The organism is Vibrio sp. RE88, assembly GCF_013113835.1.
Taxonomy (GTDB): domain Bacteria; phylum Pseudomonadota; class Gammaproteobacteria; order Enterobacterales; family Vibrionaceae; genus Vibrio.
This window is the reverse complement of the sequence record NZ_VTYQ01000005.1, coordinates 344,668-402,338: the sequence shown is the minus strand read 5'-3', so window position 1 is coordinate 402,338 and position 57,671 is coordinate 344,668. Positions and strand designations below refer to the sequence as shown.

Below are 57,671 nucleotides of genomic sequence, written 5' to 3'. Positions count from 1 at the left end.
CATCGGCTGTAGCGATCCAGCGAAGATGACGATGCTGCGTCGTGACATGCTGAGTAGCTTTAAACATCTGCCAGAAATGGGCGAATACATGCATCGCGACATTTTCAATCTGGCGGAAACTTACGGTAAAGATGTCTTCCTGTCGATTCATCACCTAGGCACTGACAAGCTGCCTAAGTTCTTTGCGCTAAAAGCAAAAGTTGAGTCGATCCTGAAACGCATTCCGTTTGTGTCAAAAGATTTGCCGGATATTACGCTCTACTGGCTTACCAAACTGTTCCCACAGCACCTTCCTAATCGCATGCTGGAATTCAGAGATAAATACGAGCACCACCTAATCCTAAAAATGAGTGATGGTGGTATCGATGAAGCGAAAGAGTACCTAGAGAACGTTTGGTCTAAGCAGGACGGTTGTGAGTACTTTGTATGCAGTGCCGATGAAGGCAAAAAAGCTCTGCTTCACCGCTTTGCAGCTGCAGGCGCAGCGATTCGCTATGAAACCATACACTCCAATGAAGTGGAAGACATTCTGGCGCTGGATATTGCCCTGCGCCGAAACGATATTGATTGGGTAGAACAACTTCCTGAAGAGATCACCAAAGACTTGGTTATGGGTCTCTACTACGGCCACTTCATGTGTCATGTTTTCCATCAGGATTACATCTTCAGAAAAGGGGCGGATACGAAGAAAATCAAACAGAAAATGCTTGAGCTTTTGACTCAGAAAGGCGCCAAATACCCAGCAGAGCATAACGTAGGCCACCTTTATGAAGCAGAAAAACAGCTTCAGGAGTTCTACCACTCATTGGATCCAACCAATACCTTTAACCCGGGTATCGGTAAAATGAGTAAGTACAAACGTAACTGCAGTTGCTGTGGTGGTTAACAGAAAAGAAAACGGAGCTCATTGAGCTCCGTTTTACGATTAATTCTTCACAAACATGCCTGAACCACTCAAGGCTTGATGCTTCTCCAAATCGTCTTCCTGATAAAAGCCTGTGTGATAAACCGCCATCTGAGATTGCCCACTGGCACTTTTCACAAAACCAATCAGAATGCCGTGTTCACCTTCAAATGGCTTGGTACCTGACTGTCTCAGGTAAGCTTTGCACGCCTCAACGCCAGACGCTTCCAGCTTAGTTTCTGAACGTATAATTTGGTTGTCATTGTACGTGGCGAAACCCTTCGGCTCAGTCTTACAGTACTCGACGCCATTGTCTTCAATAAAAGCGGTGACCATCAATGGGCCGTTGTTGACTTGGGTAAATTTGTATCGGTTATAGGCGTTAGGCTGGTTGTAAGCATCAATGCTTTTCCATTCGGTATCTGGTAGAGAAGCCAAAACGTCAATCAGTTTTTCAGTTTCAACTTGTTGATACCAAACATTAAAATCTTCTCCTTGGATACCAGAATCTTCTGAAGTCATCCGAAAGCCATAATCCAGTGTATTAAACTCATAATCATCCAAGTGAATTGACTGAATTTGCGCCTTTTGCACAGCAGAAAGATCTTTTCGCCACTCGCCAAATATCCAGCCTAAGTTTGACAATTTGGCGTTGCGTAATGAACGACTAAGCACCTCACCACTTGGTTTCACTCGCGTAGAAGCGTATTCCATTGCGTCACTCACTGTAGATTGAGCGACTTCATACCCAGCCGACACCTCTACTTTGTGGTAATCGTCTGAAGCATCCACACTCACCGACTGGCTCCAAAATTGTTGCTCACCAGTATAGTGATAACCAATGCCTATCCCCATGTAGCGCGGTGATGCATCACTGGCACGTAGAATATCGTCACTTCCATTTCCTAGTGTCGCAACATAGATCCCCATCGGATAAACAACACGGCTTTGACCACCATTAATATTATTTTTGCCAGTGCTTCCAGCATCGCCAGAACCACCACCGCCACAACCAACAAGTAACGTAGTTAGTACCGAAACCGAAATCGCCGCTCTTTTAAACATAAGTTTTCCCACTCATCACATACTCAACTGAGACGTATGCACACCAGAACATCATGGAATCTGACGTGTACAAATCGATGGAGGGAAGTATCCGCACGGATGTCGTTAAATCAAAAAACGTTTCAACACTAAACTTAACAGCACATTTATTTACATCTAACACACTGAATAATATAAGAAATAAAGGATAATTTTACAGAGCGTATTTAGCAATTTTTACACCACAGAGAGGGAGAAGAACACCCACTCCACTGGTTAGAATGGTGAGTTCAACCCAAGGTCACGTCTGTTTGGCTCCAGCCAAATTTGTCGCACAGCACTTTGAGTTGGTTCAGCTCATTTTGAGTCTGTTCGACCAACCAGTTAAGGATTTCACTGATCATGGGAGAATGATTGCGTTGATAACAGTAGTACTGCCAGTCGCTATGTTGAAGTGAAAGCTGTTCAGGGCATTTGAGAAACTCACGCTTGAGTTCAGGTAATACCAACAGCAGATCCGTCACAGTCACTCCCTGACCGGACAAGCAGGCACTTAGCGCTAAATCCAAGCTGAAAAACACGGTATCCCTACCCTTTTTCGCCCCTTTCAGATCAGCGTTGCTTAACCAGTTTTTCCAATCCTGATGGTCGAGTGTGGCGTGCAGATGTGGCAACGTCAGAACGTCACTTAACTGAATATGCTGTTTAGAGAGGGATTCAGCGTAGACTGGAGCCATAAACTCATCACGGAGAAAGGTCACATCTGAGCGATTCTGATATCGTTCACGTTTCTGCGTGTTAACGATCAACAGATCGCAGTCTTCAGAATCAAGCGGTGGGTCTTCTTCAATCGATGGGATTATGACAATTTCGTGTTCAGGGTATCGCTCGTTGAGCATCGCAACCTTAGGCATCAGAATACGCGTGGCGTAACTGAGCGCGCTTTTTATCACAATACGCTTCTTATTCGGCACCGCCCACTGAGCAATCAAGCTGTCTAGCGCAACGTAGTTTTTGCGCAACACTTCATAGAGATCTTTCCCTTGCGTCGTTAACTCAATCGCTCGGTGTTTTCGGATCACTAGAGATGCTTTTAGCTCATCTTCAAGTTGCTTTATCTGACGGCTGACTGCACTTTGGGTAACGTTGAGCTCATCAGCCGCTTTGGTAAAGCTCATAAGGCGCGCCACAGATTCAAAGACTTTTAATCCGTTGTGTGAATAAGGGAGACGGTTGTAAGGGGACATAATTCACTCGCATGATCTGAACTCATGTAAGAGTGGCATAAATGTCATTTGAAGGCCAGCCAGCAAACTCGTACCTTATTGTGATAACGATCACGAGGCACACAATGAAAAAAATTCTCTCTCTGGCATTTCCACTGATAATTTCGCAGCTCATCGCAATGGCACTGGTTCTGACTGATGTCTGGATGATGTCGCGACTCAGTGTGTCTGCGCTAGCAGCCGGAGGATTGGGGGCGTCCATCTACAGTTTCGTCTTTATTGTGGCGAGCAGCACCGTGGGTTGTGTGGCGAACTTAATTGCGATTGCTTATGGTCAGCGTATTGCGAGACCGGAATACGGCAATCAGCAAATCCGCTTAGCGGTAAAAGGGGCTGTGCTACTGACGGTGATCCTGTCTGCGATCTTAACTTTATGCTTTGCTTATGCGCCGCAACTACTGGCACTAGCGAAACAGCCTCAGGAGCTGGCTGGCCCGGCCATGGAATACCTAGACGCATTAAAATGGGCCATGTTGCCGTCTCTGATGTTACTAGTACTACGCGGCTTAACCAGTGCGCTTGGTAATGTTCGCTCGATCATGGTGATGTCATTACTGACCGTTGCGCTCAACGTCCCTATCAGCTATTTGCTTGCTTTCCAGCTAGGGCTCGGCTTAGCTGGACTTGGGGCGGGCACCGCTTTAGCAGCGTTCATTGTGATGCTGGGCTACGGCTACTGGGTGTTTAAACGCCCTGAATACATGCCGTTCGCACCGTGGAAAAATACAGATGAATACTCGCTGTCATTGCTTAAACCTTTACTGGCGATGGGCTTGCCTATTGCACTGGCTGCGCTGCTTGAGCATGGCTTGATTTACGGTGGCACTTTGATGGCAGGTACCATCAGTATCGCCGCTCTCGCATTGCACCAAATTCTGCTGCAATGCCTGAGCTTCACCTGGAACATCAACTTTGGTTTCTCGCAAGCCGCAGCAATTTTGGTCGGTCAGGACTACGGTGCGGAAGACTATGATGGTATTAAGCGCACAGCACTGCGAAGCTTTGGCCTGACGACAGTACTCAGCGTAGTGCTGGCAGGCGTGTTTATGTTGTGGCCTGAGCTGATTGGTTCCATTTTCAATCTGGATGCTGAGCTTTCAACTCTACTCGTCGCCGTTCTCTGGGTAGTCGCGCTCTCTTTCATTGTTGATGCATGGCAGCTACTGGCGATTAACCTACTTCGCGGTATGAAGATCGTTGTTGGCCCGACTGTTGTGACTGCTGTTGGCTACTGGCTGTTTGGCCTGCCTGCTGCATGGCTGCTATTGCCAGACTTTGGTTTAGGCGGCATCTGGGGCGGTATCGGTATTGGTCTAGGCGTCACAGGTGTGTTGCTACTTGTTCAGCTTCTGCTGGCGATTAAAAAGCAACGCAATACAGATTCTCTTGCCGTAGCCATGGGTTAGTCGGTAGTATCGCTTCGACCATGAGTGAGAGAAGCGATGACAGACCTCGATATTGAATTTGAACATATTTTTCTGGAAGTAAAAGCCGAACGCTGGCACAGCATCGAGCGATTCTATTTCAGCTACTTTTGCTTCCGGGAAAATTACCTCACCAAGAAAGGTAAGCCCGATTGGGAGCTCGCCCGCCAGCGCTGCCCTCGTTCCCGCTCCCTAACCATCGTTAAGCACGCTGAACTTGAGCCACTGGTTCCGCACGAAGTGATCACCGGAGAAATCAAACGTTACTGGCGAGATGGTTTACTCACGCCAAGAGCATTGCGCCGCATTCTCGACAGCCTTCTGGATTACGTGACCATTACCAAAGCAGAAAAGAACACCTTAAAACAAGCAGGCCTTCTTAACGCAATGCCCGCTTGTTGGTATGACAGTAGAGAAAGAGACCCATACGCTCGCTTGCTCGCAGCCCAGATTGACATAGCAAATCAACCTAGCTGAAATTCCCTAACGACGCGGAAACTCAATAATGCAGGGAACACTTCAATACCCTCACAACTCGCTCACCCAAGCATTGGAATTGGTGATGCAGGTCATAACGGTTTCTTCATTGAGGTCCGTATCCTTCAGTAAAGATTCCAGAAGCTTCCAGTTAGAACTTTCTATCGCTTCCGCTATTGAGAGCAAGGAACCTAATACCCCTTTCCTATGTATAAGGGCATCAGTAATCACATCAGATAATGACAAGGACGAGACAATGTCTTCCAATGCCATATCTAACAGGCCTTCAACAAGTGAGAGCATTCCACAGAGATAGGCAGATTCGGCTAAATGAGGCTGTTTAATGTTAACCGCTAACTCATCGAGCAGCTTTGCTCTTGCAAGTAGATTCCTAAGTATGATGTTGGGTTTACTGGGCGAAAGCGCTGACAACGTTGTGTAAGTGACATACTTTCTTATTCTGTCATTGCCTAAATAGGCCAAAGCTTGTTGCGTGCTTTCTATCGATCTGTTGAGTCTGGAATCATTGTTAACAAAATTGAGTAGCTGTACCGATAAGATTGGATTTCTTTCTATGACTTGATTGACCTTGTGCACTTCAATGTCTCTTTTTGCAACAAGGGCCGAGAGCTTAAAAATATCAACGGCAGACGCAGACAGCTTCTTCGTTTTGATCAACTCAGGTTTTTGATAAAAATACCCTTGAAACAAATCGAAGCCGCACTGACAAGCCTGCTGAAATTCCGTGTTATTTTCTATTTTTTCCGCAACAAACTGAATGTTGGAATGCTGAAAATCACGAATGATCCCGGCGCATTCTTTCATCGAGAGCGCCCTGAGATCTAATTTAATAAAATCAACGAGTTTGTAAAATCGGTCCCATTCAGGAGTGGGTTCAAAATCATCCAGTGCCACGAGGTAGTTTTTTTGCTTTAGTTCACTCACCGCTTTAAACAGCTCATCAGTTGGGCTGCATGACTCAAGGATTTCTACGACGATATCGTTAGAAGAGAAATCAAAGGGGACGCCTTCTATCAAATCTTTATATTCAAAATTCACAAAGCCTTGTTTGTTATCTAGGTTTTTCTTCTGAAAGGTAAGAAACTGCTCAGAAAGAAGACGCATGGTGACTCTTTTTGCATTTTCGGCCTGAAACGCATTTGTATCACTTTCTCTGTATAGCAATTCATAGGCGAACAATTCCCGATTCTGATCGACAATAGGCTGCCTCGCGACAATGGATAGCTTGCTGCTCATAGTATTACCTGACGTTTTTTAATTAGAATTCTTAATAGGTTTGCTTAAAAACTATAGTACAGCGCAATTGCCTCTGTGCGATTTGAAGGGCAGTAAGTCAGAAAATGAGACATAGCTTATTCTCTTCACTGGCTATTTTAGACCAATAAAAAACGGCGCCCAAAGGCGCCGTTAGAAAGACAAGGTAATGCACTTTACTCAAATACAGGTCGGAAGAAGCTCCTTTCGTAGCTAACGATACAATCGGTCTCTTCGGCAAACTTAAACGCCTTCATACACGCTTCATCTTGGAAGGATTTATTACGATACTCATCATAAGCCGTCAGACTTTCAAAAGTGAACAGGGCCAGAGCGACGTTGCTGGCGCCTTCTGACGGCAGAAAATACCCATTGTGCTGGCCGCCAAACTTCTCTACCAGAGGAATCCACATTCTGGCGTATTCCTCAAACTCTTTGACCTTCTTTGGGTTGATAACGTATCGAATGTAACAGGTAACCATTTCTCTACTCCTTGATGTGAATCCATGTCCTAATGTCTGGCTAATTAACTTACGCCTTAAAGCGGTCAATCGCTAGTGTCAGATCCGTAGCTTGACTCGCCACTACAGTGGCGGACTGCGCGTTTTCGGACACAGCCCCTACGTTGGCGTAAGTCAGGTCGCGAATAGTATTAACGTTGCGGGCGATCTCTTCTGATACCGTGCTTTGCTGTTCCACCGCCAGCGCAATTTGTGTGCTGCTGTCGAGGATGTGTTTCATCTCTTCCATAATCGCTTTGATATGGCTAAGGGCCTGCTCAGACATGTCTACGCTGTCGGCACCTTTGTTGCTGCATGACTGGATAGTAGAAACAACCGTTTGAGTCTGCTGTTGTACCGCGCTGATAATATCGGAGATTTCCGCGGTTGAACGCTGAGTTTTTCCTGCCAGTGTTCTAACCTCATCTGCGACTACTGCAAAACCACGCCCCTGCTCCCCTGCTCGCGCCGCTTCAATCGCAGCATTGAGAGCTAGGAGGTTAGTCTGCTCTGCAATCTCACCAATTACGTTCAATACACTGCTGATTTGATCAGACAGTGCGAGCAGATGATTCACCTCACCGCGGGCCGTGGCTAAGTCTTCCGAAAGCGAAGAAATGGTATCGCGTGTTTCGACGATGTCATCAAAGCCAAGCTGAGCCGTATCGTAACTTCTCTGAGTGTTGCCCGCTGCACTTTCCGTTGTACTGGCGACGTCTTTGATTGTCTCGCCCATTTCAGTCACCGCTGCTGCAACGCTGTCGGTTTCAAGCTGCTGCTGGCTTAATGCCTGTTCGGTATCTACGCTGCTTTGCTGGAGCTGAGTAGAGGCGGCACCCAACTCATTGACGCTGCCTTGTACACGGGAGATCAATCCCTGAATGCTCGCCAAAAGTATATTGAGTTGACCGGCCATTTCTGCAATTTCATCTTTTCTATCAGTGTTGGCTTTGAGCGTGAGGTCATGCGTATTGGCAATGGTCGACATCATATCGCTCAACTGCTGGATGTTGCCCTGAACACTGCGAATAAGGAAGTACGAGCCAAACAGGAGTAGCCCTGCAACAAGAATGACAGAGCCGATAATAAAGCGCTCGATACTTATCTGTGCACGTTCAATTTCCGCATCCAGTGTCGATTCAATACCATGGAAAATAGCGAAAATGTCAGTGAACAGACCTTTCATTTCATGCTTGAGGTGTTCGACCTGAGCGGCGTCAGAACCATAACTCGCCGCCAGCATTTCCAGATCTTTGCGGTACAGAGTAATTTTCTTACGTAAGATCGGCAGTTGACGAGCGACAATCCCGAGTTCATCAAGATCATTGGTAAGCATGCCTGATAGAGTTTGGAAGTCCGCATACTCGGCTTTAAATTCTTCGAGTTTGCTCGCTTCTGGTTTGTCTAAAAACTCGTACTCGATACGATTCATCTCTAATAGCGAGACTTCCATATCTTTTACTTCGATTAGGGTTTTCTCAAGATTGAGCAGTTTGAGGTTGCTCAACTCTGTAATGGTTACAATGGTAATAAGCGCAAGAATAGATAGGCCAGTAAGGCCAAATAGTTTTGTTTTTATGGTCATGGTCTTTCTCAATGAAGCAGGCTCAATAACTACTTATTTTTATAATGGTTTTTGCGCTTTGTAACATGTTGTTACAACCATGTCACCCTTACATTGGCGCAAATTTTCTTTTTCTTAATGGTTGTCTATTGTTTGATTCTTAATCTACGGCTTAAAGAGGGAATTTTCGTCATTTAAGCTGCAATTCGTAGCACAACAAAGCTGGTGTTCAATCTCCCACGCTGCAAGCACCTGGGTGACTTTTAAACTCAGAAAGTGTCTTTTTCGAACGATTTGTAACTCTATTGTTCAAAAAACAGGTATGACCACACAATGAAAGCGCTATAGGGATTGATCGAGTTAGATACGCACACAAAGATTAAAGTATGAGCAATTCGACAACATTGGCGGATGTATTAGTGCTCACCTGAGCTGTGGCTCTCACGAGAAGGTCTAGAACTATGAGTATGACATTGTATGAAGCGAATCGTTTTCAATCAGATATCTGCAAGTCTCTGACAACAGAGTGGCTTGGTGAAATGATGAAGGGCTCGCACTATGGAAAGCTCTGGTGTACTCACGCCAACGGAGCGGCAGAGAATGGCGAATTTTATCAGCGGCATCATCTTGATCAGGCGCAGTTAGAATGCACTCAACAGATCCAGTCGATGAAAAACATTCAGACCTTGTTATCCAAGACGCCATTTATTCAGAAACATCCTGCGGAAGCTATGAACTTATTGTCAGCGCGTGGCGCTGCAATAGAGTCTCTCTCAACTCAGAAAACGCAGAAAGTGATGCTGTCGCGAGTGAGAAACATGAAAGTGGTCCGCTCAACAAACCAAATCGATATCAATGGGTTGAAAGCAGAGTTTTCCAATCTGGATAGCAATAAGCGCTTTTATCTGATTTCAGTGCGCGCGAGCAGTGGTTCACACGCCATTGCGGTGGCTTCAAGTAAAGCCAAAGGCTTTTTCAGCCCGTCAGGTTACCTCTATTACTACGATCCAAATCTGAAGAAAGTCGTGAGATGGCGCAGACGCACCGATTTAAAACGCTTTCTGGATAAGTCGCTACTGTCGGACTACCGCTCCATCAACGGCATCTGGCAAGTTGCGCCTGTGTAGACCACAGCCCAAAAATACTTCTAGCATTTATTTCGTCTTCTCCAGTGTACATGCGTCTTACCTCTCGTAGTCAGAATCAAACGATCTGTGAGGAGTAAACAATGATTAAACTGATTAGCTTTAAAAACTGCCCTTTCGTTCAACGTGTCATGGGCGCTCTAGAAATGAAAAAGGTCCCTTACGAGATCGAATACATTGAACTCAGCAATAAGCCACAGTGGTTCTTGGATATTTCACCTAATGGTCAGGTACCTGTCCTTGTGACTGAAGACGAGACTGTCTTGTTTGAGTCAGATGCGATTGTTGAGTATTTGGATGATAAATACGCACCAATTGAAGACGTCAGTGCAGAACAAAAGGCATTGGACCGTGCTTGGTCATACCAAGCAAGTAAACATTACATGGCTCAATGCAGCACCATGTCTAGCAAAGATAAAGAGACTTACGAGACCCGCCTAGCGAATCTATCGAAGTCTTTTGCGAAAGCAGAAGCAAAGCTTGGCAGCAGTTCGTTTTTTAAAGGCGACTTTATTTCTAATGTTGATATTGCTTGGCTACCTCTTCTGCACCGTGCTGCAGTGATCAAAGAGCATTCAGGCATAGATATGCTGGATGGTTTTCCTAAGGTCCAAAAATGGCAAAAAGCGATGATTGACTCTGGGCTGCCATCGAAAACCATTCCTAGCGACTTCATTGAACGCTTTGGTGGCTATTACATGACAAACAATTACATTGCGTCTGTCATAGAAGGAAATGAAAAAAGTACAGCAGCTTGTAACCCAGCAGAAGCTAAATCCAGCTCTTGTTGCGGTTAAAAGGCCACTAACTTGTCACTAATGAAACAGGCCAATCAGCCAACGCTGGTTGGCTTGTTTATCTAACTGGAATTCGAGAAGCCTGCTGCTTTATAAGATCGCTCAAGACCTCTATTTCTTTATCATTCCTCTTCGTTGAACATTGAATACTCAGCTCACACTTACTCTGTGGCGTAAACTCTTGCCTTTGCACGATATCTTGCCAATTTTCCGGAAATGCTAAACCAGGCACAATCGAAACCCCAAACCCCGCTCCAACAATTGCAAACAATGCGTTCATATCTGAGACTGAGGTTTTCACATTAGGCTTCACTTCATACTCCTCGAACATACGACTGATTGCATTTTCACAGCCAGACGATGACATCACAAAATCTTTGCCACTTAATAATGAGAGTGGAACACGCTTAGGCAAAGACTGGTAACGTCCTGTTATGGCGTAGTATTGATCTGCAACAATGGCTTCACCCTCCGGTAAATCATAAGCCACTCCAATATCTGCAATACCACTGTCTACCCATTCTTGCACCTCAGTATCTGTACCTATCAACAGTTCTATATCTAAGTCTGGGTAGTTCCTGTCTACATGCTTTAGTACCTCTGGCAAAACACAGCGCGATGCACTCACCACCGTGGCTATTTGGATATGTCCTGACAAAGCCTGTTTACCAAGCCGCTGAATGTCACCAATGGATTTAAGCGCAATAACAGCACTATCACAGGCACTGTTGCCCGCTTCTGTTAACTCGACACCTCTGGGTTCACGAATGAGCATAGGCACTCCGACAGCAGACTCCAGCGCTCGTACCGCATGGCTGATCGCCGATTGGGTCACGTTCAACTGCTTTGCTGTCACGCTGATGCTCTTGGTCTCACGCAGAGAAACAAGAGTTCTAAGCATCATGATATTGATATTATTTTTGTTCATAATTTAAATATTTTTGTTCATTTTATTCATATCAAACTAATGGCTACATTACCGACTCAGGGTGAATACTACAACTAAGAGGTAAATGACATGAATGGACACAAGGTAGACAGGCTCAGGATGCTTAAAGGGACGCTTTTTGCACTTGGAGCCATCAGTATCTGGGCTGGATGGATGGCGGTGACACGACTTGGCGTAACAACCTCGCTATCTGCTTACGAGATTACTTTGCTGCGATTTAGCGTCGCTGGCACACTACTACTTCCAATCATTTTGAGAAAAGGAACTGGCTTAAAACAACTCGGACTAACAAAGCTGATGATATTAGTTTGCGGAGCTGGTGCTCCCTACTCTCTTATCGCTTCAAGCAGTTTAATCTACGCCCCCGCAGCCCAAGCCGGTGTTCTGATCCCTGGGGTAATGCCTCTTTTTGTCGCACTTCTGGCTTTGATCTTTTTCCGCGAGCGCTTTAACCACAAAAGAAAAGTAGGCTATTTTCTAATGATGGTTGGCTTACTCATCATTGTTGGACTGAATGCTATTATTGGCGCTCACTCATACATTACTGGGCAAATCTTAATGCTATTGGCATCCTTTATGTGGGCAAGCTACACCTTGGTCTTAAAACAATCCAAACTTGACCCACTCCACGCTGCTGCCATTGTTTCATTTTGGTCTTTGATCGCCTTTGTTCCATTTTATTTGTATTCATCAGAGCCTTCTGCATTATTGACAGCACCGCTTGATGACATTCTGCTACAAGCGTTATTTCAAGGGGTAGTCGCTACTATTCTATCTCTCTATTTATTTGGAAAAGCAATTCGTTTGTTAGGTGCTCCAGTAGGGTCGTCATTCGGAGCACTGGTTCCAGTACTCGCCGCCCTCTTTGCTATTCCTCTCCTTGGCGAGGTTCCCACTTCAGCCGACTGGGTTGGTATTGGTTTAGTCTCAACTGGCGTCTACTTAGCAAGCGGCGCCAATTTGTTCAGTCGACTAGGTGAGCGTGCGTTAAATGAGCAACAACAAACTTAGCCAGACAACAATAAGAAACACCGCCAATGAGGCGGTGTTTAAGCAGGAGACGAAGGCCCAATACTATTTAGTCTGATACTGTTGGAAAAGCGCTTTTTCTTCCTCTAACCACTTGCTTCGAGAATACTCTTTGGCTGGCATTTCAACATCAGCTAAGTTTTTTTCGGTTAACTCTAACTGCTGGTCAATGATGTCATTTTTATAAAGCAGATAGGCAGTCAGCGCATACACTTCATCTGGCTTTAATGATTTGACATTCATTGGCGGCATCGCTCGTCGAATGTAGTCAAACAATGAAGTTGCATAAGGCCATGAAGATCCTGTTGACCAAAATGGCGCTTGGTTTTCCCTGCCCACCAGCTTTGGCCCTAAGCCACCTTCACCGTTGGCCCCGTGACAAGCAAGACACTGAACTTTATATAAAGCTTCGCCTTGAATCGCGTTGCCAGCCCCCTTAGGTAGCCCTTGCCCGTCAGGGAAAACCGTAATACTTATTGATTCGACTTCTTGTTGTGTCAGCACCTGCTCAGAAGCAGCAAAGCTCATCATAGACACCAGAAGAAGCCCAGTAATAACGAGCTGAAGTTGATTAAAACGCATTGCGAACCTCCCCTTGTTTAGACACCGCCCAACTTTGTATGGCATTGTAGTGGTTGTAAGAACCGCCAAGATATTTGCTCTTCCAAACTTCATGGGTTGGCTGCACATTGCCAAATTCGTCGGTCGCTCGGCTTTGCAGCTTCGCTGCACTTCCATTCCACTTCCACGGTAAAGTGAATCTTGTTAGTGATTTGCTTAATACAGGCTGCTGAATATCAGCTTCAACCCAAGTTTTCCCACCATCGTCCGAAACTTCAACTTTGGTGACTTTGCCGGCTCCCGACCAAGCAAGACCGGATACTTCGTAAAAACCCGGTGCTGGCAGTTTTTGCTGACCAGAAGGGTGAGTGATCAAAGACTTAACGCCCATATAAAAACTAAACCTTTCGATTGTGCCGTCAGGTAAAGTCTCAGTGTAAGCCCGTGATTCATCTTTCGTATATGCTGGCCTGTCGGTTAACTCCAGCCTGCGTAACCATTTGACGTTCATATTGCCTTCCCATCCCGGAAGAAATAAACGCATCGGATAGCCCTGTGCAGGTCTTAAACGATCACCGTTTTGGTACAGGGCAATGATGGCATCATCCATGATTTTCTCTATTGGGATACTGCGAGCATGCGTGCCTGCATCCGCCCCTTCTGCAATCACCCATTTTGCACTAGGCTTTACTCCCACGGTTTCAAGCAACAACTTGACAGGAACACCAATCCACTCCGATCCCGAAACCAAACCATAGAGCTCCTGCGCAGATTTATCCGGAGCGGACTCTGCTAATGCTTGACTCCAAGTGTTTCCACTGCATTCAAGAAACATGATGCCGCCCGAGTGTGGGTATTTATCCAACTGTTCTAGGTTGAATCGCATTGGTTTATCTGTCAGTCCATGTATGTACAGCTCATGCTCATTTGGGTTGATTTCAGGTATCCCAGAGTGGTGTGCACCAAAATGTAGATCAGAAGGAGTAATGATGCCTCTTTGATGAGCAATAGGCGTAAACGAAGCATTTCCATCAGGATTCACAGTGCGTTTAACATCCTTCTCATGTTTGGAACGAGCACCGTAAGCGGTATCAAATCCGCCAGGTACCAGCATATTTTTTGGTAACTCAATGGTTTTTGCTAATGCAGATGGCACCGCCAGCGCCGTTAGGAATGTCGCCCCCGATTTCAAAAAATCTCGACGGGCAAGAAACCCTGTTTTATTCGATTCATTCATAAAGCATCCTTCGCTTAGTTAAAACGATAAAACAGCCTTCGGAATGTTCGGAAACAGACCTTGATAAAATACAAATTTTGGCTGCTTAATAGTAAGACGAAGTTCAAGTACAAAAGACGAAAATCAGAGGCGAAAAAGATGAATATTTATCTACCGTTAGATACTAAGAAATAGCTTTGTCTCGAAAAACCTCTTATCCTTCAAGTAAATATAATTATATTGTATACTTTCCATCTATTTTAAATCACTTATATCTTGATGGTTAAAATTATCGTCTCTATCATTATAAGCACAGTACTCTATGATGGTTTTTTATTATGAATGAGAATAATCAGGTTATCACCGACAAAGATAAGCTAATAGCACTAGTCAATGAGCTACCTGCAGGAAGTGCAGTTGGAGATAAGTCTGGGAATATCATTCATTTTAATGAAGAGTGGGCTTCTCTACCTGAAAGTCTCCAGAATTTCACTAAGAAAAAAATTAAAGAACAGAAAGTTGGTGATTTCAATCTTGTAGTACGATGTTGTTCAGTAACAATTATTCAGTTTTTTAGTTATTTTGTAGCAATCACTAATAATGAAGATCAACGACTAGCGATTAAAGATAAGCTACTTATGGCTTTACTTCCTTTAATATCAAAAAAAGAAAGTATTTCCGAGTCTATTGTCGAACAAATCGGGTTGTTATTAAATTGGAAAAGAGTAGGTGTAACTCAACTTAAAAACAATGATCAAGTTAATGTTATTTCCATGTGGGAAAATAATGTTCTATTACCTAGTTCAAGCTACTCATTGAAAAACGAACCTTGCCACAAAGTGTTTAGTAGCAAAAAATTCACTCGCGCAAATCGAAAAAATAACCAAGACTTCTCTAGTTCTATAATCATGGAGGGACAATTAGTTTATGCTGGATACCCTTATTATGATTCTGCTGGAAATATAACAGGTCATATATTTTTAGTTAATGATAATCCATGTGTTGATTGGCAGTTAACAGAAGACATACTACACATCGTTTCATCTTTCCTTAGTGCGAACATACAGCTCATTGAAACGGATATGGAAGCCGATAAACAGAAAGAACTAGCTCGAACTGACAGTCTAACGTCTCTCAATAACCGAATGGCTTTCGATACCGATATTGCCTACCACATAAAGAAAGCCTCATTGGTAGCAGAAGAATTTGTACTAGCCATCATCGACCTTGATGGCATGAAGACAATTAATGATAGTCTGGGACACGATAAAGGCGACCGATTTCTGCAAGAATTTTCATCTCAATTGGTTCATGTCGGTAGAGCTAAAGATAGATTTTATCGGATCGGAGGGGATGAGTTTGCTTGTTTATTCCTAGATACCGATTTATCTATAGAAGTTTCTGTTAGAAAAAGAATTAAACATATTATTGACTCTATTAGGGAACTAGAATTTAAAGATGCAGGGGCAAGCTGCGGATTTGCCAGTTCTGGAGAGTTTTCATCTTTAGATAAATTAATAAAATCTGCAGATGAACGAATGTATGAAGACAAGTCAAAAAACAAGAACAGTTATTAGTTTAGCAATAATTAGTAACAACCAAAATTGCAACACTGCTTTTCTTTTCGCTCATGCCCAATAATATAGCCATCTTCATTTCTTAATAAGTAACAACACTCCAATATCATTCTATATAGCATCTCTCTGCCCTTACGAACCTGAGACTTTAAGGTTGAGTAGTTTACTCCTAACAAGTCAGAGTGCTCTTTTTGTGAATAACACAATATATCAACATTCAAAATAAGCTCTGATAACTCGTAAGGAAGTCGACCAATAAGAAATGGTAAACAGGACGACATCTCTTTGTAAAAATCATAGTCATCAATGTTCATCTCAATTTCATTACCCGAAGCGAGCGATTGATACTGTCGTTTTTTGTAGAAATCTATCGCACAATTTTTAGTTACTTTTAATACCCATGATTCAAGTTTTCTTTTATCTCTAACCCCATTAACCCCTATATGAATTTTGAGCATAACTTCTTGAATAATATCCTCTAAGTCATCGGTGCAGCCCGCATATCGGTATAAGCGTCTACGAATTTTTGCTTGGTATTTTAACCAAATGTATTCCGTGTCAATCTTCATAGTACTTGCTCACCAGTAACGAAGTATAGAATCGTAATAGACGCCAATATGAAGAGTGTAAAAAGCATCAACTTTTTTACGAGATCATCCAATTGTTCGATGTAAGACGTTTGGTTTCCGGACCTTGTTATCTCTATATTTCCGGCAGTAGGCTCCTCCGCTATATGAGCTGGTACCTCTGCATTACCTAACTCCCTATCATCATTGATAAAATCATCGCTACATGGCATACCATTAGAATTTTTTTCGACAAGTGCAATGAACTCATAACCTTTTTTCGGGACTGTCTTGATGAACATTGGCAGTTTAGAAGAGTCACTCAAGGCTTTACGAAGAGTAGAGACTGATTGAGTTAAGCTGCTATCATCAACGAAGATTTCCCGCTCTTCCCACAGTACTTTAACTAATTCATTCCTAGATATGGTTCTGTCACTATTGGACAAAAAATACGTAAGCAGCCTGCTCTCATTTGAACCAAGAACAATATCTTCTGTATTTTCATTAACATGGGTTAGTTGGTTTTTTCTAGGGTAAAAGATGAAATCACTCCCTAGTTTGTAGCTTGTCTCAATCATAAATTAACCATCGTATTAGTGTACTAGAACCACTTTTTAGATCGGAGACTCAATCTGATGACCTTCTTCTTTCCAGCGTGCAATCCCTCCTTTCAAGTTATAGGTATGAGATATACCCATGTCATGAGCTGTTTTCGCGGCAAATGCAGAACGCCATCCAGTTGCGCAATAGAAGATAAAGTGCTCGTATTCAGAAAATACTCTAGAAGACACAGGGGTACTGGGGTCGATTTTAAACTCTAACATTCCCCGAGGGATGTGAACTGAATGAGGTATCACTCCATTTCGCTCACGCTCGTCTTGGTCCCTAACATCAATCAAAATGGCTTTTTGAGCCCTTAGTAATTCCTCAGCTTCTTCCGCCTGAATGGTTTCTATCACGTTGTCTGCTTCTTGACGAAGTTGACTGATTCCCTTGCTGATTGTTTGAGTCATTTATTGTCTACCTGTTATTTTGGTCATTCGGTACTTTGAAACATGATCCTCTAGGATCACTTGAAAGGTAAGACGATAAAGGACAAGAAAAGACGAGTTATCTGGCGAAGTTATATCTATAAACTTTTATCTCTCCTCGCCAAAACATGCTTCTGACTCCACATACGTGAAGTGCTTTACTTTTTAGTAACTCCCATTCGAATATGAAGCTTAACCAACATCGGTAACGCCAAATAGGACACTATAGGGACAATGATTCCAACTGAAACAAAGGTCATCACAAACGGATGCTCAGTGACATAGTTTTGTACCCAGGCAGGAATAAAAAATACCAATGGTAAAAGAATAATAAAAGTATATAGCGCCACCCAATGACGATTAGGTGGCGAACCATTACGCTCGCCACTCATGATTATCCCCTTGCGAAATAGCTGTTCATCACATAACCGTATTTGGTGGTATGCTCCGCCAGAACCTGACCTAACGCTTCGCCGTGCTTACTGCGCCAGTCGTTCATCAGCTCAGCCAGAACAGAAGCCCATGTTGTTACTTTCACGCCAGCCTGAGTCAGTCGTTGTATCGTCACTTCCTGAACCGTTTTGTTCCACGTTCCAGATGCATCAATTACTGCGTAGACATCGTAACCTTCTTCAACTGCTGACAGTGCAGGGAAAAGTAGGCATACATCCGTTACGATACCCGCCATGATGATCTTTTTGCGACCTGTTTTCTCAATCGCCTGTTTGAACGCTAAACTATCCCAGGCGTTGATTTGCCCTTCACGCTCGATCACTTCCTCACCAAGTACTTGGGTAATTTCCGGCATCACTGGACCATTTGGACCTTCCGGTAAGCTTGCCGTTACAACTGAAGGCAGTCCGATCGCTTTCGCTGTTCTGGTCAGGCCGACAATGTTGTTTTTCAGCACAGTCGGGTGTTCATCACCAAGCCCCACCATTAAGCCAGTCTGGTGGTCAATCATCGCTAATACAGAGTTGTCTGCTGTTAAGAATTCAGAGTATTTTGTTGTCATGGTCACTTCCTCACTATTGTGTCTAATTAAAAAGATTCGGTAAAAATTAGGATAAGCTGACTGTCTTTATGAGCGACGAAATCCAGCTCTGTTGTTCTAACCAAAGTTCCGGCCTGAATCGTTTCACCGTTGATGCGTGCTTCACCGCTGCTTAGGTAGGCCAAGACCTCACCGTTATGTGTTGTTTGGTAACCTTCTGTCGCCTGAACCATTTCGATCACCGTGTGGCTATCAAAAGTCTCCGTCTGGTTTTTACTTCCACCATAGATACGTGTTCGAACGTTGATTTCTGGGGTATAAGCTTTGTAACCTGCTGGTTCGCCTTTAGTTTCCGGTAGAACCCAGAGTTGAATCAGTTGGTTTGGTTCGTCATCTGGGTTGACTTCGTTATGCGCAAACCCTTCGCCACCAGCTCGCTGCACTTGTGCTTCACCTGCGACCAAACCTTTGCCATGTTCTAGTGAGCCTCCATGGCTTACTCGACCTTTTGCCATCACACTGATGACATCAATTTCGTGATGAGGGTGCATACCGGTCTCGCCATGTGGCAAGAAGTTAGCGTCAGCAAGATAGACGAAGTTGCCAATCCCATTCGCTGTTTCGGGACGTTTGCGCGCACCAAACACACGGTAATCTGTCACTACCTGTTTCTCTTTAAGCCCAGCGAATCCGCCTTGTGGTAATTGGTCTAATGTCAAAATTTCCATCGCTCAATCCTTGGTTATCTCGTTAAGTGATGAAGCTAGATTAGTTTGTTACCTAAAATTGATATATATTCATTCAGATACAACACTGTTCAATATTTGATAACAAATGACTGACCTTAATGATCTGATGGTGTTCGCGACAGTAGTAGAGAGAGGTAGCTTTACTCAGGCAGCGGAAGCACTGAATACACCGAAATCCAACATCAGCCGTAAAGTTACTCGGTTGGAGTCACAATTAGGTGTGCGGCTACTGGAACGCTCGACGAGAACACTGCACCTGACTGAAATCGGTCAGCGCTACTATCAATATTGCAAACGAATCAAAGAAGAATATGAAGCCGCAGGCAGTGCGGTGGAATCTATGCTGGAGAAGCCTCAAGGCCGCCTTAGGGTGTGTACATCTCTTGGTGTTGGCCAGTCATTACTAGGGGACCACCTTGCCGAGTACTGTCGACATTATCCGGATGTTGAACTCGATCTAAGCCTAACGAATCGACGTGTTGATCTCATTGAGGAAGGCTACGACCTAGCATTCCGAGTTGGAGATCTGCCAGACTCGGGGCTGATCGCTAAGAAGTTGTGTTCCATTAATCTTCGCCTTTATGCCGCGCCAAGTTTTGCAAAACATAGAATCAACACGCCCAGTGACCTGCTAAAACATCCACTAATGCTGATGAGCGCAAAAGAGCGCAGCCCCGACTGGCATCTACGTTGCGGAGTAGGAAAAACTGCATTGAGATTTGAACCAAATGTACGTTGCGATGACTTCTCTATGCTGATGAGAATGGCGATAAAGGGGTTAGGTATCACCGAACTGCCCGAGTACATGGCGAAGCGTGAGCTTGCAGAGGGTACGCTCATTAATATTCTTCCCGACTGGCAATTCGAACCTGTTGATTTGTATGCGCTCTACCCTAGTCATCGAGGGTCAACGCCTAAAGTTCGGGCATTACTGACTCATCTTTCGCAAGCTCTGTAATTTTCCAGCCGCAAAGCAATGAAAAAAGCCCGCCTAAGGCGGGCTATGATTCCAAATAAGAAAAATATAATTGGCAAGAATATAAATATTCCCCGATTAAAAAGGTGGCGACTCTAAACAGGTCAATTAACTGATAATTAACTCTGGATTAATAGTCTAAAAACATTTAGATTCTCGGGAAACAATTAAAAATTACACATTACATAAAAATAAATCAAAGAAATTTATTTTAATGAAACACAAGCATGAATTAAATCACGTTTGGTTGGCTAGTAGATGATAGATAAGATAATAAGGCTTATAACTGAAAGTAAGCACGATACAGGTGGTGTTAAGTTTCTCGCTCAGGAAATGGGCATAAAGTATAGTACGCTGTACAGCCTATATTCAGGCAAGAATAATAACCCTACAATTGACACGGTCGGAAAGATCTGTGATTACTACAACATCACTTTCTCTGATCTCTCCGATGAAGCGGCGCCGCCTCATCATTTTGACTCGTTGCACCCCGAGATTATTGAACTATCTCAGCAAGAAGGTATTGATGTATTCATTAAGAATAATCACCTTATTGATAGTTTACCCAAAAGTAGCCAGTTGATTTTTGAACCATTCATTCCTCCTTTGAAAAACAAAAATCATTATATTTGCCTCACAGAAACTGGTGAAATTGTCTTGAGAAAAGCCATTGAAGAAGATAATAAGTTTGTATTTATCTCATCCAATAGAATAATTCACAAGAATGATAATCCAATAATGCAACTTAAGAATGTCAAAATATAATTTCTTCAAAATAAGGAAAAAATGCTCTCGACTCTATTCCATCGATGGACTGGTGGGATTTATAGACAAGGAGATGTTTCGACACGCTTATATTGATAAACACGACGTCGATCTTCACAACGGAAAATACTCTATTTCCGACAAGCGGATCCGTGCGATCAATGTAAAAGAAAAAACCATCGAAATGGAAATATCCGATATTCCGGTGACCGTGACGATGAAAAGCCTGCTTACACCTTCAATCAGACAAGAACTCAATATTAGTAATGAAAATTTTGTCGCTATCTATCGCCAGATGGAGCAATAACCAATGAACGTACTAGAAAAGTCGACCATGCTCGCGACTCTAGGGCTGTTCTGTTTCCTAACTGCTTCAAACATGGCCGCAGCAAAAGCTGTTGAATTCTTCGGTATCCATCTTACGGCGGGGTTCTTCACCTACCCGTTTGTTTACCTCTTCTCTTCCATCATCATGGCGACGCGTTCTCCAGACGTGTACTTCAAATGTATTACCTTTGCCTATTTCGGTTACCTGTCGTTTATCAGCCTGATGTACATCGCTGCGATTCTGCCCGGCGTCAACGCCGAGTCGACTTACAACAAGAGTTTTGACCTAATCTACAATCTCAGTAATTACCGAATTTACTTATCCTCATTGTGTGCCTACTTCGTCTCAATGTTCCTGTTTGGCGTGCTATTTAACTCATTGAAGATTGAAAGCATCGCAATCAGAATTGCGTTGGCAACGCTGATCGTGGCACTCGCTGATGTAAACCTGTTCCTCATCCTGGCTTTCTGGGGTGTTAAAGCAAGCAGCCTACTGATGGACATTATGTTCTGGGCGAGCATTAAAAAGCTGGTTGCACAGCTGGTTCTGCTGGGGCCAACCCTCTTAATAATTAACCTGATCAGGAATAAACATGAGTACTGTGTTTCAAATTAGCGATTGCCATTTGAGCGATGAGTCGAGCTTTCAAAACCTAGAGAAGGCGCTGAATGTTGCAAATGCTGATGGTGATTGCGACACAATTCTGCTGACCGGTGATATCTGCTGTGGTCCTAAAACAGGCGACTATGCAAAGCTGCTGAGTTTTGTTTCCCAGCACGTTGATAGCAAAAAACAGGTTTATGCCATTGCAGGTAACCATGACGATATCGTCTTGATGAAAGATGAGCTGAAGGGTTCTTTGATTCAGGTGGTGGATCAATGTGAGATTGCAGGGCGTGATTTCATTTTCCTCGACTCAAGTCAGAAGCCTATTGATGCTCGACACCCTCTCGGCTCAGGCAGAATAGACAATCGCGGTATCGCTCACCTGAGAAAGCAAATCCGTAAGAAGAAAGATCCTATTGTGGTCGTACATCACCCTGTCATTCGTGTTGGCTCAGAGTGGATGAAAGCCATCTGCCTTGAGAACGACCAACAGATATTCAACATCCTTAAGCAATCTGGCGTCAGAGAAGTTATTTGTGGTCATGGTCATGATCATATCACCTGCACCAAAGAAGGTGTTACGCAGTACATGGCGCCAGCAACCGCTTATGGATTTGATCACTCCATTCCTGAATACAATCGAAGTGAACGTATCGGAATGAACAAATTTACTATTTCAAAACAAACAATAACTGTAAATGAGGTTGTGCTATGAGATTAAGCTTGGTTCTCGATATTTCGAAAGCCGTTGTCGCGATGTATGTGGGCGTATTCTGCGTACTGGTCAGCTATAACAATGTGATTGACTACAATACAAACTTCCAATTTGTGCAACACGTATTGGCTATGGACCAAATGAAGGCATTTTTTACAGGCGATAACCTGTATGGACGTGCGATCACTTCTCCGACACTTCACACTGTGTTTTACAATCTGATCATCGCACTTGAGTTCCTTGCGGGCGCTTTGTGCGTTATCGGCGCGGTAATTATGTTCTTCAAACGTGAAGCAGCTGGATTCTCCAAAGGTCAAGCTTTCTATGTAGCTGGTGTTACCGTTGCTTTAGGTGTGTGGTATTTCGGTTTTGGCGTGGTTGGCGCTGAGTGGTTCTCGATGTGGGCAAACTCATGGAATGGCCAGATGAAGGCATACACCTTCGCTATGTTTATCATTTTGACGTTGATTTATGTCCTGATGCCAAGACCAAACAACGACTAGTTCATTACTAACAGTAATTAAAAACCCTGCTGATTGAGCAGGGTTTCTTCTATCTAATCAGAAGTGATTAGTCACGCAGTGACGCACCAAACTTCTCAGAGACGTGAGCTACGATAGCGTCAACCACACCAGCAATATCAGCATCTTCAAGCGTACACTCAACTGACTGTAGCGTCAGTGCGATTGCTAGGCTCTTCTTACCCTATTATCTAACCTCTTCATACTTTAGGCTAACTCTACGACTAATGTCTAACTCACTGAGACTATTTGTTTTTTTCAGTTTGGTTTAAGGTACTAACAACTTCGATAATTGCGTTTATTTATAGGGTACTTGTTCTTTATCTTTAACAGTGAACCTCAAGCTTTTTACACCAATACCAACGATATTCTTGCTTGTTTCCGACCCTATTCTTAGTCAGTCATCTTCACTTTTTGATAATAACTCAAGTTACACCTAATAGAGATTTGTCGCATTCTTTGTAGCAAACACTAACTACTCCGCTACCTCTTAATGCCGGGAGTAAGTTACGTTTGTTGGAACAACACACCTCAGAGTGTGAACGAAAGGAATCAAAATGAGCAGTACTTTAGAGTCCACACATATAAGAACAGATAAGCCTCAACCCAATGAGGATCAACTAACTTATGAACAACAACACAAACCAAGCTCTGAATTTGAGTCTCGAGAGCAGTACCTAGAGCACGAATTGCAAATTATGTCGCCTAAACGCTGGCGCCCAAACTTGCCGTTTAAAGATTATCGATTTGAGATTGAAGACACCATCCCAGCAATGGCAGCGACCATTGGTAAAGTGGTAATGGTGGGTGCTATTGCAGCAACCTTTGCCGGATCTCTGGGGCTAAACGAAGGGTTTATTCTAGAAAATGTTCGTTATGAATTACTTATCGCTTCAGTTTTCATTATTCTTTTCTCTGGTTTTTTATTGCCAACCGCTAACCTCGCAGGTACACACGGCCCTCTCATCCCTTTGATTCCAATTGTTGTTGCCGCTGGCGGGCACCCGATGGCCTTTGGCTTGCTGATTGGCGCGTTTGGCTTATTGCTGGCCATCAGTAAAGGTGGCAGCATGTTGGCTAATCTCACCAGTAAAGGCGTGTGTGGCGGCTTATTGCTCTACCTAGGCTTTGTTGGGACCGTTTCTCAAGTCAAAAAGCTATTCGCTTGGGCTGAAGGAATTGGTATGAGTCACATTGCTTTCGTCGTGATCTTTTGCACCATTATTTTGTATGCGTTATTGGAACATTTCCGTAAGCGTTGGCTAGCCGTACCTCTTAGTTGCTTGCTGGGTGGCACGTTAGCTTTTGCGATGGGCGCACCGTTTACTTTTCAAACCGAGCCTGGTTTACCTAACATGAACCCTATGTATTGGTGGGGAGAAGATACAGGTTGGATGCTTGGCCTACCGACAATTGAACACTTCATGGTGGTGTTACCCTTTGCGATTTTAGCAGTGGCTATGTGGTCACCAGACTTCTTAGGACATCAGGTCTTTCAAAAAATCAGCTACCCAAAACGTACCGAAAAAGTACACATGAACATTGACGACACCATGACCACGGCTTCTATTCGTCAGACGTTTGGTTCTTTACTCGGTGGCACTAACTTCACCTCTTCATGGGGGACTTACATCGTGCCAGCAGCAATTGCTAAACGCCCTATTCCTGCGGGTGCTTTGTTGACGGCTCTGTTTTGTATCATCGCCGCAATTTGGGGTTACCCGATGGATTTAGCTATCTGGCAACCTGTACTTTGTGTTGCGCTAATCGTTGGTGTATTCGTCCCATTGCTAGAAGCTGGAATGGAAATGACGCGCGAAGGGAAAACCACTCAATCTGCCGCCATCGTTGTATTTTCATCAGCGCTAGTAAACCCTGCATTTGGTTGGTCGCTCACTATGCTGTTAGACAACTTAGGCTTAGTCGGTTGTAAAGAACGTAGCGGTGAACTGAGTAAAATGAGCCGCTGGGTGTTGCCGGGCATTATGTTTGTGGTGCTAACCAGTGTGATGGCGTTAGTTGGGCTTCTGCCAGGGATACCTGCGATTATCCCAAGCTTTCGATAACCTTTAGATACGAATTGAAGCTTTTGGGTATTTTACCTTTAGGCTATAGCAGTAAAAACACTAAGGCCTCGCAATGCGAGGCCTTTGGTTTCTGAGGTAATGACCAGCTAGCTCATTTTTGCCCCGAAACGTGTTATGAGCTAATGTACGAACATAGATTTTCAGTTAATTTTGACATACGAAAAAGTAATGATTGTCAAAAGGCAAGACCCGACCCCGTTATTCCTTTTAACGCAAAAGCAATAATAAACCGCCCAAACGCGCTATATATATTTATTCAGGTTTGTTATCTTTGATGCTGATTTTTTTGTTAAAATCATTAATTAATTCCTAAATAGTATTATGTTCATATCAAATAAAAAAATTACAATAGCGTTGTCAGTTGTGTTGATGTTGGCTGGTTGTTTATCTAGTAGTACAACGCCTAATAAAATATCATTAGAATTTGACCTAATCACAATCTCACCATCAATGGACGATAAGGCAACAACTTTTACATGGGTAGCTTCTGACAATGCCAATGAGTACTTACTGTGTAGAAAAGATGTATCAATGCCAAAGTCTTGTGATGTACTCGCAACATCTACGACTACTAGCGTCATCGTAAATGATATTGGTGTCATCAAAAATTTAACATCTGAATATTTTGTTATTGCAAAGAATTCTTCTGGTGAAATTGTATCAAATAAAAGGTCCTTGACACCTCAAGAATTAACGCCCCTCATTCAGTACATAAAGGCCTCCAACACTGATTCTGGTGACGCATTTGGTAGTTCAATCGCCTTATCATCTGATGGCAACACGCTAGCTGTGGCGGCGCCGTATGAAGCTTCTGGTGGAACGGGGATCAACTCAGGTCACCAAGATGACAATAATGCTAAGATTGGTGGCGCGGTTTACCTCTTTCGGTATAGTGCATCCACATGGATTCAGGAAGCTTACATAAAACCTGAACTTGGTGATAACTTTGGTAGTGCAGTCGCCTTATCATCTGATGGCAATACGCTGGCTGTAGGTGCGTTTTTGGGAGGTACGGCAAAGGTAAGAGGAGTCAAATCTGGCCACCGAGATAACAATAATGCAACCAAGTCTGGCGCTGTTTATCTCTTCCGCTACAGTGCATCTAAATGGGCTCAGGAAGCCTACATCAAGGCCTCTAATGCTGAGTATGAAGATAGGTTTGGCCATTCAATCGCTTTATCATCTGATGGCAATACTTTGGCTGTGGGTGCTTATGGTGAGGACTCAATTGGAACGGGGGTCAACTCTGGTACTCAAGTTGACTATAATAATTACAATTCTGGCGCGGTTTATCTCTTCCGCTATAGTGCATCTAAATGGGCTCAGGAAGCCTACATCAAGGCTTCTAACACTGATGGTAATGATAGATTTGGTAACTCAGTCGCCTTATCATCAGATGGTAATACGCTGGCAGTGGGGGCGCATGGTGAGGGTTCAAATGGAACAGGAGTCAACTCAGATACTGAAGCGAATTATAGTGCATCCGATTCTGGCGCGGTTTATCTCTTCCGCTATAGTGCATCTAAATGGGCTCAGGAAGCCTACGTCAAGGCCTCTAATACCGATCATTATGATAATTTTGGTATATCCGTCGCCTTATCTTCAGATGGTAATACTCTGGCAGTGGGGGCGTATGGTGAGAGTTCAGATGGAACGGGAGTCAACTCTGGTACAGAAATTAACAATAATGCAACCAAGTCTGGAGCGGTTTATCTCTTCCGTTACAGTGCTTCGACATGGGCTCAAGAAGCCTACATAAAGGCTTCTAATACTGAAATGGGTGATAGGTTTGGTTATTCAGTAGCCTTATCGTCAGATGGTAATACACTGGCTGTGGGGGCTATTTATGAGGCTTCAGATGGAAAAGGGGTCAATTCTGATGCTGGAGCTAACAATAATGCTGCCAAGTCTGGCGCGGTTTATCTCTTCCGTTACATTACCTCGACATGGGTTCAAGAAGCCTACATAAAGGCTTCTAACTCCGAATATTTTGATTACTTTGGTTTTTCAATCGCCTTATCATCAGATGGTAATATGCTGGCTGTGGGGGCGCCCTACGAGGCTTCAGATGGAACAGGGGTCAACTCTGGTAATGAAGAGAACAATGGGACTTCCACGTCTGGCGCGGTTTATCTTTATTAACTCGATGTTACTGCATGAATGTAACAATTTATCGTATCGGCACTTAGTGCGCACCTAAAACCACACTTTCGCTAGTGTTATGTCATACATCGCACTAGCTCTCACAACTGAATTTGCCATGCCTGTAGTTATCCATGAATTATAAGTTTAGGGCGAAGCACTGGCACATTTGTAAAAAGTGCTCGGGGTCAGGTCTTTCATTTTGCCCTAGTCAATTTTATCCGAAAGCCCGACATTTACCAGAAATTGTAACACGAAAATGTCCACTAATGAGTTAGCGCACTACTCCTTTTGCCCCAAGTAAAAATCCACCTGCATAGCAGGTGGCTTTGGTTGGCCCCCTATAAGGGGGCTCACTGCTATTTATCTAACCCTAGAAGCATTTGTCGCTCCTCTTCTTCTTTTCCCACACGATCTTGATGCCTGACATATCTACGTATAATTTCCTCGTTCATCCCTACCGAATCAACAAAGTAACCTCGTTGCCAGAACTTATTACCCCAGAGCTTTTTCTTTCTCAAATACGGAAATTTGTTAAACAACCTAATCGCTGTACGACCTTTAACAAACCCCATGTAATTTGAGATACTCATGCTCGACGGAAGCCTCACGACTAAATGGACATGATCAATTTGGACGTTAAGCTCGACAACCTTGCATTTCTTCATATTGCTGTAAACGTAGATACTCCGATAGAGCTCTTTGCCTAAATTTCCTTTCAGAATCTTTAGTCGATATTTAGGTGTCCAAACAATATGATATTGGCACCGATGATAAACGTGTGAAGCGGATTCATATCTGCTCATGTTCGTTATTTCCTTCATTTGTTGGTTGCAAACGAGGACATCTTGAACATGAGCGTTCTTCGGGCACAGCCCAAAAGAACGATCACCACCTTCTAAAGAAGGTGGTTTAGGGCCAGAAAACAAAAAGGCCTCGCGATTGCGAGGCCTTTGGTTTTCTATCTAATCAGAAGTGATTAGTCACGTAGTGACGCGCCGAACTTCTCAGATACGTGAGCAACGATAGCGTCAACCGCGCCAGCAATGTCGGCATCTTCTAGCGTACGCTCTACAGATTGTAGCGTCAGTGCGATTGCTAGACTCTTCTTACCTTCTTCAACGCCCTTACCAACATAAACGTCGAATAGTTTCGCGTCTTTCAGGAACTCGCCACCTTGTTCTAGACATGCTGCAACGATGTCGCCAGAAGCGACTGCTTCGTCAACAACGACCGCGATGTCACGACGGTTTGATGGGAACTTAGAAAGCTGCACAGCTTCTGGAATCACTTTAGTGTTGATTGCAGACCATTCCACTTCGAATACGATAGTACGGCCGTTTAGACCAAACTTACGCTCAAGCTCAGGGTGAACTGTACCGATTACACCTACTTGCTTACCATCAACGATGATTGCAGCAGATTGACCTGGGTGAAGTGCTGGGTTCGCTGCTTTATCTTCAGCCGAAAGCGCAGCAAAAGAGTAAGCGTTTTCGTTTGCAGTAAGCTCAAGAACGGCTTCTAGATCGCCTTTCAGATCAAAGAAATCAACCGTGTTGGTTTCGATGTCCCAGTGCTCTTCGCTGCGAGTACCCGCGATAACACCTGCAAGCATAGGCTCTTGGCGCATGCCGTTTTCAGCAGACTCACAAGGGATGAAACGTAGGCCGTATTCGAATAGACGAACACGTGGCTGTTGACGTTTCTGGTTGTGAACAACAGTGTTTAGTAGACCTTGGATTAGGCCTAGACGCATTGCTGACATATCCGCAGAGATTGGGAATGGCAGGATTAGCGGCTCAACACCTGGAACAACAAGCTTCTGCTGCTCTGGCTCAACGAAGCTGTAAGTGATTGCTTCTTGGTAACCACGGTCAACAAGTAGGTTACGAACGCGTTTTAGCGGAATGTTCGCTTCAACGTGGTCGTGCATCTTAAGTGCTGCCGCTGGGTTTTGGTTAGGGATATTATCGTAACCGTAGATGCGACCTACTTCTTCAATTAGGTCTTGCTCGATTGCGATATCAAAACGCCATGTCGGTGCTGTCGCTGTCCAACCAGTGTCAGTTGTTGATACTGTTAGGCCAAGACGCTCTAGGATTTCAACAACATCGCTGTCTGCAATGTGGTGGCCTAGTAGGCTGTCTAGTTTAGTGCGACGTAGTGACACTGTATTTGCTTTTGGTAGGTCAGCTTGTGACTCTTCAGCAACAACAGGGGCTACTTCACCGCCACAGATCTCAACGAGAAGTTCTGTTGCACGCTCCATTGCGCTGGTTTGTAGTGCGAAATCGACACCACGCTCAAAACGCATTGAAGAATCAGTGTGTAGACCGTAGCTACGAGCGCGGCCACGGATGTGGTCTGGTGCGAAGAATGCACACTCAAGTAGCACGTCTTTAGTCTCAGTCGTTACACCAGACTCTTCACCACCGAAGATACCTGCGATAGCAAGTGCTTTGTTGTGGTCTGCGACAACGAGAGTATCTGCGTTTAGCTCAGCTTCGTTGCCATCTAGAAGAGTTAGCTTCTCGCCCTGCTCTGCCATACGAACGACGATACCGCCTTCGATCTTAGCAAGATCAAATGCGTGCATTGGCTGGCCTTGCTCTAGAAGAATAAAGTTAGTGATGTCTACCACTGGGTCGATAGAGCGGATACCACAACGGCGCAGTTTCTCTTGCATCCATAGCGGAGTTTCAGCTTGAACGTTTACGTTCTTAACCACACGGCCAAGGTAACGTGGACATGCAGCAGGTGCTTTCACTTCGATAGAAACAGTGTCGTCAATCGCTGGAGCAACAGGGTTAACTGCAGGCTCAGTTACGTCAGCACGGTTCAGTACGCCAACTTCACGCGCCATACCACGGATGCTGAAGCAGTCAGCGCGGTTAGCTGTTAGGTCTACGTCTACTGTTACGTCGTCAAGGCCTAGGAATTCGCGGAAATCAGTACCGATTGCTGCGTCTTCTGCTAGTTCCATGATGCCATCTGATTCAACGTCGATTCCTAGCTCAGAGAATGAACACAGCATGCCATGTGATGGTTGACCACGTAGTTTTGCTTTTTTGATTTTGAAATCGCCTGGTAGTACAGCACCAACAGTCGCAACCGCAACTTTGATACCTAGGCGACAGTTAGATGCGCCACAAACGATGTCTAGAAGTTCTTCAGCGCCAACATCTACTTTGGTTACGCGTAGTTTGTCAGCGTCTGGGTGTTGAGCACACTCAACCACTTTACCTACTTTAACGCCAGTGAAAGAACCAGCTACAGGTAGTACGTCGTCTACTTCTAGACCCGCCATTGTGATTTGGTGTGTAAGTTCGTCAGTCGATACCGCAGGGTTTACCCACTCACGAAGCCATGATTCGCTAAATTTCATAGTGATGGTTCCCTTGGATTACTTGAACTGTTTTAGGAAACGAAGGTCGTTCTCGAAGAACGCACGAAGATCGTTTACGCCGTAACGAAGCATAGTCAGACGCTCAACGCCCATACCAAATGCAAAGCCAGAGTATTTCTCAGGGTCGATGCCTACGCTGCGAAGTACGTTCGGGTGAACCATGCCACAGCCTAGAACTTCAAGCCATTTGCCGTTCTTACCTTTCACGTCTACTTCTGCTGAAGGCTCAGTGAATGGGAAGTAAGAAGGACGGAAACGAACTTCCACTTCTTCTTCAAAGAAGTTACATAGGAAGTCGTGCAGAATGCCTTTAAGCTGTGCGAAGTTTACGTTTTCGTCTACTAGCATGCCTTCCACTTGGTGGAACATTGGCGTGTGCGTTTGGTCGTAGTCGTTACGGTAAACGCGGCCCGGTGCGATGAAGCGGAATGGTGGTTTACCATTTTCCATCGTACGGATCTGAACGCCAGACGTGTGCGTACGTAGCATTAGATCTGGGTTAAAGAAGAACGTGTCGTGGTCAGTACGCGCTGGGTGATCTTCTGCGATGTTTAGTGCATCAAAGTTGTGGAATGCATCTTCAATCTCAGGACCAGACTCAGTGTTAAAGCCTAGCTCACCAAAGAACTGTTCAATACGCTCAACTGTACGAGTCACAGGGTGAAGACCACCGTTCTCGATACGACGACCCGGTAGAGTCACGTCGATAGTTTCTTCAGCCAGCTTCGCTTCTAGCTCTGCACGTTGCAGTGCGTCTTTGCGTGCGGCAATCGCTTGTTGAACTGCACCTTTCGCTTTGTTGATCTCTTGACCAGCAGTACGGCGCTCTTCTGGTGGTAGTTTACCTAGGCTTTGAAGTTGAGCCGTTAGCTCGCCTTTCTTACCTAGATACTGAACACGCACTTCATCAAGTGCGACTAGCGAATCAGCAGCTTCAATTGCTGCGCCCGCATTAGCAATGATCTCTTCTAGATGTTGCATCGTTTCCTCATCTACCTTTAGGTAGTTTCCATAAGGGTTCCCGCGAGGGATTTTTGGTATTTTCAAATAGCTGTACATAGTAACGAAAGCGAGGTCTAAATCCAATCTGAAATCGGGATTCGACCTCTCTTTGGGTAAAAAATCAGCTTAATGATTGTTCGAGTTCATTAAGCCCAGCTATTTGGGTCTGTATCGACGAGGAAACTGGCTGGATTAGACACTAGCGTGAAGTGTCATAGGCAGAGGAATGGAGCGGTTGCTCACACGTCGCAACACAGTTGCGTCCTTGCGATTTGGCTTTGTAGACCGCGTTATCTGCCCCCTTAATGAGATCATTGAAATCTCTCATTTCATAGGTACGTTCTGCTACACCAACACTAATGCTGCCACACCAGATGTCATCACCTGCGGGCACACGCATTTGAGCAACAATTTGTCTCGTTTGTTCCGCCACATGCGCGCCTCCTTCGACGTCAGTATTAGGGCAGATGACGAAGAACTCGTCCCCGCCCAAACGACACACCAGATCATCACTGCGAAATGAGTCATTTAGCGTCTGAGCTAACTCCACCAGCAAGCGGTCGCCAGCGTCGTGCCCCGCGCTATCATTCACCTGTTTGAAATTGTCAGCATCAATCATGATGCACACCAAAGGCTCTTGATTGAGGGTTGACTCATGCCAGTATGCTTTCAGTTTGCGAATCGCACAGCGTCGATTGGGAAGCTGAGTGAGTGGGTCAGTTAAAGATAGCTCTTCAAGCTGCTTATTCGCTTTGGATAACTGTTTAGTCCGCTCTTTCACTTTATCTTCTAAGCACTGATTCAGTTCCAGCAGCTCTTTGTTTCGGTCAGAAACCTGTTCGAACAAACCATTGAGCGCCTTAAGAAGCGGTTCCGTCGAACTGTCTTGTTTCTTCTCTTCACGCTCATAAGCGGTCTTTGGATCCACACCCGCCTGAACCTGCTTAACCTGACGAGACATATTCTGGTCGATGCCAAGGATATGGTAAGCCAACCAATGAATCAGAAAGTTAAACAACTGCTCAGAAGCTTTCTTGTTTTCATCACTGATGAACGCCTGCATGCTGATAATATCCGTCATAAAAGCGCGGTGTATTTTGACATGGCCTTCAATATGAGCGGGGTGAAGCCCTACCGAATGCATGAGCGCTTCTTCTTCTTTGAAATGAAATTCTGCGTATCGAGATAATTCAAACAACGCCATGCGAATATCTTGTAATGACATATTATTCTTGGTGAGCAACTCTCCATATCGATTGATGATCTCGACTAGGTATTGGTGTTGTTCATCAACATCGTCTAAGCCGGTTTCGTAGCAGTTATCCCATTGAAATGACTTCATTCGCTAATAGCCTTCAGAATTATATTTATCACATTGCACTGTCAGCACGATGCATAAAAACCATAAATGATTTATGGATTTTACATAGGAATGTAGCGATGCTAAGGACTTAAATACAAAAAAGGGAGCTGGATCAGCCCCCTAGAGTTTGGAATAAAGATCACGTTTAAAAAGTGTTATTGAGCTCTCACTTAGAAGTAATACTCTAACGACACTTCAATGAAGTCATCCTTGCGCGCGAAGTACAATAAGTCGTCAGGTGTGTCATTCTCAAACCACCATCCATCAACTCGCCATTTAAGGTGATTGGTCAATCGACTTGACGCTTCCAACTTAGCACTGAACACATCACTGTTGTCCAGATCCTGAGTGAATCCGAGTAATATTTCGGTACCATCCTCATCGTTCAGCTCGAAACGTGAACCGAAGAACACATCGTTTTGACCGGTACTTTGAGCATTGTTGCCTCGACTGTCATAGAGATACTCTGCGATAAGCCCGACATCCCAGACACTTTCCAATGCACCAACAATGGTGTATTCAAACCCTGAAACCAACCCAATGTGGTGATCAAAACTGTCACGATAGATGCTCTCGAGTTTCCATAGCCAGTCGCCGACAATGCCTTGAACATCCACGCCGACTTGCTTCGCCTGAGCGTAGTAAGGCTTCAAGTCTGCCCCTTGAAGACGGAAATACGGGTCGCGATTGGTCCCTTGAAAGTAGCTCAACCCTAGATCCCAATCTCCAAACATCTGGGTGTATCTCAGCGCATAATCAACGTGCTGCTCCTCACGCGAAGATTCATAAATCGCACCCTCTGAGACTGGCAATGTCGTCCTCAAACGCCCGTCTTGGCCTGCAAAGGTACGTTCACGGAAGTAAGGAAGAAGCATAGCGTCAAGAATTCCCCAATCTTTGACTGAAGTCAGGTGCAACATGGATTGCCCTAGCTTGTCTTCGCCGTCCACCGCTTCAATCGAATCGGTTTGATTCACCACATCGACCAGATGTGCAGACTCAGTGACACCCCAGAAAACCTTTCCGATCCCGGCACGCAGCTCGTAGTCATCCCAGTAGGTTAAATAAAGCGCTTCTCGAATGTCGCCGTGACTTCGCTCATGATCTTCGCTGTCCAAACGATAAAAAGGTGTGAAGGTAAAATCTGAATTGTCATCAATCTCCCAATAAAATTCAGGCTGTAAGACGATTGAACTTTGACCTTTACCTTGCCCCTGAAGTCCGTCGGAAAAGAACTGTCGATGCTCAAGATTGACCTGGCCTGAGAGCTCGAAACCATGGCAATGTAAGGCAGCTAGCGTCAGTGATACACAGGCCGCGAGGCGACCTGTCTTATTCCATATTTTGCTCATAGCGATCCTTATTTCACCCGTTTGAGGATATTCTTCTCAAAATCTCTTGCTCTCAAACCAGTCTGAAACTGGAGATCACTAGTAGTAAGCAGCGTACTCTTGCCTGTTTGATGGTTCGTCATCGCCATGGTGTGGGCACGCCAATATTTATCTAGATAAAGCTGGTAATCATCGAATTTAAGCGTTTTCAGCAGTGACCCTTTTCGGTCATAGAATTCAACCTGCATTGGTCGGTAATGCTCTTTATCCAGCCAAACTTGCTGTTTGGTGTAACCCGAGTTTTTGTCTGTTGGTATCTGCTCGACAACGAAAGTGCTGCTTCCTCCGAACTCTTCATCACGGAGGTAAGTGAAGGTGTATTTCTCCAGCTCAAACGAGCTCAAGTCTTCGTAAGCAAATTCACTGCCCATAAACGGGCCGGATTTATTGCGTGAGGAAATCCGTTTAACTCGTTTAAGCGCTGGTAGATATAGCCATTGGTCATCAGCATCGATAGTATGCGAGTGGTTGAGAAATGCCGTTCCTTTGACGTCTCTTGGCTGATCGAAAATCGTCAAACCTTTATCGCCGTCATCAGCCACTTCAAATGATTTCATACGCATTTCGCGAGTGCTACTCTCACCTTGAGCATTTTTCAGTACCATTTGCATGGTTGCGATTGAGTCACCCCACCCTTCATCTCGCGCTTTGCGTTCGGTCGCAATTTCCAGTCCTTTTTCTGCGTTAGCAAACGCCATAGACTGACCGCCGATTGTCAACAACGCAGACAGCGCGACCGATGTGATCAATGAATAATTTGAACGTTTCATAGTGTATTCCCTTAACTTTGTGTCTGAGGAGCCGTTGTTGGCTGAGTTGAAGTGGCGGCTGATGTCAGTGATTCGTTTTCCTGCGCGTAGCTCGCGGTATCAAAGCGCATCAACAACGCTGGTAGGAAAACAAAATCAACGACAAGAGCAATAAAGATCACCATGGCGCTTAACTGGCCCATATCTGCATTAAGTCTGAACGTGGACATGGCCAGCACAGTGAACCCTGCAACCAGAACTATGGTGGTGATCCATAGAGCTCGGCCTACAGTGTGAAAGGCGTAGCGAACGGCTTGTTCGGCGTTTTGCCCTTGTTTACGTGCACGTTGATATTTCGAGAGAAAGTGGACGGCATCATCAACAACAATACCCAATGTCAGAGTGACAACCACAGACAGACCTAGGTTTATCTCACCAGAGATCAAGGCCCATAAACCAAAGCCAATAATTGCCGGAGCCATATTAGGTACAATACTGATCACACCAAGTCGCATTGACCTCAATGCAAAAATCATCAAAGCAGAAATCAAGATCAAAGTGATAGGCAGTGTCGACAGCATGCTGGCCATGTTGGTCTCACCAATGTGTGCAAACATCAGCGATGGGCTTGAAGCCAACACGTCGTACTGCGAGCCGTTTGCCTTAAACCAGTCGTAAATTCGATTCTCTAAATCGACCAGTTCAACACTGCCCAAGTTGTCGATGGTCACCACCAGTTTGATCGACGATTTATCGACATTAATCTGGTTATTAAGATCAAGGCCATATGGCAGTGACATTTCATACAACAGCAAATATTGTGCAGCGAGTTCTCTTTGCAGAGGCAGCTTGTAGTAACTGTCATCATCGCCATGCATGTTCTTGTTCAGGCGTTTATAGACATCGGAAAGCGTGGCGACATGATCCGTTTCTGGCTGCATACGAAGCCAGTCAGTAAAATTGCTAATCGTCTGGAGAAAAATAGGATCCGCAATCCCTTGGGACTCATGGGTTTTCACCGCAATACTGATGGTTGTCATGCCACTGATGCGCTCTTCCATGAAATCTGCGGCGCGGCGAAACTCATTGCGCGAATCAAAATACTTCACCGATTCATCATTCACCTTATTCAGTGGAATCAGTGCTGCTGATACCGCAATGACAACGACAGAAATAGGCAGCAAGGCTTTGCGATTATTCACTACCCAATCGCCAAGCTTATCCATCGAGTCGCTGGTTTTCCCATTATCGGTCTCTTTTCGCTTCACTTTAATTGGCAGCAATTTGAGTAGCGCTGGCAACAAGCTGACTGACAGAAAACACGCCAACATAACACCGAGCGCTGCCAAGTTACCGAAATCTCTCAATACCGGTGAATCCGACATATTCATCATCAGGAAACCAATCGCTGTAGTCACTGAGGTAATGACGATCGGCATGAAGTTAATCGAAACACTGTGGTCGATCGCGTACTGCTTAGAATGGCCTTTCTGCATGCTCTGACGCATCGTTGCGATAACATGAACGCAGTCTGCGACAGCCAACGTCATCACTAAGGTGGGAATATTGACCGTAGCTGTACTGAGGAACATACCAGCCCAACCCGATAACCCCATGGTTGCAGCGACTGAGCCGATGATCACCACAAGCGTGGCTATCACACTCAGGAAGGAACGCAGCATAATGGTCAAAAACACCAGTATTACCAGCAACATGGCTGGCACTAATGTTGAGCTGTCATCCTGAGCGGCGACCATGAAAGCATGGTTCATTGCAATGATCCCTGCTTTATGGAACTCGACATGAGGATACAACTCACTGTATTTGCTTAACAGTTCATCGACTCCAGCAACCACCTCGAGTGCTTCCGCCGTCTCATCGATTTCAGGTAACTGAACGGTGACATTCACCACTGTCACATCGCCTTTTTCAGAGATCAGGGCGTGCTTGACCACAGGTTCAGACAAAGCAATCGCCTTAACCTTTTCGATGCGTTCTGGCGTAAGAGGATAATCTTCCAACAGAAGATCCTCGACAATCAGGTCATCTTCAATGGCTTCGGTATGCTGATAATTGGCAATGGAGTCGACTCGGCTTGAATAAGGTACTAGCCAGGCTTCTTGGGTAAGCTGTTGAATCAGCTCTAGAGTTTTTGGCTCAAAAACGTTGCCGCTTTGGGGGGAAATGATGATTGCGATGTTATCGGATTTGGCGAAAGTGGTTTGTATTTCCTCATAAGCGAGCAGTTGTTGGTTTTTTCCGTCAAAAAAGATGTTGTAGTCACCACGGAAATAGAGATTCTTTCCTCCAAAAGTGGCAGCGGTGACCAGTGCTATTGACAGTAGGAGTACCCAACCGCTAAATCGGGTGGGTAAGGTTAACCACGGGTGTGGTTGATTTGGATTAGAGTTGGCTGATTTCATCACACTCTCCGTTTGTGACGTTTCGTCAAAAGTTGTTATTTAAAAACCAGCTAACGCTGGCACTTAAGTAACAAAGCTCGTGTTTGAATGATTCAAACCTTATCGAGTGTCTTTTTTTGACGATTCGTCATTTAGAGAGTCAAATAAAACCCATAACGGGCTTTATTTTAGGCTGAAGTAGATTAGCGTCCGACGGAGTTGAGATATTCAACCTCTTGACTAAATAGCTCCTGCTCTACTCGGCGCCAGGTTTTCTTGTAATCCCACTCACTAGAGAGAGGTTTCCAGTTCAACCCATCTAACAGCATATTCGCATTATGGAGCACAGAGAACGGGTCCTGTAGGCGATTGATACAATGGCTATTGGACGCGTTTTGCGTAAGGGCGTTAGACCCAAAAGCAATCGACCAATTGGCAAACACTATCGCATCTGAGCTGATACCTGGTGAGAACTTGAGGTCACCACTTTCAACCGCGTAGTTAACCAGTTGATCGGCGCCTTCTATCACTTGCTCTTCCAGCTCATTTAGCTCTTTAACACGTTCTGGCGACGCCTTCTCAAGTACAAAAGGATTTTTCGCCATTAGTGCACACATGGACAAAATCGGCTCCATGCGCGTGTAGATACGATAGCCTACATGCATCGCTATGATTTTTTCCCGTGTACAGCCTTCAAAATCTGCAGCGCGGGCGAATAACACAGCTTCGCTTTTCAGAGAATGAATACAAAGCGCAACAATCGCGTCTTCTTTACTACTAAAGTGATTATAAATCGTACCTTTCGAGTAAGGGCTTGCTGCCGTTAGCTTGTCCATGGTCAGGTTACTCCACCCTTCCTTTTGAACCAGCGCTTTCGCCAGTAAAATCAGCTCTATTTCTCTATCGGCAATGGCCTGTTGTTTCTTGGTTAACCCAAAACCACAACGGACGCCGTCTTTTTTATCACTCTTTTTACAGCTAAAGCCAAACATGATTATTTCGATCCGTACCCGTATGTTGCTCCTTAACTTTCTAATTGTACCACGAATCATAATATTGCGATAAACCACAATTATGACGACTCGTCATTTTTGACACTTCGTCATAATAGATCATATATTATTCAAATAAAAGATTTATTCGTAGATACATACATAAAAACTATGAATTATTATCGTGCTACACTTTATGCACTTATCTGAACTGGAGAGACAATCCCACGTGTTCAAATACTTAGCTTTACCGCTTGCTACTTTTACATGCTGGACCAGTCCGGCATTGTCAGCGGACTACTCAACAGAAAAAATTGCTTCAGGTTTACTGGTTCCTTGGGGAATGACGTTTGCTGACGACAACACGTTGCTGGTCACCGAACGCAACGGCCATATTCTCTCGGTCGATATCGCTACAGGGAAAAGTACTCAGCTTATGGAAGATCCTGCTGGCCTTTATGCCAACGGTCAGGGAGGGTTGCTCGATATCGCGATGTCTCCTTTCGAACCGAACAAAGCGTATGTGACCTACAGTAAACGCACCACTAGTGGTTCAGATACCACTCTTGCTACCTTCACATTTTCAGACGGTAAGCTCACAAACTGGAGAAATATCCTTACGACAACATCCAATTCCTCGACCAATCGCCACTATGGTAGTCGGGTGACCTTCGACGATCAGTACCTCTACATGAGTGTCGGCGATCGCGGAGAACGAGATAATGGACAGGACTTAAGTACCCATGCGGGTTCGATTCTCAGGTTGAACCCTGACGGTTCAGCAGCCGAAGACAACCCTTTCGCCGAGCAAAAAGGCGCGCAAAAGGAAATCTGGAGCTTTGGTCATCGTAATCCACAAGGCTTGTTTTACGATTCAGCAGCTGGCGCTTTGTGGTCGATAGAACATGGCCCAAGAGGCGGCGATGAAATAAACCTTATTCAACCGGGCTCAAACTATGGCTGGCCAATCACTTCTCACGGTAAAGAATACTGGGGGCCGATTAATGTCGGGGAATCTAAAGAAAAAGAGGGGATCGAGTCACCAGTAAAGGTTTATGTTCCCTCCATCGCTCCCTCAAGTTTGCTTTTGTATCGAGGAAAAAACTACCCTGAACTGAACGGGAAGCTTCTCGCACCCGCTTTGAAACTAACCCATATCAATGTCGTCACGCTAGACAAAAACAATCAAGCAGTAGATGAAATTCGAATATTGTCAGAGCTTAACGAACGTATTCGCCATGTCATCGTCAGCCCTAAGGATGAACTCATCTTTAGTACTGATCAGGGCAATATATACCGCCTTGTTCCAACTCGCAGCTAAGAAAAAGGCCCGTTATTACGGGCCTTTTTCTTAAGCACTGATATGCTCCAGTAGTTCATCCTTGAGCTCACTTAACACTCCAGGCTTGGGTTGAGTGTGAGATAAAGTCCGCATGCCATAGATGCCCATCACCAAAAATTGAGCCAACTGAGCTGGCGATTTTTTTTGAGATGCTTGACCCGCCTGCTGCGCCTGAGCAAGCTTCTCTTCAATAGACTGATGCCAATCTTGAAGCATCATGCTGATAAGATGTTCCACTTCATCATCCTGCTGTGCCATCTCACTGAGTGATTTCTGCAGCAAACAATCTTTGATTTCTTCCGTTTCACACTCTTCGACCACCCAGCTTAAATATTTCTCAAAGCCAGCCATCACTGTTGGTTGAGAGTCAAACAAGGCCTGAAACTCTTGCGATTTATCATCACGATACTGTTCCAATGCCGCAATCAATAAGCCCCGCTTGTTCTCAAAGGCACAATAGATCGAACCGGGGTGCAGTCCAGTTACCTTTTTTAGGTCTTGCATGCTGGTCTTAGCGTACCCTTTAGCTACAAAAGCATCCATTGCAGAACGTAATACTTCTTCCCGATCAAATTCAGCGCTGCGCATTGGTTCTCTTATCTCAATTATCAATATGGATTGATTCTACTTTATTTTGAACAAGCATTCAAAAAAGTAGTTGAATGCTTGTTCAAATTAGACTAACTTGAATGGGCATTCAAGAAAAACCACAAAGGGAACGTCATGAATAACCTATTTGAACCATTAGCGCTGAACGACACCATTACATTGAACAACAGAATTGTAATGGCACCACTGACTCGTTGTATGGCTGATGACAGCCTAGTTCCAACTCAAGCGATGGTGGATTACTACGCTCGCAGGGCAGACACTGGTTTGATTATTAGTGAAGCGACCATCATTCGCCCAGATGGTCAGGGATATCCAAATACCCCTGGAATCTTCAGTCAGGAGCAAATTGCTGGCTGGCGTAAGGTGACAGACGCGGTTCATGAGAAAGGCGGTAAGATTTTTGTCCAGCTGTGGCACACTGGCCGTGTTGCTCACCCTCATTTCTTCAATGGAGAATATGTACTTGCGCCTTCCGCAGTCAGCGTTGAAGGCAGCGTACCCCGCATGCGAGAGCTGACCTACACCACGCCTAAGCCAGCGACCCGAGAAGAGATTGAAGAACTTGTTGAAGATTATCGTCAGGCCGCTATTAACGCTCTAGAAGCAGGCTTTGACGGGGTTGAAATCCACGGAGCAAATGGCTATCTGATCGACCAATTCCTACATTATTCAAGCAATACTCGAGACGACGAATTTGGTGGCTCAGCTGAAAATATGGCACGTTTCCCGTTGCAAGTGGTCGATGCAATCGTTGATGCCATTGGTAAAGATAGAACAGCACTACGACTCTCTCCGGGTGCTTACTTCAACATGGAGCCAGACAATCGCGATCGTCAGGTTTCAGATTACTTGCTCAAAGAACTCGAAAGCCGTGATCTAAGCTACCTTCACGTGGGAATTTTTGACGATAGCATGTCATTTGATTACCTAGATGGCACCGTTTCAGAATATATGCGTTCAAACTACAGTAAGACACTAATGGGGGTTGGTGGTTTTACACCAGAAACCGGAAATGCAGCTTTGGAGTCTGGCAAATTTGATTTGCTGGCAATTGGTCGCCCATTAATCGCCAACCCTGACTATGTCGAAAAAGTAAAATCAGGCTCAGTGTTGACTGAATATTCGGATGAAATGCTCGCCGAGCTTGTATAAACCATCCACCTTTTGTGAGCTAAAATTCAGCGGCTTTTTGCCGCTGATTTCTTATGTAATGAAAATACAAAAAAGCCCTGACCAAATGGTCAGGGCTTCGTAATTTGGAGCGACACACGAGGTTCGAACTCGTGACCTCAACCTTGGCAAGGTTGCGCTCTACCAACTGAGCTAGTGTCGCATAATGCGTTAGTTAGATGGTGCCCCGGGCCGGACTTGAACCGGCACAGCGCGAACGCCGAGGGATTTTAAATCCCTTGTGTCTACCAATTCCACCACCAGGGCACACAAATCTAAATTTGTGATGGAGACACCATCTTTGACATCGACCCATTAGGAATCGCTATCATAAAATTTGGAGCGACACACGAGGTTCGAACTCGTGACCTCAACCTTGGCAAGGTTGCGCTCTACCAACTGAGCTAGTGTCGCAAATGGAGGCGCGTCCCGGAGTCGAACCGAGGTCCACGGATTTGCAATCCGCTGCATAGCCACTCTGCCAACGCGCCTTCGTAACACCAATCGTCTCGCTTATTTCGCTGCGTTCCTCTTGGGTACGGGATGCATTCTACGGATTCGAACTAATGAGTCAACACTATTTTTAATTTTTTGAATCGTTTGTCTAATTAACAGTCAAAAGCTTCTAATTTGATTAATTTACTTTCAAAATTCTTTTGATTTTGACCAAGTTAACTTAAACAAAGTAGATGAGAGGTATAAAAAAACGGGCTATTGCCCGTTTTCTTTAATGATGCTCTTCACTGAGAAGATCGTCTTTTGCTGCCATTAAATACTGTGCCATAGACCAATAGGTCAATACGGTAGCAACATAAAGCGCGGCGTAACCTAACCAAATCATCCAGTCATCATAACGCCAGATAAGCACCCATAAAGCAAACATTTGGCTAAGCGTTTTTACTTTACCTACCCATGAAACTGCCACACTGGCACGTTTACCGATTTCTGCCATCCACTCACGCAATGCAGAAATAATGATTTCTCGAGCAATCATAGTCACAGCAGGAATTGTGACCCAAATGGAGTGGTAGTGTTCAGTGACAAGGATCAGAGCGGTCGCGACGAGGACTTTATCAGCAACAGGATCGATAAAAGCACCAAAACGGGAGGTTTGCCCCAACTTTCGCGCTAACATTCCATCTAGCCAGTCCGTGAACCCTGCAACCCAGAACACCATTGCCGCTGCAAATGGCGCCCAGCTGTAAGGAAGATAAAAAACCACGACAAATACTGGAATAAGGAAAAGTCGTAACAAAGATAAAATGTTAGGGATATTTAAACGCATATTTATTGAGGCTCTTATCGTTTGCGTATTGCTCTGTTCACTGCTTAAAAACAGGGCTCTTATGGTGCGGGATTTTTCCTATTGTTTCAATGCTTGATAAATGTTTTCTGCTAAAGAAACACTAATCCCAGGGACTTTGGCGATTTCTTCAACGCTGGCACGTTGAAGTTCCTGCAATCCCCCCATGTATTTGAGCAATGCCTGACGTCGTTTCGGCCCCACCCCTTCAATGCCCTCTAAGGCACTGGTTCTTCTTGTTTTTCCACGTTTGGCCCGATGCCCCGAAATAGCATGGTTATGGCTTTCATCACGGATATGCTGCATCAAATGTAGAGCTGGTGCGTCACTAGGCAAGTTAAACTCTTCACCGTCTGTAGTAATCAAAGTTTCCAATCCTGGTTTACGCGTCACTCCTTTCGCAATACCAATCAAACGTGGCCGCTTAGGCCAATCTCCCCAGTACTGTGAAATGATTTCAAATGCTCGGTTAAGCTGCCCTTTACCACCATCAATAAACACAATATCCGGGATTTTTTCCACATCCAGCTGCTTAGAGTAACGCCTCTCGAGAGCTTGTCCCATCGCGGCGTAATCATCACCACCGGTAATCCCAGTAATATTGTAGCGACGGTATTCCTGCTTCACTGGTCCTTCTTGATTAAACACAACACAGGAAGCAATCGTGCTTTCACCCATCGTATGGGATATATCGAAACATTCCATACGAGTGATGATATCCATACCTAAGACTTCCCGTAGCTCTTTAAAGCGTTGGGATATCGTCATCTTGTGATTGATTTTGGTAGTAATGGCTGTCAGTGCGTTGGTATTCGACAGCTTAAGGTAGCGCCCACGAGTTCCCGTCGGATTAACATGAAAATGGACTTTACGTCCGGCAATCTCGCCTAAAGCCTCTTGTAATAGCAGCGATTCTTCCATCAGGCCGGAGTTAAGGATAATTCGTGTCGGGATAGTTCGTGCTTCGTTGTGGCTCAGGTAATACTGACTCAAAAAACTATAAAACACTTCTTCTTGAGTCGTATCATTGGGAATCTTAGGAAAATGGCTACGGCTGCCCAAAATCTTACCTTGGCGAATCATCAGGATATGGATACATGCAATGCCGTTCTCTTGAGCAAAACCTAAGACGTCCATATCATCTTGAGAGTCTTCAGAAACAAATTGCTGCTCCTGAACACGGCGTATCGCTTGAATTTGGTCCCTGAACTTCGCCGCGTCTTCAAACTTAAGATTTTTACTGGCCTGCTCCATTTTTTCAACCAAGGTCGTGAGAACTTGCTGATCTTTTCCTTGCAGGAACAAACGAACAAAGCCCACCAGCTCTGCATAATCTTCATCGGAGATAATACTGCTAACACATGGCCCCGCACATCGGCCAATTTGGTACATCAGGCAAGGTCGAGTTCGATTACTGTAAACCGTATCTTCACATTGTCGAACCGGGAAAATTTTTTGAATTAGGTGTAGCGTTTCCCGCACAGCTCCCGAGTCAGGGTAAGGCCCAAAGTATTCTCCTTTGCGCTTTTTTGCGCCGCGGTGCATCGATAGCCTCGGGTGCTTATGGCCGCTGACAAAAATGTAAGGGTATGATTTGTCATCACGCAGTAATACATTGTATTTAGGTAAATACTGCTTAATGTAGTTGTGTTCAAGTATCAGGGCTTCGGTTTCGGTGTGCGTTACCGTGACATCAATCTTGTCAATATTACTGACTAAAGCTCGTGTTTTTTCGCTGTCTACTTTCTTACGAAAGTAACTAGAAAGGCGCTTTTTGAGGTCTTTGGCTTTACCTACATAAATGACAACAGCCTCGGCGTTATACATTCTGTACACGCCGGGCTGATTAGTAACGGTTTTTAGAAAGGAAGCCGAGTCGAATGTGGCGGTCACTACAATGTCTCGGTGTCTAACATTCCATGGCGGATGGCTAGATGCGTCAACTCTACATCACCGCTGATATCCAGTTTATTGAACAAACGGTAGCGGTAGCTGTTGACGGTTTTCGGGCTCAAATTCAGCTGCTCTGAAATATCGGTTACTTTCTGCCCCTTGGTGATCATCATCATGATCTGCAACTCACGCTCAGAAAGATCGGCAAAAGGGTTTTCCGATGCTGGAGAGAATTGGCTAAGCGCCATCTGCTGAGCAATTTCAGGAGAAATATAACGTTGGCCGCTATTTACAACACGAATTGCGTTGACCATTTCATCTGGCCCCGCACCTTTAGTCAGGTAACCTGCGGCACCTGCTTGCATCACTTTAGTTGGAAACGGATTTTCCGTATGAACAGTTAAAACGATGATTTTCACATCAGGATTGAACCGCAAGATTTTCTTGGTTGCTTCTAAGCCACCAATACCCGGCATATTCATATCCATCAAAATGACATCGGCATGATTGCTACGACACCATTTCGCTGCGTCTTCACCGCTTTCAGCTTCCCCTGCTACGTTCATTCCACGGACGTCTTCAATAATACGTCGTATCCCTGTGCGAACCAGCTCGTGATCATCTACAAGGAAAACACTTATCAAACTTGTATCTCCACACTTCTTGATTGGCTCTGCACCCACTATTCGTAGTGGATAACAGCATGGCAGCCTATTTTAACTTAAATTACGCTTTTTACTTACTCTGAATATGTGCTCAAACGCAAACTTTAGCAAGTACTTATTTTCATATCTGCTGCTTAGCACGTTAATGACCATGCAATCAATAAGTTAAGTCATACGTTGAGGTTATGATTCAAAAATCGGCATACGGACACACAACACGAGGCTTACCATTGAAAATGAATCTAATTTCACTTATTAATACACGGTGCAGTACATATGGTTGCACAGATAAAAATACATTTTAAATATTATCTTATAAGGATATGTTATGAAAAAGCTTCTAGCAGTGGCAGCCCTAGCAACAACTCTTCCTATGTCTAATCTAGCACTTGCTGACAATGATATTGGTTGTGGTTTGGGTACTATGGTATTCGACGGTAAGTCAGGTAAAGTTTCTAAAATTCTAGCGGCTACAACTAACGGCACTTCTGGTAACCAAACTTTTGGTATCACTTTCGGTACTCTAGGTTGTGACGGCACGGGTACAATTTCTTCTTCTGAAAAGCTAGCGATGTTCATTGATGGAAACATGGACAACCTAGCACGTGATATCGCTAAAGGCGAAGGTGAAACTCTTGCAACGCTTTCTGAAGTTTGGGGCATCAATGAAGCTGACAAAGCGACATTCAACACTCTAGCTCAAGAAAACTTCGCGCAAGTATTCAAATCTGAAAATGTCACTTCTCAAGAAGTATTCGTAAACCTGAACAACGTTGTTGCGGATAACGCACAACTAGCGGGTTACGCTATTTAATCAATGCCCTATTAAGAGGTGCCTTTCTAGGCACCTTTTCCACACCACCTTAAAGCCTCCCTATTATTTGTTGTATCCTGACGCTAAAAGTAGAAGCTCAATCGACCTGTAAGACTGTGTATTAGATGAAGTCCCCTTTGCTAAAAACCTCTTTGTTGTGTGGCTTAAGTTTGAGCCTTTTATTGCCTTCAGCATCAATCGCTAGTGAATTCGATGTAGAACAGCTCTCCAAGCACTCATACTGGCATAAGCTCGGCCACTATTTGCCTGCGCTTCTATCTGGATACGAAAGTACCGTCGATAAAAGCGAATTTTTTCTTTCGGAACAGGGAAAGTACTCTCCAAAAGCGGAGCTTGAGGCAACCATCAGTCAGCTTTATTCCGAGGATAAGCAACTTGCATTAGAGACTCAGTGTCAATATCCAGCACGCTATAGCTGGCTTGAGCAGCAACAAGGTCGCCAGGCGATATTGAACTGCCCAGAGCTTGAAACTTGGAGCCAAGTCATCGACCCGGCTGGTCTTACGCTTGTTTTCCCAACAGCATTTATGAACAACCCTTCTTCGATGTTTGGTCACACCCTATTGCGTGTCGACGCTAAGGATCAAACCAGATATAAAGAATTGGTCGCATTTGCCATTAATTTTGCTGCTGAGCCAGAAACGGATGACAATCCCGCTCTTTTTGCGATCAAAGGGTTGATCGGCAGCTACCCCGGTCGTTACACCGTGATGCCATATTATCGAAAAGTTCGTGAATACAACGACATCGAATCGAGAGATATTTGGGAATACAAACTTAAACTCAATGAAGAGGAAGTAAATCGGGTTTTATTACACTTATGGGAAATGCAAAGAGCAGAGTTTGATTACTATTTCTTAGACGAAAACTGTTCTTATCAGTTGCTGTCGCTATTGGATGTCGCTCGGGAAGACTTACGCTTGACCAAAGACTTCTCGATACAGGCCATTCCGTCAGATACGGTTTATGCATTAGCGGAAAGCGGGTTATTGGAAGAGCCTCAATATCGCGAGGCATTTGGCACCAGATTGCTACATCAAGCCAATGAAGCCGATGAGAAAATCTTCGAGGCTGCTAAAAAAGCGACGCAAGGCGAGTACCCGAGTGAAAACGAATTCTCAGATAAAGAACGAGCCGCGATTCTAGAGCTCGCCTACGAGTGGTTAAACTTTCAATTGTATGACTCCGGTTTAGAACGAGACCCGACAGCCAAACGGCTAACCAAATTGCTCTATCTGCGCAGCAGAATCAAAGTAGAGTCTCCGTTTACCCCAGTTCCTCAGCCTGACGTTCCACCAGAAAAAGGGCACGCTTCCGCCCGTATCGGACTGAGCTACCAATACTGGGATGAGTACAGTAATCAAGCCACCATTGAATGGAGAGCGGCGTATCATGATTTGCTTGACTCACAGGATGGCTTCATACCCGGCGCACAGATCAACTTTCTAGATACTCAAGTGAGTATTGATCAGCAAGGCACTTCTCGACTCGATAGGTTTTACTTTATCGACACGATGGCGCTTGCTCCAAGTAATAGAGTATTCGACAGTTGGGCTTGGAATATTCGCACTGGCTTTGACAGGCAGCCTCTGTCTAATAAGTTGGCAGGAAGATGGTTTGGACAAGGTGGCTTTGGCAAGGCCTGGGGCTCACCAGACAAAGTCCACGTATACACACTCTTTTCAGGTGCAGTCAGTGGCGGCAACCTGACGGAATATGACGCAGTCCCTGGGATCGGCTTGGAAACGGGAGCAATTTTCCAAGCTGGACGTAATCATAGAATAGGATTACAAGCTCAATATATGGCGCTGATTAACTCTCAGGAAGAGAGCCATGTCGAAATTGATGCAAGCTGGAACTGGAGCTTTAATCGCAATTTTGCTGTGCGAACGCAATTGAGTTATCAAAGTTGGCAGTCTGAGAACATTGGCGCCAAACTGACAGGCTTTATCTATTATTAAGAGAACGCCTGCTTATGCTAAGCTAGTGAAACCAAGCTTCATCCGTTGCTTGGTTTTCATTTAGAGCAGTACAAATGTCCGTCCAACAAGGTTTCCTACTTACCCGCCACGCCAGAGATGTTTCTGGTCAAACTCAGATCGATTTATGGTTATCTACTGATAATGGGCCTGTACAGCTTGTTGTACCGGGAGAAAAACCCGTCTTCTTTATTCCTCAAGACGATATCGAACAATGCCAAGCTTTGGTTAACGAGTTATCCATTCAGGCTGAGATAAAACCTTTGGCGCTGCATAGCTTTGATGATGTAAAACTTGCGGCTTGTTACTGCTTAACCGTTAAAGACGGACAACGGCTAAGTCAGAAATTCAAACATCATGAAATTCTTGTACTCGAAGACGATATACGCCTTGCTGATCGATATTTAATGGAGCGCTTTGTTCAAGGCAGTGTCGAATTTACCGGTCACCCTCAACGCAGGAAAGACTACACTCGCTTTTCAAACGTCAAATGCCGTCAGGGTCACTATACTCCTCAATTAAAGGTTGTCTCGCTCGATATTGAATGTTCAGAGAAAGGCGTTCTTTACTCTATAGGACTCGATAGTCCTATGGACAGCCGCGTCATTATGATTGGAGAACCGCAAGCTGCTGAAACCGCTGTTGAGTGGGTCCAAGACGAGAAACACTTATTGCTCTCACTGATCACGTGGTTTCAACAATTTGACCCCGATGTCATCGTAGGTTGGAACGTCATTGACTTTGACTTTAGGCTGCTACATAAACGTGCCGAGTGGAATAAAGTCAGATTAGCAATTGGGCGTGCGAATCAGGCGAGTTTTTTCCGCACCTCAAGTAACACTCAACAAGCATTCATATCAATCCCAGGTCGCGTGGTTTTAGATGGTATCGATACGCTAAAAACCGCCACTTATCACTTTCGAAGCTGGTCGCTAGAATCAGTGTCTCAGGAGTTACTCGGAGAGGGTAAACAAATCCACAACGTTCATGATCGAATGGACGAAATCAATTACATGTTCAAAAAGGACAAACCCTCACTTGCAAAGTACAACCTGCAAGATTGTGTTCTGGTCAACAAGATTTTTGCCCACACCCACTTGCTTGAGTTCGCCATCGAACGCTCTAAATTGACTGGCGTTGAACTGGACCGTGTCGGCGGCTCGGTCGCGGCATTTACCAATCTTTACCTGCCACAAATCCATCGTGCTGGGTACATTGCCCCTAACCTACATTCTGAAAACTGGTTGGCTAGCCCAGGGGGCTATGTAATGGACTCCATCCCAAACCTGTATGATTCGGTGTTAGTTCTGGATTTTAAGAGCCTGTACCCTTCCATTATCCGTTCATTCCTAATTGACCCAATGGGTTTGATCGAAGGATTGAGATTGGACGTGGGTAAACAAGAGAACCAGGCTGTTGAAGGATTTCGCGGCGGTCAATTTCATCGTAGCAAACACTTTTTGCCCGAGATGATCGAAAACTTGTGGGCGGCGCGCGATATCGCCAAGAAAAACAACGAAAAGGCATTCTCACAGGCGATCAAAATCATTATGAACTCCTTCTACGGCGTACTGGGCTCTTCTGGCTGTCGCTTCTTTGATACTCGCTTAGCATCAAGTATCACTATGCGTGGTCACGAAATCATGAAGCAGACGAAAGTACTCATCGAAGAGCAAGGCTATCAAGTGATTTATGGGGATACAGATTCGACGTTTGTTTCTTTGAACGGGCAATTTTCTCAAAAGCAAGCAGATGAGATTGGCCACCAGCTTGTCGAGCATATCAATTCGTGGTGGACGACCCATCTCAAACAAGAGTACGGCCTTACCTCAATCCTCGAACTGGAGTATGAAACCCACTATAAGAAGTTTCTGATGCCAACTATCCGTGGTCAAGAAACAGGATCCAAAAAGCGTTACGCAGGCTTGATTGGCGAAGGCGACAGGGAAAAAATTGTCTTTAAGGGATTGGAAAGTGCTCGCACCGACTGGACTCCGCTCGCTCAGCGCTTTCAGCAAGATCTGTATTCACTGGTTTTCCATGGTAAAGATCCCTCTGACTACGTTCGGGATTTTGTCGAAAGAACCATGGCGGGCGAATTTGATGATGAGCTGGTTTACCAAAAAAGGCTACGCCGGAAGCTACACGAGTATCAGAAAAACGTACCACCACAAGTGCGTGCAGCTCGGTTAGCAGATGAAATCAATGCCCAGTTAGGCCGCCCTTTGCAATACCAAAACAAAGGACGAATTGAATATCTGATTACGATTTCTGGCCCTGAGCCCAAAGAATACCTTAAGAGCAACATTGATTATCAGCACTACATTGATAAACAGCTTCAGCCTGTTGCAGAAGCTATCTTGCCTTTCATTGGTATCGACTTTTCAACGCTCAGTGAGCCTCAGCTCGGTTTGTTCTGAACGAGCCAAGCTCTTAACCTATCTTAAATTCGGTTTTCTTGTACTGTTTAGCTAGCCACTCACCGAAACCATCAAGAATGCCAACGACAGAGCGTTTTGCGATCACGCGTCCCGTGAGCAAAATCCCTAATCGCTCAATTTCGACCTGTTTATCAGGATAGTAGCGAAGAAAGTTCTGCCCGCATTCAATAGGATCATCAAACCAATTTTTATCTTTGTACATCACCAAGGAATAACTCGCACGCAACAGTTTCTTGGCAATAATTATCTGTGCTTTTGACTGCTCCTCTGGCGTTGCAGAACGTGCAATACGATTACGGTACACTGCGACCCAATCTTCAACATCCATATTCCAATGCTTAGCGATTTCCCAGCTTGGCTCATAATCACCAAAACACTCAGAAAGGTCCTCACCGTAAATACACACCGAGCAATGACGAAGCTGAAATCCCCAAGAAAAAATGCTATCTAAGCTCGCCACTTCTTTCGCAAGCGTATTTTTTAACGACACATCTGTTAGGAATGGGTAAGACTTCTGAAAACGCCATTTAATAGAGTTAAACAAGGTAGTTCTGACATCACTAAAGCTGTCATGCGTAACGACCAACACATCTAAGTTAGAACGATTAGGCTTTGCCCTCTTACGAGCAACACTACCGTAAAGATAGACACTGTGCAGGTTGTCGCCCAACCCTCCCTTTAGAAAAGCGATAAGATCGTTAATGGCAGGTTGATACCTTTCTTGAAAAGGTTGCTTAGGGTCAATAACAGAAAGATGCATTTAGTTGATAACAATAATTTTTAGGCTTTCGATTCTTTAATGTTCGCCCACACGCAGGCACGAATCAAGATATTCCTTCCCTTAAACACTATGTATATAATACGACGATTCCATTCCACACTAAGGAAACACTTTTATGCCAAGGGCAAGTGAGCTTAAAAAAGGTTTTGCTATCGAATCGAGCGGCAAAACACTCCTGATTAAAGATATCGAAGTCACCACTCCGGGTGGTCGCGGCGGCGCAAAAATCTACAAACTGCGCTGTACTGATCTTGCAACAGGCGGACGTGTCGATGAGCGCTTTAAATCAGACGACGTAGTTGAGACGGTAGACATGTTTAAGCGTGCTGTCGCTTTCTCTTACGTTGATGGTGACGAGTACATTTTCATGGATAACGAAGATTACACTCAATACACCTTCAAGAAAGAAGAAATTGAAGATGAGCTGCAGTTTGTCACTGAAGAAATTCAAGGCTTACACGTGATTGTCGTGGATGGCAATGCAGTAGGGCTAGAGCTTCCAGCTTCTGTTGAGCTTGTGATCGAAGAAACTGACCCATCAATCAAAGGCGCTTCAGCTTCGGCGCGCACAAAGCCAGCACGTTTCGCGACAGGCCTGACAGTTCAAGTCCCTGAATACATTGCAACAGGTGACCGTATTGTTATCAATACCACTGAACGTAAATACATGAGCCGAGCGTAATTATGTCTGAACTGATCTCCTACGATGACGCCATTGAAACGGCCTATGACATCTTTCTAGAGATGGCTCCAGATAATCTGGAAGCCGCAGACGTTATTATATTCACTGCTCAATTTGACGATCGTGGTGCTGCTGAGTTGGTTGAAACTGGCGATGATTGGGCAGGTCATGTGGGTTTTGAAGTTGACAAAGAAACCTACGCGGAAGTCCGCATTGGTCTAGTCAACGAAGAGAATGATGTCTTGGATGAAGTGTTTGCTCGTTTACTGGTAAGCCGAGACCCGGAACATAAGTTCTGTCATGTCCTGTGGAAACGAGACTAAACATTAAAAAATACCCAAGCTTAAAGCTTGGGTATTTTTTAGAAATAACTAGAAGACGAATTACAGACTAATTCGTCTTCTAGAATTCTAGCGGTTTCAACTGACAAGCAGAGTGCCTGTTAGTCTTCTACCTTGGCATTTTCTACACGGGCTTTTAGTTTTTGCCCCGGGCGGAAGGTGACAACGCGACGAGCACTGATTGGAATGTCTTCACCCGTCTTTGGGTTTCGACCTGGACGTTCGTTTTTTTCTCGAAGATCAAAGTTACCAAATCCAGACAGTTTTACCTGTTCGCCACTCTCTAGTGCCTTACGAATTTCTTCGAAAAACGCCTCAACCGTTTCCTTGGCATCCCGTTTACTGTATCCAAGCTTCTCAAACAGGTTTTCAGCCAAATCGGCCTTTGTGAGCGCCATAAAACTTTCCTCAAAGCTGTGTTAAACAATGCTGCCGGATTGGCAGCGCCAAAGCATTTTGCCCAGCCAATCAACAACATATCGGCTTTACTTGGGAAAGTGTATGCCAACCTTCTGATTTTCGCCAACTTTTTTATTAATTGAACACACTTTAATCATAAAAAACAAACAGATAAGCACACTGCCCTAATGTCTCAAGCAACACACAAACATTGTTAAGCTTTTGTTTTATATATGAAATAATTAATAAAAATTAAATTCATCAGTATTAGGGACTGAAATAATTGGCAAAAAAATTTTTGGTTTGACTTGATAGTCAATTCAAACAGTTAACTAAAGTTAAAATGCTCAGAGCTACATATCGACTTACAGTATGGCAGAACCATATACTCAAGCCAGTTAGCTTTAGAGGAAGCCGCAGCACATTTTCTTCGCTATGCTCGTCATCAAGCAAGTTTTAATCCAGATGCTGGCTTGCATGTCTGTAAAAGGTGCACCACTCATAAACTGAACAAGAACAGTAGGAAGATCAGAGGCTTTTCCGCCTATGATTTTAGAGAGTTTATTGGTAAAACACAAAGTTGTGGTAACTTATCGAGCTTAACTTAGACGGCAAAGCGTTAGAGCTTCGGCTGAATGATGAGACTAAGACTGGTACAAAATTTAGTTGCATAAATAATTTTATTATATAACAAGACTAGCTTGCTTTGAACAAGGTACAATAGCAAGTCTATCCTAATGTTAAATACATCAATAATGTTGAGGTTTGATAATAGCTAGAAGTCATAAAAATAATAACTTATAAACATACATTACCAAAAAATATCGTACCTAAACATAATAAATCAAACTAGATATGGCTTAAATAAATTAAAAGTTTGAATGAGATACGATATATCGAGAATTAGGGTAATGATGTATCACTCGATTTAATTAAATAAAATGACGTTAGAAATTGGTGAAATTAGAACATTATGTTCACTTATCTATTAGATCAGGTTTTATACCCTAAAGCTATAGTCCTGATTATCGCAGCGCTGACCTTGTTGATATGGGCAGTATACTTCTGTTCAGCGCTCATCAAGCGCTACGGCAAAGCGAGCATACGGTTATATTCCTATTACCTATCCTACATGGCAGGGCTGTTTGTTTGGATTCTAAGCAACAGTTATTTTCATACAGACTTTCTCAAAGAGTTTGGCAGTCACGTTGCTGTAAACATGGCAATTATTGCAAACTTGTCTGCACTCATTGCATTCGCTTCTGCGTATTTATTTTCAGCCAAACTGCATAGTTTCTATGCTCAACAGTCTATTGCTCGTTGGCAAAGCACTATTGTCGTTATAACAATTGTATTCGCCATTTCTTGTAACTTGATACCCGGCTTAACTGTACGTGGGATAAGCATTGTAGGCCCAAGCAACTTTGAGCTAGATTTTGGACCATATACCAAGCCATTTTTTTTAGGACTTGCTATTTTAGTTGTACTCACGCTAGTTAACCTAATATGTCTAAAAAACAACCCAAATATAATTCGCAGAACTCGCGTCAACTACATGATTTTGGGAATGACCATATTTATGTTTTCAACAGCGATAATACAACTGGGATTTACGCTGTTTTTTGACGACTTTTCATTAACCTGGCTACCTCCTGCATTATCTGTCCGAGAAGTTCTGTTTATGGGGTATGCCATATTAACCTCTAGATTTTACAGCCCAAGGTATATTAGCTATGTCTTAGTCAGTGTGACGATAACTGCATTTATTTATGCTGGCTTTATTTCCTCATTCTATTCTTTTGAGGGTGCGAGTGTATCAGGGATCGCAATAATCGCTCTAATAATCGGGATATCTTGGCCAAGACTCTATAAAATGGTTAGGGGAATGAGCAGTCGATTGTTCTATGGCGAATCACTATCTCCTGTCGAAAAAATAGCTCTTTTGGAAGACGATTTTCATCAATCGCCAACCCAAGCAATGAAAAAGCTCGCTGAGTACCTTGGAGTACCCAAAGGAAAACTTCGCTTATTAGACAACTATCAAGGGGCGAACGTCTATCAGCGCTATTTTGAGGAGCAGAATACTCCATTGGTGATTGATGAAGTTGAAGAAAAACTGTCACAAACCGAAGATACAGTACTCAATATCATACACCGTAATATGAAGGAAACTCAATCCTCTCTCGTTTTACCCATCTACGATAGTACCAAACAGCTTTCCCATGTTTTGGTTTCAAGCTCAAAACCAGAAGGCGTCTATTTTTCCTATGAAGAATTAGCTGCGTTAGAACGTGTACTTCAGAAGGTTCAACTTCATATCACTTATGAACAAAAAGTACGTCAATCACAAGCATTAGCAAATTCTATCGCTCATGAAATGCGTAATCCTCTCGCCCAAGTGCAGTTTGAGTTTGAAAACTTAGGACAGAAAATTGAAAGCCAGCAGCCGTATAATAATCTCACCATACACGTAGATAAAGGCAAGCAGGCAATTAATCGCGGTAGTCAGCTCATTGATATTATCCTACGAGAGGTAAATAGCTCATCTCTTGATCAGGAACCTGCGACACCAACATCTATGTCTTTAGCAATTCAAAAAGCGGTGAATCAATATGGTTTTGACGATGATTTGATGCGTCAAAGAGTTCATCTGGATATCAGCCAGGACTTTGTCGTTAATCTCAACGAAACTCTTTTCAATTTTGTCTTGTTCAATCTACTTCGGAATGCAATGTATTACTTCGATTCTTACCCTAACAGCACCATTTGCATTCGAACAAAGCAAGGGGAATATGAGAATCGAGTGATTTTTTCAGATACAGGCCCAGGTATCCCTCAAGACTATCTCGCCAGAATCTTCGACGACTTTTTTAGTCATAATAAGAGTGGCGGAAGTGGTTTGGGACTAGGTTACTGTCAACGAGTGATGAAAGCATTTGGAGGATCAATTCGCTGTAAATCTCAGGTAGGCGAATATACAGAGTTTAATCTATCATTCCCAACTGTCACAGGTGCATCACAGATCGAGGTAGACATTGCTCCCTCCACGACTATACAAAAGCAAACAACCGATTTAATTGCTAATTTGACGCAATCGATTGAAAGATCTAATAAACACCTAATTTTGGTTGTCGATGACAAAGAGGTTCAACGCTCTCTCGTCAAATTGTACCTTGCTCAATTAGGTTACGATGTCGTTCTGGCCAACAATGGTAAAGTCGCCGTTGAGATCATTCGTAACAACCCGGTTGATCTGGTTTTCATGGATATACAAATGCCAATAATGAATGGCTTTGAAGCAGCGAGCATCATAAAACTATCTAATCCAACAATACCTATTATTGCCTTATCTGGAGAGTCTGGAGAAAGAGAACTAAGTATGATCAGTGAGCTAATGGATGGACGGCTTTCAAAACCTACGTCCAAACAAGCACTTGATCAAATATTAACATCAGCTCTGCCTATGAATGCCCATTAGCCGAACCTTTACAATCAAAAGCAGAACAACACTCCATAAAAGCCGAAATATCAGAAAGCGGTAAAAAGGAAAACAATGCACTTTTTCCGCTTTTTGATTCATCATAATGTTGATCGTCGCACTAAAAATTTTAACCTAGCGTAGCTGTATTCGAGCACGATCCCCTCTAAAACTCTTCTTACAAGAAGCCTTTAATGTCAAAAAATGAGACCGGGCTCAGACACAAATAAAAAATCAGTTGCATAATCTTTTATGTCATGTAGACAAGACTACCAAGCGTTGATCCACTAAACATATCGTCATTGACTGTCTTAGAATTTTTCACTCTAACCTTGGTTAGCGACTAAGACCCAAATGAATATCGACGAAGACTACAAATAAAATTCGGGCCAACGATCGCAACGTCAAAAACTGGTGAAAGCAGAACATCATGTTCAGTTATTTATTGAGTCAACTTATGTATACCAAGGCGGTCGTTTTAATTTTCACCGCCCTACTCGTGCTGATTTGGGCTGTCTACTTTTGTACAGCGCTTGCAAAACGTCATGGAACATTCAGTTTGCGGCAATATAGCTACTATATTTGCTACACAATTGGCGTTTTCATATGGATCCTTAGCAATAGCTATTTCCATACAGGCCTACTTGTTCATTTTAGTGATGAAGTGGCGGTTAACATGGCTATTGTTGCCAACTTAGCCACCTTACTTGCATTCGCTTCCGCGTACTGCTTTATAGCGAAGCTACACAAATATTACACGGGCCGATCAGTACCCCATTGGCAAACGGTATTAGTTTCGGCTATTTCTATCTTTGGTGTTGCCTGCAACCTACTTCCAGACTGGACTGTAAAAGCTATAGAAATCACTGCCCCAAGCAACTTTCAACTAGAATTCGGTCCTTATACTAAGTACTTTTTCCTAGGTTTTACCACACTAGTTGTACTGACGTTTACCAACCTACTTTCACTGAAAAATAGTAACAGCCCTATTCGTCGAACTCGCATCAACTACATGATATTAGGCATAACAATCTTCATGTGTTCGACAGCTATTATTCAAGTTGGCATAACCTATTTTTTCAATGACTTTTCACTCACTTGGTTACCACCTGCGCTGTCGCTCAGTGAAATGCTGTTCATGGGTTATGCGTTGCTTACTTCTAGATTCTATAGTCCAAAATACATTTGCTTTATTGCTCTGAGTGTTGCAATAACAG

Annotated in this window: 52 protein-coding genes, 4 tRNA genes and 1 pseudogene (2 of these 57 only partly in view); 24 read left to right on the top strand and 33 right to left on the bottom strand. The window is 44.2% G+C overall.

All coding sequences use genetic code 11. The features are described from left to right. A protein-coding gene (dld, locus tag F0265_RS14455; RefSeq protein ID WP_171749405.1) for a D-lactate dehydrogenase crosses the window boundary here: on the top strand, positions 1–886 show its 3' portion. It extends 824 nt beyond the left edge of the window; only the last 886 of its 1,710 coding nucleotides appear in the window; its start codon lies beyond the left edge, outside the window; it ends in the stop codon at positions 884–886. A 39-nt stretch (positions 887–925) separates the two neighbouring features. On the opposite strand, the gene F0265_RS14450 is transcribed toward dld, so the two are convergent. Together F0265_RS14450 and F0265_RS14445 are read right to left on the bottom strand one after the other, a co-directional pair. Then, positions 926–1,969 carry a hypothetical protein gene (locus F0265_RS14450; protein WP_171749404.1) on the bottom strand — a complete coding sequence of 348 codons (1,044 nt, stop codon included), beginning with the start codon at positions 1,967–1,969 and terminating at the stop codon, positions 926–928. Positions 1,970–2,238: 269 nt separating this feature from the next. Then, a complete protein-coding gene (locus F0265_RS14445) occupies positions 2,239–3,195 on the bottom strand; it encodes a LysR family transcriptional regulator (RefSeq protein ID WP_171749403.1) in 957 nt (318 codons plus the stop codon). Between the two features lie 104 nt (positions 3,196–3,299). Between F0265_RS14445 and F0265_RS14440 the strand changes: the two genes are divergently transcribed. Together F0265_RS14440 and F0265_RS14435 are read left to right on the top strand one after the other, a co-directional pair. Beyond that, complete coding sequence (locus tag F0265_RS14440; RefSeq protein WP_171749402.1) at positions 3,300–4,640, top strand: MATE family efflux transporter; 1,341 nt, start codon at positions 3,300–3,302, stop codon at positions 4,638–4,640. A 36-nt stretch (positions 4,641–4,676) separates the two neighbouring features. Beyond that, entirely contained in the window at positions 4,677–5,135 is a 459-nt protein-coding gene (locus tag F0265_RS14435) for a hypothetical protein (protein WP_171749401.1), read from the top strand. A 51-nt stretch (positions 5,136–5,186) separates the two neighbouring features. Here the strand turns inward: F0265_RS14435 and F0265_RS14430 are convergent, their stop codons facing one another. The 3 genes from F0265_RS14430 to F0265_RS14420 form a co-directional block, all read right to left on the bottom strand. After that, positions 5,187–6,335, bottom strand: a complete 1,149-nt coding sequence (locus F0265_RS14430; RefSeq protein WP_253809461.1) for an EAL domain-containing protein — start codon at positions 6,333–6,335, stop codon at positions 5,187–5,189. Between the two features lie 251 nt (positions 6,336–6,586). Continuing rightward, a complete protein-coding gene (locus F0265_RS14425; RefSeq protein ID WP_171749399.1) occupies positions 6,587–6,892 on the bottom strand; it encodes an NIPSNAP family protein in 306 nt (101 codons plus the stop codon). A gap of 49 nt (positions 6,893–6,941) precedes the next feature. Further along, positions 6,942–8,495 (bottom strand): HAMP domain-containing methyl-accepting chemotaxis protein, encoded by a 1,554-nt coding sequence (locus F0265_RS14420; RefSeq protein ID WP_171749398.1) that lies wholly within the window; start codon positions 8,493–8,495, stop codon positions 6,942–6,944. Positions 8,496–8,935: 440 nt separating this feature from the next. Between F0265_RS14420 and F0265_RS14415 the strand changes: the two genes are divergently transcribed. Both F0265_RS14415 and F0265_RS14410 read left to right on the top strand, forming a co-directional pair. Beyond that, positions 8,936–9,601, top strand: a complete 666-nt coding sequence (locus F0265_RS14415; RefSeq protein WP_171749397.1) for a YopT-type cysteine protease domain-containing protein — start codon at positions 8,936–8,938, stop codon at positions 9,599–9,601. Positions 9,602–9,702: 101 nt separating this feature from the next. Continuing rightward, positions 9,703–10,416 (top strand): glutathione S-transferase family protein, encoded by a 714-nt coding sequence (locus F0265_RS14410; protein WP_171749396.1) that lies wholly within the window; start codon positions 9,703–9,705, stop codon positions 10,414–10,416. 58 nt (positions 10,417–10,474) lie between these two features. Here the strand turns inward: F0265_RS14410 and F0265_RS14405 are convergent, their stop codons facing one another. After that, positions 10,475–11,344, bottom strand: coding sequence for a LysR family transcriptional regulator (locus tag F0265_RS14405; RefSeq protein ID WP_171749395.1), 870 nt, complete (start codon positions 11,342–11,344; stop codon positions 10,475–10,477). Positions 11,345–11,434: 90 nt separating this feature from the next. Here F0265_RS14405 and F0265_RS14400 point away from each other — a divergent pair, with 90 nt between their 5' ends. After that, on the top strand, positions 11,435–12,376 hold the full coding sequence (locus F0265_RS14400; RefSeq protein WP_171749394.1) for a DMT family transporter: 942 nt from the start codon (positions 11,435–11,437) through the stop codon (positions 12,374–12,376). Positions 12,377–12,439: 63 nt separating this feature from the next. Here F0265_RS14400 and F0265_RS14395 read toward each other — a convergent pair whose 3' ends face one another. Together F0265_RS14395 and soxC are read right to left on the bottom strand one after the other, a co-directional pair. Next, entirely contained in the window at positions 12,440–12,976 is a 537-nt protein-coding gene (locus tag F0265_RS14395) for a cytochrome c (RefSeq protein WP_171749393.1), read from the bottom strand. Then, the gene (gene soxC / locus F0265_RS14390) at positions 12,966–14,192 is read right to left on the bottom strand and encodes a sulfite dehydrogenase (protein ID WP_171749392.1); all 1,227 of its coding nucleotides are present in this window, start codon (positions 14,190–14,192) and stop codon (positions 12,966–12,968) included. Before soxC ends, F0265_RS14395 begins: the two co-directional genes overlap by 11 nt. A 317-nt stretch (positions 14,193–14,509) precedes the next feature. On the opposite strand from soxC, the gene F0265_RS14385 reads away from it, so the two are divergent. Continuing rightward, on the top strand, positions 14,510–15,748 hold the full coding sequence (locus F0265_RS14385; protein ID WP_171749391.1) for a GGDEF domain-containing protein: 1,239 nt from the start codon (positions 14,510–14,512) through the stop codon (positions 15,746–15,748). An 11-nt stretch (positions 15,749–15,759) separates the two neighbouring features. Here the strand turns inward: F0265_RS14385 and F0265_RS14380 are convergent, their stop codons facing one another. The 6 genes from F0265_RS14380 to F0265_RS14355 form a co-directional block, all read right to left on the bottom strand. Then, on the bottom strand, positions 15,760–16,317 hold the full coding sequence (locus F0265_RS14380; protein WP_171749390.1) for a sigma-70 family RNA polymerase sigma factor: 558 nt from the start codon (positions 16,315–16,317) through the stop codon (positions 15,760–15,762). After that, positions 16,314–16,892: a winged helix-turn-helix domain-containing protein gene (locus F0265_RS14375; protein WP_171749389.1), complete on the bottom strand. Its 579-nt coding sequence runs from the start codon at positions 16,890–16,892 to the stop codon at positions 16,314–16,316. Before F0265_RS14375 ends, F0265_RS14380 begins: the two co-directional genes overlap by 4 nt. 36 nt (positions 16,893–16,928) lie before the next feature. Then, positions 16,929–17,327, bottom strand: a complete 399-nt coding sequence (locus F0265_RS14370; protein ID WP_171749388.1) for a rhodanese-like domain-containing protein — start codon at positions 17,325–17,327, stop codon at positions 16,929–16,931. 176 nt (positions 17,328–17,503) lie between these two features. Then, entirely contained in the window at positions 17,504–17,737 is a 234-nt protein-coding gene (locus F0265_RS14365) for a hypothetical protein (protein WP_171749387.1), read from the bottom strand. A 2-nt stretch (positions 17,738–17,739) separates the two neighbouring features. Next, the gene (locus tag F0265_RS14360) at positions 17,740–18,360 is read right to left on the bottom strand and encodes an isochorismatase family protein (RefSeq protein WP_171749386.1); all 621 of its coding nucleotides are present in this window, start codon (positions 18,358–18,360) and stop codon (positions 17,740–17,742) included. 26 nt (positions 18,361–18,386) lie between these two features. Further along, entirely contained in the window at positions 18,387–19,067 is a 681-nt protein-coding gene (locus tag F0265_RS14355; RefSeq protein ID WP_021456023.1) for a pirin family protein, read from the bottom strand. A 106-nt stretch (positions 19,068–19,173) separates the two neighbouring features. Here F0265_RS14355 and F0265_RS14350 point away from each other — a divergent pair, with 106 nt between their 5' ends. From F0265_RS14350 to F0265_RS14325, 6 genes are all read left to right on the top strand, one after another. Then, positions 19,174–20,046: a LysR family transcriptional regulator gene (locus F0265_RS14350; RefSeq protein ID WP_171749385.1), complete on the top strand. Its 873-nt coding sequence runs from the start codon at positions 19,174–19,176 to the stop codon at positions 20,044–20,046. Positions 20,047–20,322: 276 nt separating this feature from the next. Continuing rightward, positions 20,323–20,829, top strand: a complete 507-nt coding sequence (locus F0265_RS14345; RefSeq protein WP_171749384.1) for an XRE family transcriptional regulator — start codon at positions 20,323–20,325, stop codon at positions 20,827–20,829. Between the two features lie 73 nt (positions 20,830–20,902). Beyond that, positions 20,903–21,136 carry a hypothetical protein gene (locus tag F0265_RS14340; RefSeq protein ID WP_144397553.1) on the top strand — a complete coding sequence of 78 codons (234 nt, stop codon included), beginning with the start codon at positions 20,903–20,905 and terminating at the stop codon, positions 21,134–21,136. Positions 21,137–21,139: 3 nt separating this feature from the next. Beyond that, a complete protein-coding gene (locus F0265_RS14335; RefSeq protein ID WP_006962692.1) occupies positions 21,140–21,772 on the top strand; it encodes a queuosine precursor transporter in 633 nt (210 codons plus the stop codon). Continuing rightward, positions 21,750–22,478 carry a metallophosphoesterase gene (locus F0265_RS14330; RefSeq protein ID WP_171749383.1) on the top strand — a complete coding sequence of 243 codons (729 nt, stop codon included), beginning with the start codon at positions 21,750–21,752 and terminating at the stop codon, positions 22,476–22,478. The genes F0265_RS14335 and F0265_RS14330 overlap by 23 nt, the downstream gene beginning before the upstream one ends. Then, positions 22,475–22,981, top strand: a complete 507-nt coding sequence (locus F0265_RS14325; protein ID WP_019277034.1) for a DUF2165 domain-containing protein — start codon at positions 22,475–22,477, stop codon at positions 22,979–22,981. The genes F0265_RS14330 and F0265_RS14325 overlap by 4 nt, the downstream gene beginning before the upstream one ends. Positions 22,982–23,048: 67 nt before the next feature. Here the strand turns inward: F0265_RS14325 and F0265_RS14320 are convergent. Further along, a pseudogene (locus F0265_RS14320) lies at positions 23,049–23,183 on the bottom strand (hypothetical protein); the annotation flags it as partial. A gap of 373 nt (positions 23,184–23,556) precedes the next feature. On the opposite strand from F0265_RS14320, the gene F0265_RS14315 reads away from it, so the two are divergent. Together F0265_RS14315 and F0265_RS14310 are read left to right on the top strand one after the other, a co-directional pair. Continuing rightward, positions 23,557–25,065, top strand: coding sequence for a DUF3360 domain-containing protein (locus tag F0265_RS14315; RefSeq protein ID WP_171749382.1), 1,509 nt, complete (start codon positions 23,557–23,559; stop codon positions 25,063–25,065). 342 nt (positions 25,066–25,407) lie between these two features. Continuing rightward, complete coding sequence (locus F0265_RS14310; protein WP_171749381.1) at positions 25,408–27,228, top strand: FG-GAP repeat protein; 1,821 nt, start codon at positions 25,408–25,410, stop codon at positions 27,226–27,228. Positions 27,229–27,587: 359 nt separating this feature from the next. On the opposite strand, the gene tnpA is transcribed toward F0265_RS14310, so the two are convergent. The 8 genes from tnpA to F0265_RS14270 form a co-directional block, all read right to left on the bottom strand. After that, positions 27,588–28,034 (bottom strand): IS200/IS605 family transposase, encoded by a 447-nt coding sequence (gene tnpA, locus F0265_RS14305; protein WP_171749380.1) that lies wholly within the window; start codon positions 28,032–28,034, stop codon positions 27,588–27,590. A gap of 173 nt (positions 28,035–28,207) precedes the next feature. Continuing rightward, positions 28,208–30,613, bottom strand: coding sequence for a phenylalanine--tRNA ligase subunit beta (pheT, locus tag F0265_RS14300; RefSeq protein ID WP_171749379.1), 2,406 nt, complete (start codon positions 30,611–30,613; stop codon positions 28,208–28,210). A gap of 18 nt (positions 30,614–30,631) precedes the next feature. After that, positions 30,632–31,615, bottom strand: coding sequence for a phenylalanine--tRNA ligase subunit alpha (pheS, locus tag F0265_RS14295; RefSeq protein WP_006962705.1), 984 nt, complete (start codon positions 31,613–31,615; stop codon positions 30,632–30,634). 220 nt (positions 31,616–31,835) lie between these two features. Further along, positions 31,836–32,978: a GGDEF domain-containing protein gene (locus tag F0265_RS14290; protein ID WP_171340808.1), complete on the bottom strand. Its 1,143-nt coding sequence runs from the start codon at positions 32,976–32,978 to the stop codon at positions 31,836–31,838. 191 nt (positions 32,979–33,169) lie between these two features. Then, entirely contained in the window at positions 33,170–34,351 is a 1,182-nt protein-coding gene (locus tag F0265_RS14285) for a hypothetical protein (RefSeq protein ID WP_171749378.1), read from the bottom strand. Between the two features lie 8 nt (positions 34,352–34,359). Next, the gene (locus tag F0265_RS14280; protein ID WP_171749377.1) at positions 34,360–35,160 is read right to left on the bottom strand and encodes an outer membrane lipoprotein-sorting protein; all 801 of its coding nucleotides are present in this window, start codon (positions 35,158–35,160) and stop codon (positions 34,360–34,362) included. Between the two features lie 11 nt (positions 35,161–35,171). Continuing rightward, positions 35,172–37,562 (bottom strand): MMPL family transporter, encoded by a 2,391-nt coding sequence (locus F0265_RS14275; RefSeq protein WP_171749376.1) that lies wholly within the window; start codon positions 37,560–37,562, stop codon positions 35,172–35,174. Positions 37,563–37,744: 182 nt separating this feature from the next. Beyond that, positions 37,745–38,533: a TetR/AcrR family transcriptional regulator gene (locus F0265_RS14270; protein ID WP_045984871.1), complete on the bottom strand. Its 789-nt coding sequence runs from the start codon at positions 38,531–38,533 to the stop codon at positions 37,745–37,747. A 229-nt stretch (positions 38,534–38,762) separates the two neighbouring features. On the opposite strand from F0265_RS14270, the gene F0265_RS14265 reads away from it, so the two are divergent. Further along, positions 38,763–39,854, top strand: coding sequence for a PQQ-dependent sugar dehydrogenase (locus F0265_RS14265; RefSeq protein ID WP_171749375.1), 1,092 nt, complete (start codon positions 38,763–38,765; stop codon positions 39,852–39,854). 30 nt (positions 39,855–39,884) lie between these two features. Here the strand turns inward: F0265_RS14265 and F0265_RS14260 are convergent, their stop codons facing one another. Next, complete coding sequence (locus F0265_RS14260) at positions 39,885–40,463, bottom strand: TetR/AcrR family transcriptional regulator (RefSeq protein ID WP_171749374.1); 579 nt, start codon at positions 40,461–40,463, stop codon at positions 39,885–39,887. Between the two features lie 135 nt (positions 40,464–40,598). Here F0265_RS14260 and F0265_RS14255 point away from each other — a divergent pair, with 135 nt between their 5' ends. Next, a complete protein-coding gene (locus F0265_RS14255) occupies positions 40,599–41,639 on the top strand; it encodes an alkene reductase (protein ID WP_045984872.1) in 1,041 nt (346 codons plus the stop codon). A gap of 105 nt (positions 41,640–41,744) precedes the next feature. On the opposite strand, the gene F0265_RS14250 is transcribed toward F0265_RS14255, so the two are convergent. The 7 genes from F0265_RS14250 to uvrY form a co-directional block, all read right to left on the bottom strand. After that, positions 41,745–41,820: transfer RNA gene (locus tag F0265_RS14250), tRNA-Gly, on the bottom strand. A gap of 17 nt (positions 41,821–41,837) precedes the next feature. Then, a tRNA-Leu gene (locus tag F0265_RS14245) sits at positions 41,838–41,924 on the bottom strand. A 71-nt stretch (positions 41,925–41,995) separates the two neighbouring features. Next, a tRNA-Gly gene (locus tag F0265_RS14240) sits at positions 41,996–42,071 on the bottom strand. Between the two features lie 3 nt (positions 42,072–42,074). Next, a tRNA-Cys gene (locus F0265_RS14235) sits at positions 42,075–42,148 on the bottom strand. 236 nt (positions 42,149–42,384) lie between these two features. Continuing rightward, positions 42,385–42,942, bottom strand: coding sequence for a CDP-diacylglycerol--glycerol-3-phosphate 3-phosphatidyltransferase (gene pgsA / locus F0265_RS14230; RefSeq protein WP_006962717.1), 558 nt, complete (start codon positions 42,940–42,942; stop codon positions 42,385–42,387). Positions 42,943–43,020: 78 nt separating this feature from the next. After that, complete coding sequence (gene uvrC, locus F0265_RS14225) at positions 43,021–44,853, bottom strand: excinuclease ABC subunit UvrC (RefSeq protein ID WP_171749373.1); 1,833 nt, start codon at positions 44,851–44,853, stop codon at positions 43,021–43,023. Next, on the bottom strand, positions 44,853–45,497 hold the full coding sequence (uvrY, locus tag F0265_RS14220; protein ID WP_006962720.1) for a UvrY/SirA/GacA family response regulator transcription factor: 645 nt from the start codon (positions 45,495–45,497) through the stop codon (positions 44,853–44,855). The genes uvrC and uvrY overlap by 1 nt, the downstream gene beginning before the upstream one ends. 349 nt (positions 45,498–45,846) lie before the next feature. Between uvrY and F0265_RS14215 the strand changes: the two genes are divergently transcribed. The 3 genes from F0265_RS14215 (at position 45,847) to F0265_RS14205 (ending at position 50,752) form a co-directional block, all read left to right on the top strand. After that, positions 45,847–46,332: a DUF3015 domain-containing protein gene (locus F0265_RS14215; protein WP_171749372.1), complete on the top strand. Its 486-nt coding sequence runs from the start codon at positions 45,847–45,849 to the stop codon at positions 46,330–46,332. A gap of 125 nt (positions 46,333–46,457) precedes the next feature. Further along, the gene (locus F0265_RS14210; RefSeq protein WP_171749371.1) at positions 46,458–48,314 is read left to right on the top strand and encodes a DUF4105 domain-containing protein; all 1,857 of its coding nucleotides are present in this window, start codon (positions 46,458–46,460) and stop codon (positions 48,312–48,314) included. 74 nt (positions 48,315–48,388) lie between these two features. Next, the gene (locus F0265_RS14205) at positions 48,389–50,752 is read left to right on the top strand and encodes a DNA polymerase II (RefSeq protein ID WP_171749370.1); all 2,364 of its coding nucleotides are present in this window, start codon (positions 48,389–48,391) and stop codon (positions 50,750–50,752) included. 13 nt (positions 50,753–50,765) lie between these two features. On the opposite strand, the gene F0265_RS14200 is transcribed toward F0265_RS14205, so the two are convergent. Beyond that, the gene (locus F0265_RS14200) at positions 50,766–51,533 is read right to left on the bottom strand and encodes a nucleotidyltransferase domain-containing protein (RefSeq protein ID WP_065741539.1); all 768 of its coding nucleotides are present in this window, start codon (positions 51,531–51,533) and stop codon (positions 50,766–50,768) included. A gap of 136 nt (positions 51,534–51,669) precedes the next feature. Here F0265_RS14200 and yeiP point away from each other — a divergent pair, with 136 nt between their 5' ends. Together yeiP and F0265_RS14190 are read left to right on the top strand one after the other, a co-directional pair. After that, complete coding sequence (gene yeiP / locus F0265_RS14195) at positions 51,670–52,236, top strand: elongation factor P-like protein YeiP (protein WP_006962727.1); 567 nt, start codon at positions 51,670–51,672, stop codon at positions 52,234–52,236. Between the two features lie 2 nt (positions 52,237–52,238). Then, on the top strand, positions 52,239–52,559 hold the full coding sequence (locus F0265_RS14190; RefSeq protein ID WP_019277053.1) for an HI1450 family dsDNA-mimic protein: 321 nt from the start codon (positions 52,239–52,241) through the stop codon (positions 52,557–52,559). A gap of 119 nt (positions 52,560–52,678) precedes the next feature. Here the strand turns inward: F0265_RS14190 and ihfA are convergent, their stop codons facing one another. Continuing rightward, positions 52,679–52,975, bottom strand: a complete 297-nt coding sequence (gene ihfA / locus F0265_RS14185; protein WP_045974367.1) for an integration host factor subunit alpha — start codon at positions 52,973–52,975, stop codon at positions 52,679–52,681. Positions 52,976–53,949: 974 nt separating this feature from the next. Between ihfA and F0265_RS14180 the strand changes: the two genes are divergently transcribed. Both F0265_RS14180 and F0265_RS14175 read left to right on the top strand, forming a co-directional pair. Then, a complete protein-coding gene (locus tag F0265_RS14180) occupies positions 53,950–56,454 on the top strand; it encodes a hybrid sensor histidine kinase/response regulator (protein ID WP_171749369.1) in 2,505 nt (834 codons plus the stop codon). A gap of 430 nt (positions 56,455–56,884) precedes the next feature. Next, positions 56,885–57,671: the 5' end (the start) of a response regulator gene (locus F0265_RS14175; RefSeq protein WP_171749368.1), read on the top strand. It continues 1,730 nt past the right edge of the window; the window shows 787 of its 2,517 coding nt (coding positions 1–787); it begins with the start codon at positions 56,885–56,887; its stop codon lies beyond the right edge, outside the window.

Excerpts from the sequence above, each read along its gene's own strand:
- F0265_RS14375 (WP_171749389.1), bottom strand. The coding sequence starts at position 16,892 with ATGATTGAGACAAGCTACAAACTAGGGAGTGATTTCATCTTTTACCCT.
- F0265_RS14275 (WP_171749376.1), bottom strand. The coding sequence starts at position 37,562 with ATGAAATCAGCCAACTCTAATCCAAATCAACCACACCCGTGGTTAACC.
- F0265_RS14180 (WP_171749369.1), top strand. The coding sequence starts at position 53,950 with ATGTTCACTTATCTATTAGATCAGGTTTTATACCCTAAAGCTATAGTC.
- F0265_RS14435 (WP_171749401.1), top strand. The coding sequence starts at position 4,677 with ATGACAGACCTCGATATTGAATTTGAACATATTTTTCTGGAAGTAAAA.
- F0265_RS14420 (WP_171749398.1), bottom strand. The coding sequence starts at position 8,495 with ATGACCATAAAAACAAAACTATTTGGCCTTACTGGCCTATCTATTCTT.
- F0265_RS14365 (WP_171749387.1), bottom strand. The coding sequence starts at position 17,737 with ATGAGTGGCGAGCGTAATGGTTCGCCACCTAATCGTCATTGGGTGGCG.
- F0265_RS14210 (WP_171749371.1), top strand. The coding sequence starts at position 46,458 with ATGAAGTCCCCTTTGCTAAAAACCTCTTTGTTGTGTGGCTTAAGTTTG.
- F0265_RS14355 (WP_021456023.1), bottom strand. The coding sequence starts at position 19,067 with ATGGAAATTTTGACATTAGACCAATTACCACAAGGCGGATTCGCTGGG.
- F0265_RS14205 (WP_171749370.1), top strand. The coding sequence starts at position 48,389 with ATGTCCGTCCAACAAGGTTTCCTACTTACCCGCCACGCCAGAGATGTT.
- F0265_RS14335 (WP_006962692.1), top strand. The coding sequence starts at position 21,140 with ATGAACGTACTAGAAAAGTCGACCATGCTCGCGACTCTAGGGCTGTTC.
- F0265_RS14190 (WP_019277053.1), top strand. The coding sequence starts at position 52,239 with ATGTCTGAACTGATCTCCTACGATGACGCCATTGAAACGGCCTATGAC.
- F0265_RS14370 (WP_171749388.1), bottom strand. The coding sequence starts at position 17,327 with ATGACTCAAACAATCAGCAAGGGAATCAGTCAACTTCGTCAAGAAGCA.
- ihfA (WP_045974367.1), bottom strand. The coding sequence starts at position 52,975 with ATGGCGCTCACAAAGGCCGATTTGGCTGAAAACCTGTTTGAGAAGCTT.
- F0265_RS14270 (WP_045984871.1), bottom strand. The coding sequence starts at position 38,533 with ATGTTTGGCTTTAGCTGTAAAAAGAGTGATAAAAAAGACGGCGTCCGT.
- F0265_RS14445 (WP_171749403.1), bottom strand. The coding sequence starts at position 3,195 with ATGTCCCCTTACAACCGTCTCCCTTATTCACACAACGGATTAAAAGTC.
- F0265_RS14400 (WP_171749394.1), top strand. The coding sequence starts at position 11,435 with ATGAATGGACACAAGGTAGACAGGCTCAGGATGCTTAAAGGGACGCTT.
- F0265_RS14315 (WP_171749382.1), top strand. The coding sequence starts at position 23,557 with ATGAGCAGTACTTTAGAGTCCACACATATAAGAACAGATAAGCCTCAA.
- F0265_RS14350 (WP_171749385.1), top strand. The coding sequence starts at position 19,174 with ATGACTGACCTTAATGATCTGATGGTGTTCGCGACAGTAGTAGAGAGA.
- F0265_RS14405 (WP_171749395.1), bottom strand. The coding sequence starts at position 11,344 with ATGAACAAAAATAATATCAATATCATGATGCTTAGAACTCTTGTTTCT.
- F0265_RS14345 (WP_171749384.1), top strand. The coding sequence starts at position 20,323 with ATGATAGATAAGATAATAAGGCTTATAACTGAAAGTAAGCACGATACA.
- F0265_RS14200 (WP_065741539.1), bottom strand. The coding sequence starts at position 51,533 with ATGCATCTTTCTGTTATTGACCCTAAGCAACCTTTTCAAGAAAGGTAT.
- F0265_RS14410 (WP_171749396.1), top strand. The coding sequence starts at position 9,703 with ATGATTAAACTGATTAGCTTTAAAAACTGCCCTTTCGTTCAACGTGTC.
- tnpA (WP_171749380.1), bottom strand. The coding sequence starts at position 28,034 with ATGAGCAGATATGAATCCGCTTCACACGTTTATCATCGGTGCCAATAT.
- F0265_RS14325 (WP_019277034.1), top strand. The coding sequence starts at position 22,475 with ATGAGATTAAGCTTGGTTCTCGATATTTCGAAAGCCGTTGTCGCGATG.
- F0265_RS14255 (WP_045984872.1), top strand. The coding sequence starts at position 40,599 with ATGAATAACCTATTTGAACCATTAGCGCTGAACGACACCATTACATTG.
- F0265_RS14380 (WP_171749390.1), bottom strand. The coding sequence starts at position 16,317 with ATGAAGATTGACACGGAATACATTTGGTTAAAATACCAAGCAAAAATT.
- F0265_RS14360 (WP_171749386.1), bottom strand. The coding sequence starts at position 18,360 with ATGACAACAAAATACTCTGAATTCTTAACAGCAGACAACTCTGTATTA.
- F0265_RS14280 (WP_171749377.1), bottom strand. The coding sequence starts at position 35,160 with ATGAAACGTTCAAATTATTCATTGATCACATCGGTCGCGCTGTCTGCG.
- yeiP (WP_006962727.1), top strand. The coding sequence starts at position 51,670 with ATGCCAAGGGCAAGTGAGCTTAAAAAAGGTTTTGCTATCGAATCGAGC.
- F0265_RS14330 (WP_171749383.1), top strand. The coding sequence starts at position 21,750 with ATGAGTACTGTGTTTCAAATTAGCGATTGCCATTTGAGCGATGAGTCG.
- F0265_RS14450 (WP_171749404.1), bottom strand. The coding sequence starts at position 1,969 with ATGTTTAAAAGAGCGGCGATTTCGGTTTCGGTACTAACTACGTTACTT.
- F0265_RS14385 (WP_171749391.1), top strand. The coding sequence starts at position 14,510 with ATGAATGAGAATAATCAGGTTATCACCGACAAAGATAAGCTAATAGCA.
- soxC (WP_171749392.1), bottom strand. The coding sequence starts at position 14,192 with ATGAATGAATCGAATAAAACAGGGTTTCTTGCCCGTCGAGATTTTTTG.
- F0265_RS14215 (WP_171749372.1), top strand. The coding sequence starts at position 45,847 with ATGAAAAAGCTTCTAGCAGTGGCAGCCCTAGCAACAACTCTTCCTATG.
- F0265_RS14290 (WP_171340808.1), bottom strand. The coding sequence starts at position 32,978 with ATGAAGTCATTTCAATGGGATAACTGCTACGAAACCGGCTTAGACGAT.
- F0265_RS14285 (WP_171749378.1), bottom strand. The coding sequence starts at position 34,351 with ATGAGCAAAATATGGAATAAGACAGGTCGCCTCGCGGCCTGTGTATCA.
- pheT (WP_171749379.1), bottom strand. The coding sequence starts at position 30,613 with ATGAAATTTAGCGAATCATGGCTTCGTGAGTGGGTAAACCCTGCGGTA.
- F0265_RS14395 (WP_171749393.1), bottom strand. The coding sequence starts at position 12,976 with ATGCGTTTTAATCAACTTCAGCTCGTTATTACTGGGCTTCTTCTGGTG.
- F0265_RS14425 (WP_171749399.1), bottom strand. The coding sequence starts at position 6,892 with ATGGTTACCTGTTACATTCGATACGTTATCAACCCAAAGAAGGTCAAA.
- F0265_RS14260 (WP_171749374.1), bottom strand. The coding sequence starts at position 40,463 with ATGCGCAGCGCTGAATTTGATCGGGAAGAAGTATTACGTTCTGCAATG.
- F0265_RS14310 (WP_171749381.1), top strand. The coding sequence starts at position 25,408 with ATGTTCATATCAAATAAAAAAATTACAATAGCGTTGTCAGTTGTGTTG.
- F0265_RS14340 (WP_144397553.1), top strand. The coding sequence starts at position 20,903 with ATGTTTCGACACGCTTATATTGATAAACACGACGTCGATCTTCACAAC.
- F0265_RS14415 (WP_171749397.1), top strand. The coding sequence starts at position 8,936 with ATGAGTATGACATTGTATGAAGCGAATCGTTTTCAATCAGATATCTGC.
- pheS (WP_006962705.1), bottom strand. The coding sequence starts at position 31,615 with ATGCAACATCTAGAAGAGATCATTGCTAATGCGGGCGCAGCAATTGAA.
- F0265_RS14440 (WP_171749402.1), top strand. The coding sequence starts at position 3,300 with ATGAAAAAAATTCTCTCTCTGGCATTTCCACTGATAATTTCGCAGCTC.
- pgsA (WP_006962717.1), bottom strand. The coding sequence starts at position 42,942 with ATGCGTTTAAATATCCCTAACATTTTATCTTTGTTACGACTTTTCCTT.